Source organism: Paraburkholderia sp. BL21I4N1 (assembly GCF_002973525.1).
GTDB lineage: Bacteria > Pseudomonadota > Gammaproteobacteria > Burkholderiales > Burkholderiaceae > Paraburkholderia.
Window position 1 is genome coordinate 1 of record NZ_PVEN01000024.1, and the last position, 57,509, is coordinate 57,509.

Below are 57,509 nucleotides of genomic sequence, written 5' to 3' on the forward strand. Positions count from 1 at the left end.
CCCCGCACCCCGCACCCCGCACCCCGCACCCCGCACCCCGCACCCCGCACCCCGCACCCCGCACCCCTCACCCCTCACCCCTCACCCCTCACCCCTCACCCTTCATCACTATCAGCAGGCACAACGCTGCGCGCGCGAACACGTCGCCGAATCTCCGAATCCAGAATCAGCCGCCCACGTAGCTTCCCCTTCATCCGCTTCACGTAGCGTGGCGCTTCAGTCATGTGGATCACCATCAACTCGCGAACCTTCTCAACGTCACGCTCACGCGCCGCCTTGGTAATCGCTTTGTGAATTTTCACGTTCGCCTGGCCGAACCGCTCGTGTTCGGACTGCGGCGTGTCGTTCCGAAACTCGATCAGCTGCCGGATCATTTCGTTGATCAACTCGCAACTGAAACGCAAAAACGGATTCGGATTCGCCGCGGCCAGAATGTCATGAAAGTTCACATCTTCCTGACGTTGCCGCACGATATCTTTCCCGCCGTGCGACGACGCCGGCCGATCGCAACACGCAATGCTCGCTTCGAGCGCGTCGAAATCCTGATCGGTGAGATGCGGCACCGCCCCCGCCGCAAGTTCAGGCTCCAGCAATTTACGCACGGTATAAATATCGTCGATGGAAACGTCTTTGAAGAACAGATAGTTCTGCAAAAGCTGTAACGTGCGATCTAGCGGCACCTCCACCACCATGCCGCCACCGGTCGGGCCCGTGGTCACCTTGATGAGCCCTTGCACCTCGAGCGACTTCAGCGCCTCTCGGATCGTACTTTTGCTCACCGAAAAAAGCTGCTGCAACTCCACCTCACGCGGCAACCGATCGCCCGGCTTCAGGTCCTTCTCGGTGATGAGCCGTTTGATTTCCTCCGCGACCAGATCGCCGCGCTTCTGCTGTTTGATCTCAATCGCGGCGCCAGCCTTGGCGCGGTCCATGGCCATATTCGATGCTCCCAGTTTGTCCTGCGCAATCCCCAATCCCCAGTCGGCTCACCGGGCTTCGCAATGGTCTGCGAAGCCGCCTCGATACCGCCAGGAATTTTGCCTTATTGACACCCGAATTTATTGTACCTACGATCAAGTCCAACCTATTTATCATGATAAATAGAACAAAGCAGGTGCGGTGGAAAACTTCACCGCCGCCAGTAAGTTCGAGCAGTCGCAAGCAGTCGTTCGCGCAACGCGTGCAGTTTCGTAGTCGGTCAGTGTGTGTCTCTTTCCTGAGGAGCGTCATTTTGAATCGCCGAAATATGTTGAAGCTGGCCGCGTTGTCGGCCGTTCCGGGGACGTTGGGTTCGCTGGTCGCGCGTAGCGCGCTTGCGCAGGCCACGACCTTGCAATTTGCCTGTCCGGTGCCGATGTCGGGACCGTTCGCCGCGAACGGCAAATACGCCGACCTCGGCATGAAGCTCGCGATCGAGCAATATGGCAAAGTGCTCGGCGAGCCGCTCGCTTACACGGTGCTCGACACGGAGGGCAAGCCTGCAACGGCGGTGCGTCGCGTGCAGGAAATCGCGCAGCAGAAGAATGCGCGCTTCTTTGCCGGCGGTATTCTGTCATCCGAAGCACTGGCGATGGGCAAGGAAGTTCAGAAAGCCGGCGGCGTTTTCATCACTACGGCCGGCGCGGACGAAATCACCGGCAAGGACTGCAATGACGCTACGTTCCGCTGGTCCGTGCCGACCTACGGCGCGATCGAGCAAACGGTACGTCCGCTGATCCAGATGCTGCCTAAGGCAAAACGCTGGTACACGATCACGCCGCAATACGTGTTCGGCGACGGCCTGTTGTCAGCTGCGAAAGCGATCTTCAAAGAGAAGAACATCGAGCATGTGGGCAACAGCTATCACTCGCTCAACGAGAAAGAATTCAGCGGCTATCTGACGAACGCAGTGGCTGCAAAGCCCGATGTATTACTGATTCTGAACTTCGGCTCGCAATCGTCCGACACGCTGCGCCAGGCTGTGAGCTTCGGCATGAAGAGCAATTGCACGATTCTGATGGCGTGGGCATCGGGCCTCGAGCAGTTCGAATCGCTCGGTGCGGACCTGTGCGAAGGCGTTTATTTCGGCGCGCAGTACTGGCACGGCATCGATTCGCCGCTCAATCGCGATCTCGTCAAACGCGCCAACGCGGCATTCAAGGCTAACCCCAACTATAGCCTTGCGGGCTCCTACATTTGTACGAAGATTCTGCTCGACGGCATTGTGAAAGCGGGCAATGTCGATCCGAAGAAAGTCGTCGCCGCGCTCGAAGGCATGAAATACGACGGTTTGACCGGCCCTGAAGAAATCCGCAGAGGCGACCATCAGGTACTGAAGAACTATTATCTATTGAAGGGCAAGGCGAAGAACAAGATGAAGAACGCCGACGACTACGCAGATATCGTGAGCTCAGGCCAGTCGTTCCTGTCACTCGATAAAACCGGCTGCAAAATGACCTGATGCAGCGGCGCAATGCGGTGCTGTCGCGCGTCAAGACGTGTGTGCCCGCAACGATCTTCTTTCGCCCCATCCTATAGACAGACGCCATGAACGTTTATCTTCTCCAGATCGTCAACGGCATCGGAGTGGGAATGCTGTATTTCCTGCTCGCGGTCGGCTTGTCGATCGTGTTTGGCCTGCTGCGCTTCGTGAACTTCGCGCATGGGGCGTTCTATCTGCTCGGCGCCTATTTCTGCTATCAGGCCATGCAGTGGTCGATGAATTTCTGGACCGCGCTGGTGGTCGTGCCAGTCGTCGTCGGTGCGCTTGCATGGGTCGTCGAGAAACTGATCTTGCGGCACGTCTACGCGCGGCAGCACGAGTTTCATATTCTCGTGACAGTCGGCCTCGCGCTCGTCGTGCAGGAATGCGCGATCCTGATCTGGGGGCCGATCGGCGACAACGTGCCGGTGCCGGACGTGCTGAACGGCGTGGTGATATGGGGTAGTTTCGTCTATCCGAAGTACCGGCTGTTCGTGATCGGCTTCACTGTCGTGCTCGCGGTGTTGCTGTGGTGGGTGCTGGAAGGCACGCGGCTCGGCAGCGCGGTGCGCGCGGGTAGCGAATCGACGGAGATGGTGTCGCTGCTGGGCATCAACGTGTTGCGTGTCTTTAGCCTGGTGTTCGCGCTTGGCGCGGCAACGGCCGCGTTGGCGGGGGTGCTTGCCGCGCCGATCCGCGGCGTCGATCCGTTCATGGGCATCGAGGCGCTCAGTGTTGCGTTCGTCGTGGTCGTGGTCGGCGGGATGGGTAATTTCCTCGGCGCACTCGTTGGTGGATTACTCGTGGGAATCGTGCAGAGCGTGATGAGCACGTTGTGGCCGGAAGGCGCGCGATTGATGATATACGTCGCGATGGCCGCCGTTCTATTGCTGCGTCCGAACGGTTTGCTCGGGAGGGCAGCATGATCGATACCTCGAAACCCGGCGTGCAAAACGTTCCGTCGCCAACGACTCGGCGCGGCGCAAAAGGCGCAATGTACCGCTATCGTTTCCTGCTGCTCGCGTTACTAGTGGTGTGCGTATTACCGTTAACCCTGCGTTCGGGATCACTGGCCACGGAAGTGCTGGTGTTCGCGCTCGCCGCACTCGGCTGCAATTTGCTACTCGGCCACACCGGCTTGCTTTCATTTGGTCAGGGCATTTTCTTTGGGCTCGGCAGCTATTGCGCCGGTCTGGTTCTCACCAAAACGGCGTTGTCCGTTCCCGTCGCATTGCTCGCGGCGATTATCGTCGGCGCGGCGACCGCCGCATTGGTCGGATGGTTTTCGATTCGCCAGCGCGGCACGTACTTTGTGATGTTGACGCTGGCGTTCGGGCAACTGTTCTATTTTCTGGCGTATACCACGCCGGATGTGACAGGCGGCGATAACGGCTTGCTCGACATTCCACGCCCGGCGCTCGGACTGTTTGGCAAAACACTCGTACCTTTGGCATCGCCGTGGCAATACTACGGTTTCGTCGCCGTGCTTTTCCTCGTGGTGTTCTGGTTGCTGATGCGCGTGTCCCATTCGGTTTTCGGCCGCACGCTACTCGCGATTCGCGACAACGAGGCGCGCGCCGCAGCGGTCGGCTACGACGTCAAACGCTTCAAGCTGATGGCGTTCGTGATTTCCGGCGCGGTCACCGGTCTCGCCGGCGCGCTGCATGCGCTGATGACAGGCATCGCGCCGCTGTCCAACATCGACTATCACACGAGCGAGATGATTCTCGTGATGACGGTGATCGGCGGGTCAGGCAATCTGTTCGCATCGGTATTAGGCGCGGCGTTTTACGTGCTTTTCGCCGACTGGCTGTCGACACTGTGGCCGCGCTGGTTGTTATTACTAGGCATTGTGCTGATCGCCGTCAGTCTGTTCATGCAGCGCGGCTTGTGGGGTCTGGGCGAACGCATCTGGCAGTCATTGCGCCGCAACGGGGACAACCAGGGTAACAATGACCACCATGACCAGAAAGACAACGACGCCACCCAGGAGCCCGTATGAGCGAAGCCATTCTACGAGCCAGCGGTATCGTTAAACGCTACGGCAAATTCACCGCACTCTCCGACGTCAACCTGAACATCCTGCCGCGTACGGTGCATTCGGTAATCGGGCCGAATGGGGCGGGCAAAACGACACTGTTCCACGTTTTGACCGGCACGCTACCCATCACGGAAGGCAAGATCTTTTTCGACGGTCACGACGTTACGCGTGAGCCGGATCACAAGCGGGTGCGCCGCGGCGTCGCGCGTTCGTTTCAGGTGACGAGCCTGTTCGTCAATCTCAGCGTACGTGAAAATCTTCGCCTCGCCGCGCAAGGCGTCGATGCCGTGCGCGCGTTAAATGCTTGGACTCCGCCGCAGGGCGCGCTCACGCATGCAGAGACCGTCGACGGTGTACTCGAACGACTCGCGTTACAGCGTTTCAGCGAGGTGCCGGCAAGCGCGTTGTCGCATGGTCAGCAGCGCCGGCTCGAAGTCGGCATGGCGCTCGCCGCACGCCCCAAGGCGATCTTTCTCGATGAACCGACGTCGGGTATGGGTATCGACGATCTCGACGATATGAAGCAGTTGATTCGCGGACTGCGCGATGACTACACCGTGGTGCTGATCGAGCACAACATGGGGATCGTGATGGACATCTCCGACACGATCACCGTCATGCAGCAAGGACGTGTGCTGGTTGAAGGCCGTCCGGATGAAATTCGCGGCGACGAGCGTGTGCGCAGCGCCTACCTCGGCAACATGATCACCGGAGGCCGCGCATGATTCTCGACGTCCAGGACATTCACGGCTTCTACGGCAAGAGTCACATTCTGCAAGGCGTAACGCTGCAGATCGACGACGGCGAGACCGTCACGCTATTAGGTCGCAACGGCGCGGGCAAATCGACCACGCTCAAAGCGATTGCCGGCGTCGTCGCTCCGCAGCGCGGCACCGTGACCTTCAACGGCGCGAGGATCGGCACCCTGCCTTCGCACAAGATCGCCTCGCGCGGCGTGTGCTTCGTGCCCGAGCATCGCGGCATCTTCCGTTTGCTGACGGTCGAAGAGAACCTGAAACTCGGCGCGCGCAAAGATTCTCCGTGGCAACTCGACGACATCTACCGCATCTTCCCGCGCCTTAAAGAGCGGCGCACGAACGGAGGCGCGCAACTGTCTGGTGGCGAACAGCAAATGCTCGCGATCGGCCGCGCGCTGATGAATCACCCGAGGCTGCTGATGCTCGACGAGCCGGTGGAAGGACTCGCGCCGGTGATCGTCGAAGAGATCGTCGCGCAGCTCAAATTGATTCGCGAGGCCGGCGTGGCGATTCTGCTGGTCGAGCAGAACCTCGAAGTCTGCACGCAACTGGCGGACCGCCACTACATCATCGAACAGGGCGTGATCGTCTATTCGGGCGATAACGCTTCGTTCGCCGCGGACGAGTCGATCAAGGACCGCTATCTCGGCGTCGGCGTCGTCTAAAGCGCAATCTGTCTTCAACACGAGGAAGCATTGATGCAAGTTCACGAATCAACATCCGTTGCGACATCAGCGGATTTGCGAGTCGACGGCGCGCGGCTCTGGGACAGTCTCATGCAACTCGCGCAGCTCGGCGCGACGGAGAAAGGCGGTGTGTGTCGGCTTGCATTGACCGAGCTGGACCGGGAGGCGCGCGACCTGTTCATCGCGTGGGCGAAGGAGATCGGCTGCACGGTGCGGATCGACGCGATCGGCAATATCTTCGCGCGGCGGGCGGGCGTGCGTGACGACCTGCCGCCGGTGATGACAGGCAGCCATATCGATACGCAGCCTACCGGCGGCAAGTTCGACGGCAATTTCGGCGTGCTGGCAGGACTCGAAGTGTTGCGCACGCTCGCCGACGCCGGTGTGCAAACTCAGGTGCCGCTGGAAGTCGTGGTCTGGACCAACGAGGAAGGCTCGCGATTTGTGCCCGTGATGATGGGCTCCGGCGTATTCGCCGGCGCGTTTACGCTGGAGCATGCACTCGAACAACGCGACCGCGAAGGCATCTCGGTGCGCGACGCGCTGGCGGCGATCGGTTATGCCGGTGAAGATAAAACACCGCATGCGGTCGGCGCGTATTTCGAAGCCCATATCGAACAAGGTCCTGTTCTGGAGGCCCACGACAAAACCATCGGCATCGTGCAAGGTGCACTCGGTCAGCGCTGGTATGACGTGACGGTTCACGGCATGGAAGCCCACGCGGGTCCGACGCCGATGGAACTGCGTCGCGACGCCTTGCTGGTGGGCGCGGATCTGATTCACGCGGTCAACCGCATCGCGCTCGATCACGCGCCGCACGGACGTGGTACCGTCGGCTGGCTGGACGTGCATCCGAACTCACGCAACGTGATTCCAGGCCGCGTGACGCTCACGGTCGATCTGCGCGCGGCCGACGACACCACGCTCACCGCAATGGACAGCGCTTTAAGAGCCGCATGCGCGCAGGGTGCAAAGACGGGTATCGCGATCGACGTCGAACAGGTCGTCTATTTCCCACCTCAGCCGTTCGCTGCGGAGCTGGTCGCCGCCGTGAAGCAGGGCGCGGAACGACTGGGATTTTCAGCGATGGACGTCATCAGCGGCGCCGGCCACGACGCGGTCTACCTGGCGCGAGTCGCGCCGGCCGCGATGATATTCGTGCCGTGCAAGGACGGCATCAGTCACAACGAAATCGAAGACGCACGCGCTGACGATCTGGAAGCCGGCTGCAACGTACTATTGCAGGCCATGCTGAACGCCGCGCAATTGACGCAACGGGCCCCGAACGAAGCGGGGAGCGAACCGGGGAGCGTCGGTGTATGAAAATCCTGATCGCCCGGATGAACCACGAGACCAATACGTTCTCGCCAGTCGCCACACCATTGGCGGCGTTCGGCCGAAGCGGGCCGAACTACGGCATGGACGCATTCGACGAGAACAAGGGCATGCAGACGGCGATGGCCGCCTTCATCGACGCCGCCGAGCGCGAGCAGGCGCGGATCGTGACGCCGGTGTCCGCATCGGCGAATCCGAGCGGACCGGTCGAGGCCGCCGCGTACGACGCGATTTGCGACGCGATCGTTGCTGCCGCAACCGGCTGCGACGCTGTGATGCTCGATCTGCACGGCGCGATGGTTGCGAAAAATTCGAACGATGGCGAAGGCGATCTGCTCGAACGCGTGCGCACCGCGTTGCCGCACGCGCCAATCGCGGTAGCGCTCGACCTGCACGGCAACGTCACGCAAAAGATGATCGACAACGCCGACGTGATCGTCAGCTTCAAAACCTATCCGCACGTCGACATGTACGAGACCGGCGCGCACGCGGCGCGGCTGATGTTCGATCTCGTGCACGGCAAAGCGAAGCCTGTGATTGCATGGCGGCAGCCGCCGTTGCTCACGCACACGCTGCGCAGCGCAACCGCCGAGGGCGCGATGAAACGCGCCGTGGACGCCGCGCGCGCGGCCGAAGCCGACGGCCTGCTGGCGGTCTCGGTGTTGTCGGGTTTCTCGTTGGCGGATATTGCCGCGCCTTGCATCAGCGTGGTCGTCGTGAGCAACGGCGACCACATGCTGGCTGAAGCGACCGCCGAGCGCATCGCGCGGCAGATCTGGACGGAGCGCGAAGATTTCGTCTATCGCAGCGCGCCGCTCGCCGACTCGGTCGCGCAAGCGGCCGCGCTCGCGCAAGGCGCCGACAAACCTGTTCTGCTGCTCGATCACGGCGACAACTGCATGTCGGGCGGCTCCTGCGACACCATGGACCTGCTCGAGGAAGCGCTGAAGCAGAAGCTCGAAGGTATCGTCAGCGGACCGTTGTGCGATCCGCAAGCGGTCGCGGCGTTGATGGCGGCCGGTGTCGGCAGCACGGTGACCGTGACCATCGGCAACAAGGTGGCGGGCAACGCGGTCACGCCACGGCCGCCGGTCGCCGTCACGGGTGTGGTGCGCGCGCTGACCGATGGCGAGTACGTAATCAGCGGACCGACCTACACGGGCCAGCGCGCCTTCATGGGACGCGCCGCGGTACTCGACACGGGCACGGTGAAACTCGTGCTCACCGAGCGCACGCACGAGCCGTGGGATCTCGGCGTGTTCGAGAGTGTCGGCATCGATCCGCGCCGCGCGCGTTTCCTGTTGCTCAAATCGCGCATGTATTGCCGGCCGGTTTTCGTGCCGATCGGCGCGGCGCTGGTGGAATGCGACAGTCGCGGTGTGACGAGTTCGGATTACGGGCTGTTCGAGTTCAAGCAGGTGAGGCGGCCAGTCTATCCACTCGATGCCGACGCCGACTGGCCATCCACGCAGTGAATCGATCCACATGTCGGCCATTTCGTGCGATGCGGGGCTTGTGCAACGCGCACGGAGTCTCTATAATTCGCGCCTCTAAAGGCTCGTAGCTCAGTTGGTTAGAGCACCACCTTGACATGGTGGGGGTCGTTGGTTCGAATCCAATCGAGCCTACCAACGCATCAGTGACGTAGACGAAAGCGGCTCCGCTTTCGTCTACGGTCCTGTCAAAACGTATCACCTCGTCGTAGTAACCCCTCTTAGTACCCAATCCGTTTCAGCCGTCATGCTCTCGCGCGTGCATTGCTCGCGTATCGCGTCGTCCATCGCCAATGCGCGGTACAGTTGAGCTTCTCCGTTTCGCCACTGAATAAACTGCCGTGTTCGCCACGCAGCGCCGGCAGCTTTAAAAAGGAAGCTGACGCAATGAAGAAGCTGATCAACGACGTCTCCGCGGTCGTCCCGGACATGCTCGACGGACTCGCGGCACTCAATCCCAATCTTTCCCTGCTGCACGGCGGCTCCATCGTCGCGCGTGCCGATGCCGAGTCCGCTGCCGCGCGCGGCGAAGTCGCGTTGATCTCGGGCGGCGGCTCGGGCCATGAACCGGCGCACGGCGGCTATGTGGGCGCCGGTATGCTGAGCGCGGCCGTGGCGGGCGAAGTTTTCACCTCTCCCTCCACCGACGCTGTGCTCGACGCGATACGCGCGGTAGCTGGCGCGGCAGGCGTCTTGCTGATCGTGAAGAACTACACGGGTGACCGTTTCAATTTCGGCCTTGCCGCCGAGATCGCGCGCGCCGAAGGCATTCCAACCGAGATGGTGATCGTCGCCGACGACGTCGCGCTGACAGCAAGCGGCGACCATGCGGGTCGTCGCGGACTCGCCGGGACCGTGCTGGTCCACAAGATTGCGGGCGCGGCGGCGGCAGCCGGACGAACCTTGCCCGAAGTCGCGCAAATCGCACGCGAGGTGGCCGGCTCGCTCGGCACCATGGGCGTTGCGCTGACGCCGTGTACGGTGCCCGCAGCGGGCAAACCCGGCTTCGAACTGGCCGACAATGAAATCGAATGGGGACTCGGCATTCACGGCGAACCCGGCGTGTCGCGCGGTGCGATGGAGCCGGCCGATATCATTGTCGGCAAGCTGCTGGAGAAGATCGCCGGCGACCTGTCGTTGCAGGCCGGTGAGCGCGTGGCCTTGCTGGTGAACAACCTGGGCGGTACGCCATCGAGCGAATTGAACATCGTGGCGGGATCGGCGCTGCGTTATCTGGCCGGTCACGACATCAAGGTCGAACGCGCGTGGGCGGGTACGTTCCTCAGCGCACTGGAAATGGCGGGCGTTTCGCTGTCGCTGCTACGCGTGGACGACGAACGCCTGCGTTGGCTCGACGCCGCGTCGCATACCAGCGCATGGCCCGCATTGAGCGGCCGCGTGGCGCAGGTTTCCGTGCGGCCCGCGCCGGCTAAACCGGAGAGCGTGAAGGGGCCGACGCTTTCGCGCGAAGCGCCGTTGCGCCGCGCGATCGAAGCCGTTTGCGCATGCTTGCTGGAAGCCGAAGCGACGCTGACCGAACTGGATCAGCGCGTCGGCGACGGCGATCTCGGCATCAGCCTGTCACGCGGCGCCCGCGAGATTCTTGGCGAGATCGATACCTATCCCGCCGAATCGACGCCGGGCGCCGTGTTGCGAAATATCTCCGCGACAGTCCGGCGTGTGGTCGGCGGGACATCGGGGCCGCTCTATGCCGTGATGCTGGTGCGTGCCGCGGTCACGCTCGAACAATCGAGCACAAACAAAGCTACCGCGCGGAATTGGGCCGCCGCGTTCAGCGCGGGCGTAACAGGCTTGATGGAACTCGGCGGAGCGCATCCCGGCGATCGCACGATGGTCGATGCGCTCAAACCCGCCGCCGACGCATTGCAATCCGCGCTCGCGGGCTCGCAAGAGACGGGCGTTGCATTGAAGGCCGCCGTCGATGCGGCCACCGAAGGCGCCGCGCAAACCGCGTCGATGCATCCACGGCGAGGGCGGTCGAGTTATGTCGGCGACCGCGCGCTCGGCCATGTCGATCCGGGCGCGCAGGCCGTGGCGTTGTGGCTCGCGGCGATTGCTAGCGCTTACAAATAGCACTCGCCGTCGAAGTAGGCTTTGCGCCAGTTGGTGATCGTCACACGCTCGAACAGGTCGACCTGTGAAAACGGGTCGGCCGCGATAAACCGCTCGGCTTCTTCGCGTGTGTTCAGATCGACCACATACACGCCGCCGCCCGCGCCGCTGCCGTCATCGTTCAGCTTCGCGCCGCAGGCGAGCAGCAGCGCCTTGTTCTGCTCGAGAAACGCCAGGTGCGTTTCGCGTTCACGCACGCGGACGTGCGCGTGGCCGGGTTTGTCGAATGTTTCGATGATGTAGGGCATGCGCGTTCCGCGTCAGTTCGGCACGATCGCCGACGGATGTTGCGCGAGCGGCGTGACGTTCAACACCATGTACGGAAACAGCGGCAACGAGCTAAGCAACGTGTGAAGCTCGTCGTTCGATTCGACGTCGAGCACGCTGTAATTCGCGTACTGTCCGGCCACGCGCCACAGATGCCGCCATTTCCCCTCATTCTGCAGCTTTTGCGAGAACGCTTTTTCTTCCGCCTTCAGACGATCGATCAGCGCCGTGTCGGCGTCGGCAGGAATCTGAACCTGCATATGGACCATATACAACATCTCACCCCCTCCGTCAGATAGGCCGCGCGCGGCGGCCGGAATGTCTATTTAACCCCAGGCGAGGATCGCCACGGTGTACACAATGCCGATCCAGAACATCATGATGACCGTATAGCCCATGATGTCCTTCAGTTTCAGCTTCGACAGCGCGAGCGCAGGCAGAATCCAGAACGGCTGGACCAGATCGTTCCACGCATTGCCGAGCATCACGGCGGTCGCGGTGTGTCCCACCGAGGCGCCGATCGACTTGGCTGCTTCAATCATGAACGGTCCTTGAATCACCCAATGACCGCCGCCCGAAGGCGCGAAGAAGTTAATGAAGAACGAACTCACCAGACCCCAGAACGGCAAGGTGGCGGGCGTGGCGATCTTCACGAAGAAATGCGAGAACGTATTGACCAGTCCCGACGACGCCATGATTGCCATGATGCCGGCGTAAAACGGATACTGCAGGATGATGCCGCTGATCGTGCGAATGCCTTCGTTCAGTTTTTCGACGTAGCGAATCGGTGTGCCGAGCAGAATGATGCCGAGAAACAGAATGATGAAGTTGATCAGGTTCAGGTCCATCGAACCGCCGCCGCGAAAATACAGCACCACGTAGACCACGCCGATTGCGCCGATCAGGTAGCTCAGCAAGCGGCTGTTGTTCAGGCGATTCGCGAGCGTGTTGCTGTCGTCGATATCCACGGCGGGCGCTGCGCTTCTAGGCGCCGCGTTCAACGCACGGTCGATCTCCGTCACCGGCTGGCCCGGCTTCGGATGCAGCCACGCATTCAGCAGCGGCAGCGTGATGATGACGACCAGACTGGTAATAAGCATGGTCGGCGAGAAGATCGTTTCCGACAGCGGAATCACGCCCATTTGCGCTTCCATCGGATGTCCCTTGGTGGAGATCAGCACCGGAATGCTGGCCGACAGGCCGAGGCCATACAGCGTGAAGCCGCTATAAGCCGACGCGATGATCAACGGATAGTGCACGCCCTTGATACTCATCGCGAGTTTGCGCGCGACGATCCCACCGATCACCAGACCGAAGCCCCAATTCAGATAGCTGCCGATTCCGCCCACCAGCGTCGCGACGATTACCGCCATGCGCGGATCGTGCACGCGTGCGACGAGCCGGTCGAGAAACCGTTCGGTCAGCGGTGCGGTGGCAAGCACATAGCCCATGGCCAGAATCACCGCCATTTGCGTCGTAAACGCGAGCAGTGCCCAGAAGCCCTTGCCCCAACTCAGCGTGAGCGCGCTGACCGCCTGGCCTTGCACGAGCACGGCAAGAATCATCGTGAGCAACGTGAGGCCGATGGCGAACACGAACGGGTCCGGCAGATACTTGCGCATCAGCTCGGTAAAGAAGGCGGTGACTTTCTGCATATGACTGTCTCTGGATTGGTCGAATAATAGTTATCGGGTCATGCGGCGAGATACGACGGTGCTGCTTATGAGTCGTTGGCGGCGGATTCCTTGCGATAGCGGACGAGGTTCATCAGCGCGCGATCGCGCCAGGCGACGCGCGCCTCCCATTGATCGAGCGGCAACGCGCGGCGGCGTGCGGTGTCGACGGTGGCGACGAGTTCGCTTGTCCACGGATCGTGCTGACCGCGTTCGGCGCCCATGCGTGCGTACGAAGGGCCCATTTTTTGCGCGTGCGATGCAATGCCGCCCCGTGTGTTCAGATCGACGGTTTCGAACGGACCGATCACCGACCAGCGCAAACCGAGACCTTCGCGCACGACGGTATCGACGTCGTCCACCGACGCAACGCCGTCGCGCACGAGACAATACGCCTCGCGCAACAGCGCGCCTTGCAGCCGGTTGAAAACGAAGCCTTCCACTTCCCTCGCGACGCGTATGGGCTTGAGCCCGGCTTCCGTGAAGAGACTCATGGCGCGCGTCACTGCATCGGTATCCGTGAACGGCGCGGGCACGATTTCGACGACAGGTATCAGATAAGGCGGATTGCCCGGATGCGCGACGAGGCATCGGCCGCGGCCAGGCAAGGTTTCGTCGACAAAGCGCGACGCCGCGAGAAACGACGATGCGCTGGCGAGAATCGCATGCGCGGGCGCGGCGCGATCGAGTTGCGCGAACAGGTCGCGCTTGATCTCGACGCGCTCGGGCGCGCATTCCTGCACGAGATCGGCATCCGCCGCGGCGGCTTCGAGCGTCGTGACGATGCAAACGCGCGCGGCGATCTCGTTAGCCGCTTCATCGAGCAGGCCGAAATGGGTCAGTTCGTCGAGCCGTTGCTTGATCTCCGCTGCCGCCAACTCGCGCCGTTCGGCCGCCGGATCATACAAACGCACTTGCCAGCCGGCACGCGCGAACACCACGGCAAACGCAATGCCGATACTGCCGCCGCCGACAATTCCCGCACGCCGCGTCACCTGAACCCGCATGCTCACACTCCCGCGACGCCGACGGTCATGCCGCCGCACACATACAACACCTGACCGGTGACGAAGCCGCTGCGCGCGTCGAGCAGATATGACGCCGCATGCGCGATATCGTCCGGCGTGCCGACGCGTTTCACCGGCACGCTGTCGACGATGGCGCGCGTACGCGGCGCATCCGGCGGATTCGCGCGGTCGAACAGTTCAGTGCGAATCGGACCGGGACCGATCGCGTTCGCGGTCACACCGAACGCGCCGAGTTCGAGCGCCCAGACACGCGTCATGCCGATCAACGCCGCTTTGGTGGCCGAATAAGCGGTGCGAAGTTCCTTGCCGAGCGCCGCGCGCGACGACATATTGACGATCCGTCCGAAGCCCGCGGCTTTCATGCCGGGCAACAACGCCTGCATGCATTGCAACGAGCAGCGCACGTTGAGCGCCCAGGCACGTTCGAGTTCCTCGAGCGATTGCTGATCGGCGCTAGCCGGCATTACGACGCCGACGTTATTGATAAGCCGCGTGATCGGGCCGGCTTCCAGCGCACGTTCGAGTGCGATAGCGGTTGCCCGCGAGTCCGACAGATCGGCGATCAAGCCATCGCCCACGCGGTCGATCACGACCACGTCATAACCGTCTTCCTCGCAACGCTGTGCGCACGCCGCGCCGATGCCGGCAGCGCCGCCGGTAATCAATACTCGTTCTTTGGCCATGTTTCAGAATCAGAAGATGAAAGAGGAGAAGCTCAAACGGTCGCGATCGGCGTGACCGGCGAGCCCATCGCACCCGGCAAGCGCAGCGGCGGTGCGGTCAGCATGAAGTGCGAGCGGCCGTTCGCACGCAGCCACGTGGCGAGGTCGCGCAGGTACCAGAGTTCGCCGAGCGGCAGACCGAGTTTGAACAGGCAGTGATGATGCAGAGGCAGCATCGGATGCTCGCCTTCGGTGGCCGGCGGTCGTGCTGGATAGCGTTCCACCGCGTAGTTGTCGGCGGCGAGCGCGGCGATGCCGGAATCGGTGATCCATTGCAACAGGCGTTCGTCGCGGCCATCGAGTGCGCAGCAATGACTGTCGAGCACGCTTTCGTCGGGGTGGCGATTCATCTCCAGCACCATCTCGGCGAAACCGGTGCGCAGCACGAGCATGTCGCCGCGTTCTATTTGCACGCCGTCGGTTTCGATGGCGACCATCAGGTCCTCGTAACCGACCGTGCGATGCTCGCGGCCGTAGTGCGCGACCAGATCGATCAGCACGCCGCGTCCCTGCATACCTTTGACCGCGAGATTTTCGATGCCGAGCACGTCCGCGTGACTGTGTTCGCCGCCACAGGCGTGCGGCGCGAAATTGTCGTCGGCGCGATAGTCGATCGGTCCGACGATGTCCGTCCGCGCGCGGTAACCGTTGTAGTAGACGCTTTCGGGCACCCCGTCGCCGTCCGCGTCGAAGCGTGCGCCCACGTGCGCGAGCGAATCCCATTGCGTCGAGTACTGCAGGCTGAGCAGCACCTGGTCGTCGCTGATTACGTCGGTCGCGCCGGGGGTGTTGCGTGCGAATGGGAAATTCACGTAGGGCAGGCCGTCATTGAAAGTCGGCCGCAATACCGGCGGATGACGGCGCGCGTTCAGTTTGCTGTCGCCGGGAAAATCGAGCGGTAAAGACAGGCAGAAGCTCAACCCCGCGCGGATCTCGCGGGCGCCTTTGAGCACCTGTTCCGCGCCGATCAGATTCGGTCGGCCGAGTTGGTCGTCGGCGCCGAATTCGCCCCAGTTCGATCCTTCAGGTTTGTTCTTCCAACGCATGGCTACTTCCTCTACTGATCTGGCCTGCGCGCTTCACGAGTCGAGCGGTGAAGCGCGCCGTCACGCGAGCAAAGCGGGCGGGATCTGGCCGTAAATGTCGAGCAGCGCTTCGATCGCGCGTGGTTCGTTTCTGAGAAGCCGCGCCTTCGGGCCACCGATCACCAGCGCGAATGCCTCGCCATGAATCAGGAAACCGCGCGCAAGCCCGGCGACGTCTTCGACGTTTTCGCCCGTCGAGCGATGCCAGCCGTTTGTCACGCCTTGCTCGACTTCGATTTCGAGCGCCTGGCGCTCGATCACCGTTCCGTCGGTCGACGCGCTCCACGGTTCGCAACTGTCGAGCAGCTTGCGACGCGCCTCCACTGAGAGCGCGCCGAGCAACGCCTTGCCGGCCGCGCTCGCATGCACGTACATGAAGCCGCCGGGTTCGTCGCTGTAGCGAATCTTCTGGCGCGACTCCATCACGTCGAGATAGACGACGCGATTGCCGGCCAGGGTGGCGAGCGCCGCGGTCTCGCCGGTGGCGTCGCGCAAGGCCGTGAGCAGCGGCTGGAACAGCAGCGTCAACGGGTCTTCGCTGCAAATGTCGCGCGCCACGTGCAGGAGCCGCTGGGTCGGGTAGTAACCGGCCTTGACGCCCGGCGCGTACAGGTAGCCCTTGGCGACCATGGTCTGCAAAAGCGCGTGGCAACTCGACAGCGGGATCTCGGTTCGACGCGCGATCTCGCTGTAAATCATGGGTTGCCGCACTTCGGCAAAGAGGTTTATCACGTCGAAGACGCGTACTGCTGTTTTCACATCCATGAGAACATTATCGACATATCGATAACTGGATGGCAATAGCGAGCGGGGTATACACCTAGGTCGAGCGAACTTCGCGGTCACCGCCGCAGGGTAATTCCTTAGTTGACGCTGGTTATGGGCGCTCCCTATAGTCGCGCTTTCTGTTCGATAAAGGAAATTAAGTTCATCAGGCGAACATTCGCCGAAATGAAAAAGGACAGAAACGGATGAACTTCGAGTTCTTCCGACGCATTCGCGATACCAACATGGAGACGTACCCCGATGGCGCTCACGCTCGACACACAACGCCGCAATGCCCGCAATGCCCGCAAGGCAGGCATCGCATCATTCGTTGGGACAACCATCGAGTGGTATGACTTTTACGCGTACAGCACGGCGGCGGCGCTCGTGCTCGGCAAGATCTTCTTTCCGACCACTTCCGCGCTGGCCGGCACGCTCGCCGCGTTCGCAACGTTCTGGGTGGGGTTTCTGGCGCGGCCGATCGGTGGGATCATCTTCGGCCACCTGGGCGACCGGGTCGGCCGCAAGAAAACGCTGATCATCACGCTGATGCTGATGGGCTGCTGCACGACCGGCATGGGCCTGCTGCCTACCTACAACCAGGTCGGTCTGCTGGCGCCCGCGCTGCTGATTCTGTTCCGCCTGATGCAGGGCATTGCAATGGGCGGCGAATGGGGCGGTGCGGTGGTGTTGTCGTCGGAACATGCGCCCAAGGGCAAGGAGATTCTCTATTCCGCGTTCGCGCAGCAAGGCTCACCGGCGGGCAATCTGCTTGCCACGGTAGCGTTTCTGCTGACGTCGATGCTGCCCGATCACCAGTTCCTGACATGGGGCTGGCGCGTGCCGTTCCTGTTCTCGGCGCTGCTGGTGGCGGTCGGTATGTTCATCCGGATGAGCGTCGAGGAATCACCGGCCATGCAGGAATTGAAAGACAAGAACAAGGTCGCCAAACTGCCGATCGCCGAGGTGTTCCGCAACCACAAAGGCCTTGTTGCGATGGGCGTGGGCGCGTGCGTGATCGGTTTGTCGGCGACTTACTTCAAGACGACGTTCGCGCTGTCGTGGGCGGTGACGAGCATTGGCTTCGACCGCACGCAGTTTCTCACCGTGATTACGGGCGCCATCATCGTGCAGTTGATCGTGCAACCATTCGGTGCGGTGCTGGCGACGAAAATGGACCTGAAAAAAGCGGTCATTTATATGCTGGTGCCGGAAATCGTGGCACTGCCGCTAATGTTCTCGTTGATCGCCACCGGTTCGACCAAACTCGCGATGCTCGGCATGGCGCTCGCCTCGATCCCGCACTCGCTGTACTACGCGGCAATGGCCGGCATTCTGGCGAAGTCGTTCCCGGTGCAGGTACGCTACACGGGCATTTCGCTGTCTTATCAGATTTGCGGCATGGTGTTCGCCGGCACGACGCCGATTCTCGGTCAGTACCTGCTCGGCGCGACCGGTTCGATTCTGTCGGTCGTCGCGCTTGGCGTGCTGCATGTGTTGATTACGCTGTTCTGCGCGCTTGGTTTGATCACACGCATGCATCAGGAAGGCGCGCGCGACGCGGCGCGTGAGGCCGCGCTCGTCCAGGGCTAAGTTGCCCGAACACGGTTGCCTTGAAGAAGACGTCCCCGGTGGACGTCTTTTGCCGTTAAGGGCGAAACAGATCGTACCCGGCCAACGCGACAACGCCGCTGACCATGATCATTGCGACCGAATGTTGTCCGAAGTAAAGCAGGCCCGCGGCGGACCAGCTCGTCAGGGCGAATGCAGCGATATGTTTCATACGTTAAAACCCCAAAGCGACGGCGAGCAGGCCGCTCACCACACCACACACCACGACGGCCAGCGCAACCACCGTCAGCACGCGACGCGGGAACGAGCGCCCGAGCATCGCCATGGACGGCACGCTGATTAGCGGCAGTGTCATCAGCAACGCGCCGGCGGGACCGGCCGCCATGCCGAAGGACAGCATGGCCTGGATGATCGGCACTTCGCCGGCGGTCGGAATCACGAACAGGGTGCCGGCAATCGCCAAGGCGACGATCCACAGCAGACTGTTGTCGATATTCGGTCCGATGTGCGGGAACAGCCACGCACGCGCCGCGCCGAGAATCAGCACGAGCACAATGTATTCGGGAATCAGCCGCAGCGTCATCGTGCCGAGAATCTTGACCCAGCGCGTGAAGGCGGTGCCGGGTTCGTCGAGTGTGACCAGTTGGGCCATGGCTTCGCGCGATGCTTCGGCTTCCTTCGGCGTGACCATGCGGTTCACCAGATAGCCGAGGCCGAACACCATCACGATGCCGAGGGCGAGCCGCAGACCCATCCACTGCCAGCCGAGCACGAAGCCCATGAAAATCAGCGTGGCGGGATTCAATGCGGTATTGCCGAGCCAGAATGCGATCGCCGCGCCGGGCGCGGCCTGACGCGCGCGCAAACCGGCGACGACCGGCGCCGCGCAGCAGGTACACATCATGCCGGGCAACGACATCAGGCCGCCTTTCACAACGCTGCTGAAATCGCTGCGGCCGAGCGCACGCGCGACCCATTGCGGCGGAATCAACGCCTGCACCGCCGACCCCAGCAGCAGGCCGAGTACCATGGCTTGCCAGATCGCCTTGCCGTACGCAAAGGCGTAATCGACGGCGGCTTGCCACGACGCCGCGGGCGCACTCGCCGAGGCGCCCATCAGGATCGACTTGCCGATCGAATGCTGGCTCGCCGCGACGAACGCGCGGTTGTAGTAGGGGAACCACTTCACATAGAAGAGGCCGACGACGGCGATCAGCAGAAACACGATCCAGCCCAAGGCGACGCGAGGCTGACGGAGAGTTGATTGCATGATGGTGTTAAACGTAAGTTTTAATCGGGTAATCAGGTCACAACGAGCGTGCGGCTGTCGAGCAGCGCGAGGAGTGCCTTCGCCTGGTCGACGACATCGTCGTCATTGGGACGGAAAAGTAGCGGCAATGCGCGCGGCAATTGCACGAAATGCTGATGGCTGCTGCGCGCATAAGCCGGATCATAGTGTCGCTCGATCAGCTCGCGGGCGAGTTCGGCGCGCGCATTGCCGTCCACCAGATGCTGCCAGCCGGCGACGCGTTCGCGGCTGTGCAAGCCGATCATTCTCTGCAACTGCGCTTTCAGTGACTCGGGGTCGTCGAACAGATGCGCGTAGTCGTGCAGCAGGAACGCCGCGCGATCTTCGCGGCTCGACTGTACTTCGACGCAGGCGCCTTGATGAAACGTATCGAGCAGCGCGAGTGGCAGCGTGATGGAACCGATGCGGCGGCTCTCCGCTTCGACGAATACCGACCGCGCCGGATCGAAGGCGCGCAGGGCGGTGGCGAGCAGCGTGTCGAAACGCTTTTGCGACGGTTGCGGCACGCCGGCCCATGCGCCGAGCAGCGAACCGCGATGCGACGCCAGCGCTTCGAGATCCAGCGTTTGGGCGCCCGCCTGATTCAGCGCGGTGAGCAGGCGCGTCTTGCCGCTGCCGGTGGGACCCACCAGCGCGATATAGGTGAAGCGGGTCGGCAAGGTGACGAGCGTGTCGAGCGTGGCGCGCCGGTAGCTCTTGTAGCCGCCGTCGAGTTGGCGTGCCTGCCAGCCGATCATGTTGAACAGCGTGGTGACCGAGCCCGAACGTTTACCGCCGCGCCAGCAATAGATGAGCGGCCGCCAGTTGCGCGGCCGGTCCGCGAAGGTCGTTTCCAGATGATGCGCGATGTTGCGCGCGACCAGCGCCGCACCGATGCGCGTGCCTTCGAACGGCGACACCTGTTTGTAAGTCGTGCCGACCAGTACGCGTTCCTCGTTGCTCAGTACCGGGGCGTTGGTCGCGCCCGGAATATGGTCTTCCGTGAACTCGAGGGGCGTGCGTACGTCGATGATTTCGTCGAAATCACCGGCTTTTTCGAGGCTGACGAGAAGATTTTTCAAGGGGAACGGGCAGGGCGGCGCAGCGGAAGGATGAAATTATCGCATGCGCCGCCAAACCCGGCAGGCGGGCAATCGGCACGACGGTCAGGGCGGCTGTCGGGGCTGTTGTAGCGGATTGTCAGTCGATTGACCGCGCGTGCCGAGCGCCTGCCTCAAACGATTTCGACACGGCCTTCGCCGCCCACCATCTCGCCGATCACGCGGGCGTCGCTGAAACCGTCGGCGCGGAACAGCGCGAGCACGTCGTCGACGCTGTCCGGTGCGCACGACACCAGCAAGCCGCCCGAGGTCTGCGGATCGGTGAGCAGCGTGCGCGCCGTCGCCGGCAAGGTGGACGGCAAGACGATGTCCTTGCCATACGCGTCCCAGTTGCGGCCCGACGCGCCGGTGAAAATGCCGGCTTCGGCGAGACTGAGCACGTCCGGCAGCCACGGCAGATCGGCGTAGCGGACGCGTGCCGTCAACCGCGAACCGCGCGCCAATTCCAACGTGTGGCCAAGCAGGCCGAAGCCGGTAATGTCCGTCAGCGCATGCACACCGTCCAGCCTGGCCAGTTCGGCGCCTGGGCGGTTGAGCTTGGTGGTCGCGCCAATCATCGCGGTGTAACCCGCCGCATCGAGCCGGTCTTTCTTCAATGCCGCCGAGAGAATGCCGACGCCCAACGGCTTACCCAGAATCAGCACGTCGCCGGCTTGCGCGCCGGCATTACGTTTGACGCGCTTCGGATCGACCACGCCCAGCGCGACCAGCCCATAGATCGGCTCGACCGAATCGATCGAATGGCCGCCGGCGAGCGGAATGCCGGCCTCGGCGCAGACCGATTCGCCGCCCTTCAGCACGGCCGCGATCACGTCGTGCGGCAACACGTTGATCGGCATGCCGACGATCGCCAGCGCCATGATCGGCTTGCCGCCCATCGCGTAGACGTCGGACAGTGCGTTGGTCGCGGCAATGCGGCCGAAGTCGAACGGGTCGTCGACGATCGGCATGAAGAAATCAGTGGTGGCGACGATCGCCTGCTCGTCGTTGAGCTTGTAGACGGCGGCGTCGTCGGCGGTATCGTTGCCGACCAGCAGGTCGGGGAAGAACGGCAGCGGGGCGCTGCGTTTGAGCAGATCGGCGAGCAGCCCGGGGGCGATCTTGCAGCCGCAACCGCCGCCGTGCGACAGGCTGGTCAAGCGGGGCGACTGGGTTGCGGACGTGGCGTTGTCGGTCATGGCGGTACTGAAACTCGGACTGGAATGTCCGCATTATGCGGGTAGTTCGGGCGCGGGGCTTTGAGGGTGACCTGCGCCTAAGACCTGAAGCACGGCAGCGTAAGCGTTTCATTGAATCGGCTATGCCGCTTCATATTCGACAATGCGTTCAAGACGGCAAGATATGAAGCACGACACTATTTCCGCCCCTATAATCGATTCAGGATCCCAAAAAGAGCCGAGGCCGATACATGCCCCACATGTCCCGGCGACAATTCCTGAAGGTGTCCGCTACCACGCTAGCCGGATCGAGTCTTGCCCTGTTGGGCTTCTCGCCGGCGCCCGCGTTAGCGGAAGTCCGTCAGTACAAGTTGTCGCGTACCACTGAAACCCGCAACACCTGTCCGTATTGCTCGGTAGGTTGCGGCATCCTGATGTACGGACTCGGCGACGGCGCCAAGAACGCCAGGTCCAGCATCATTCATATAGAAGGCGATCCCGATCACCCGGTCAATCGCGGCACGTTGTGCCCGAAGGGCGCGAGTCTGATCGACTTCATTCATAGTCCGAGCCGTCTGAAGTATCCGGAGTACCGTGCGGCCGGCGCGAATGAATGGACGCGTATTTCCTGGGAAGACGCGCTCGATCGCATCGCGAAGCTGATGAAGGAAGACCGCGACGCCAACTTCGTCGAAACGACGGAAGACGGCAAGAAGGTCAACCGATGGCTGACCACCGGCATGCTCGCAGCCTCTGCCGGTAGCAATGAAGTGGGTTATCTGACGCACAAGACTGCCCGCAGTCTCGGCATGCTGGCGTTCGACAATCAGGCGCGTGTTTGACACGGTCCGACGGTGGCAGGTCTTGCCCCGACGTTTGGCCGTGGAGCGATGACGAACCATTGGGTCGACATCAAGAACGCGGACGTGATTCTGGTGATGGGCGGCAATGCGGCCGAGGCGCACCCGTGCGGTTTCAAATGGGTCACTGAAGCGAAGGCGCACCGCAAGGCCAGGCTGATCGTGGTCGATCCGCGTTTTACGCGCACGGCTTCGGTCGCGGACTATTACGCGCAGATTCGAACCGGCTCGGACATCGTGTTCCTTGGCGGGGTGATCAACTATCTGCTCACGAACGACAAGATTCAGCACGAGTACGTGAAGAACTACACGGACATGTCGTTTATTGTCCGTGAGGATTTTTCGTTTACCGATGGACTGTATTCCGGCTACGACGCAGACAAGCGCAAATACGACCAGAGTTCATGGGACTACGAACGCGGCGACGACGGCTTCGCGAAAGTCGATCCGACGTTGCAGGACCCGCGCTGCGTCTATCAGTTGTTGAAGCAGCACTACGCGCGTTATACGCCGGAGCAGGTCGAGAGAACCTGCGGAACACCGAAAGAGAAGTTCCTCAAGGTGTGCGAGATGCTGGCTTCCACGGCGGTGCCGGGGCGCGCCGGCACTGTACTGTATGCGCTCGGCTGGACGCATCATTCGGTCGGCGCGCAGATCATTCGCACCGGTGCGATGGTGCAATTGCTGCTAGGCAACATCGGCATTGCGGGCGGCGGAATGAACGCACTGCGCGGTCATTCGAACATTCAGGGGTTGACCGACCTCGGCCTGATGTCGAACCTGCTGCCGGGCTATATGACCTTGCCGATGGAAGACGAGCAGGACTTCGACGCGTTTATCACCAAACGCGCGACCCAGCCGTTGCGGCCGAATCAGCTGAGCTACTGGCGCAACTATCGCGCGTTTCACGTGAGCTTCATGAAGTCCTGGTGGGGCGACAACGCGACTGCCGAGAACCACTTCGGCTTCGACTATCTGCCCAAGCTCGACAAATCGTACGATTTGCTGCAAGCCTTCGAACTGATGAATCAAGGCAAGATGAACGGCTATATCGCGCAGGGTTTCAACCCGCTTGCCGCGGCGCCGAACAAGGCGAAGATCGGCGCGAGTCTGGCCAAGCTGAAGTGGCTCGTCATCATGGACCCGCTCGCCACTGAAACGTCGGAGTTCTGGAAGAACTTCGGCGAGTTCAACGACGTGGACCCGAAGTCGATTCAAACCGAAGTATTCCGTTTGCCGACCACCTGTTTCGCCGAAGAGCGTGGCTCGCTGGTCAGTTCCAGCCGCGTGCTGCAATGGCACTGGCAAGGCGCGGACGGTCCGGGCGAGGCGAAGAGCGACCTCGAGATCATGTCGGGTCTGTGGCTACGCATGCGCGAGGCTTATCGAAAGGACGGCGGCAAATATCCCGATCCGATCCTGAAGATGAGCTGGCCGTACGCAGATCCGGAAAGCCCGACACCGGACGAACTCGCGATGGAGTTCAGCGGCAAGGCGCTCGCCGATCTCACCGATCCCAAGGACTCCACCAAAGTGCTCGTTAAGAAAGGCGAGCAACTGTCGGGCTTCGCGCAATTGCGCGACGACGGCAGCACCGCGAGCGGTTGCTGGATTTTCTGCGGCGCGTGGACCCAGGCGGGCAATCAGATGGGCCGGCGCGACAACTCCGACCCGACGGGAATAGGCAATACGCTGAACTGGGCATGGGCCTGGCCGGCCAATCGGCGCATTCTGTACAACCGCGCTTCGTGCGACGTCAGCGGTAAGCCGTTCGATCCCACGCGTAAGCTGATTGCATGGAACGGAACGGCGTGGACGGGGCCCGACATTCCCGACTTCAAGGCGGACGAGCCGCCGGAAAACGGCATGAATCCGTTCATCATGAATCCGGAAGGCGTGGCGCGTTTCTTCTCGCGCGACGGTCTCGTGGAAGGCCCGTTCCCCGAGCACTACGAGCCGTTCGAAACGCCGTTGGGTTACAACCCGCTGCATCCGAACAACAAGGCGGTGGTCAGCAATCCGGCGGCGCGCGTGTTTCCGGATGACCGCGCCGCGTTCGGCACGCACGAGAACTTCCCGCATACGGCGACCACGTATCGTCTGACTGAACATTTCCACTACTGGACCAAGCACGCGCGTTTGAATGCGATCGTGCAGCCGCAGCAGTTCGTGGAGATCGGCGAGGACCTGGCGAAAGAGGTCGGCGTGGTCGCGGGCGATCGTGTGAAGGTGTCGTCCAATCGCGGGCACATCATTGCCGTGGCGCTCGTCACCAAGCGGATCAAACCGCTGATGATCGAAGGCAAGAAAGTCCAGACCGTCGGCTTGCCGCTGCATTGGGGTTTCAAGGGGCTCGCGAAACCGGGCTATCTCGTCAATACGCTGACGCCTTCCGTAGGCGATGGGAATTCGCAAACACCGGAATTCAAGTCGTTCCTCGTCAAGGTCGAAAAGGCATAAGGAACAGAGATGGCACTCCAATCACTGGATATCAAACGCCTGTCGGCCACGACCTTGCCTGAACCGCAAGTGCGTGTGCCGGTCACGGGCACGGTCGCCAAGCTCATCGACGTGTCGAAGTGCATTGGCTGCAAGGCATGTCAGACCGCCTGCATGGAATGGAACGATCTGCGCGACGAGATCGGTATTACGACCGGCATCTACGACAACCCGCGCGATCTGAGCGAGCATTCGTGGACCGTCATGCGGTTTTCCGAATACGAGAACGAAGAAGGCGATCTCTCGTGGCTGATCCGCAAGGACGGCTGCATGCATTGCGAGGATCCGGGCTGTTTGAAGGCGTGTCCGTCGCCGGGTGCGATCGTGCAGTACACGAACGGCATTGTGGATTTCCACGAGGAAAACTGCATTGGCTGCGGCTATTGCGTGACCGGTTGTCCGTTCAACGTGCCGCGTATTTCGAAGCAGGACAATCGCGCTTATAAATGCACGCTGTGTTCGGATCGGGTGGCGGTCGGTCAGGAACCGGCGTGCGTGAAGACCTGCCCGACCGGCGCGATCATGTTCGGCACCAAGGAGGACATGAAACAGCAGGCCTCGGACCGTATCGAGGACCTGAAAGAGCGCGGTTTTCAGAACGCAGGTCTGTACGATCCCGCCGGTGTGGGCGGTACGCATGTGATGTACGTGCTGCATCATGCTGACAAGCCGACGCTGTATCACGGCCTGCCGCTGAATCCGAAGATCAGCGTGATGGTTTACTTGTGGAAGGGACTCGCCAAGCCGCTGGCGCTCGCCGGCATCGCGTTCGCGGCGCTGGCCGGCTTCTTCCATTACACACGGATCGGTCCGAACGAGGTGTCCGAGGCGGACGAAGCCGAGGCCCGGCACGAAGCCGACGAGGTACGCCGTTCTCAGGAGGCCCCCGATGAAACACGGTGAGCAAGGCGAGTTGAAGGACGTCGAAGGCCACAGCCTGATCGAGCGGTACACGCCAAATGAGCGGACGAATCACTGGATCACGGCGATCAGCTTCGTGCTGCTCGCGCTGTCCGGGCTGGCAATGTTTCATCCGGCTATGTCGTGGCTTTATGCGATCTTCGGCGGCGGGCAGTGGACGCGGATTCTGCATCCGTTCGTGGGCTGCGTGATGTTTCTGTCGTTCCTGATTCTCGCGCTGCGCTTCTGGCATCACAACTATCTCGACCGCGCCGACATACAGTGGATGAAGCAGATTGGCGACGTGCTGAACAATCGCGAAGAAAAGCTCCCCGCGATCGGCAAGTACAACGCGGGTCAAAAGCTGCTATTTTTCACCATGGTGATGTGCCTGCTGCTGTTGCTGGCAAGCGGCATCGTGATCTGGCGGCGTTATTTCTCGTTCTACTTCCCGATCGAGATCATTCGCTTTGCCGCGCTAGTGCATGCGGCCGCGGCGTTCGTGCTGATCGTCGGGATCGTCGTGCACATCTATGCGGCGCTGTGGATCAAAGGATCGATCGGTGCCATGACGCGCGGCACCGTGACATATGGTTGGGCGAGAAAGCATCATCCGAACTGGTTCAAGGAAATCATTGGCAAATCGGATTGAAGCAAGCCGCGCTTTGTTGCGCGCCGCATTTCGGGCCGCCGCTTGGGTTCATGGGAACGGCGGCGGCTTTTCAGTTTTTAGAGGTCGACACCGTGGTCCAACGTATTCTTGAAGCCGGCGACATCGAAGCGCTCGATCACACCGCGATTCCGCGTATTCGTACGCCGGAACGGCTCGCGGTGTTTGCAACGCGCGCCGCGCGCCTGCGCCAACTGGCGGCGCGGAGCAATCCGATTGCCGGCTATTTGAGGCTGATGGCCGTGCTGGCCGACGCACAACAAGCCGTGATGACGGGCTTCAAGGCGCGGCCGCCGAGCCCCGCGTTGATCGCGAGTGCGCAGCAACATTCCATGCCACTGATTCCGGCCTTGTCCGGCATGCGCGATCCGGCGTGGCACGACGTGCTGCGCCAGCTGCTCGACAAGGTAGAAGGCGCGGGTCCGCCGACGCCGCCGCTCGCGGCGCTGATCGGCAAGCTGCGCACGCTCGAATCCGCCACGCTCGAAGCGCAGGCCGACGCGATCTTTGCGCAGCGCTTCGCCGAGGTCGATCCGGCGAGTGCGCCGTTCATCGTGGCTGCGCTGCAAGTGGTGTGGACCGATCTCGCCGCCGATATCGACAGGCGCGAGGTGCCGTACATCGAGATTTTGGGGCTCTGTCCTGTTTGCGGTTCGCATCCGGTGGCGAGTCTCGTGCGCGTGGGCGGCGCGTATGACAACTACCGCTACCTGCAATGCGGCCTGTGCGCGACCGAGTGGCACATGGTCCGTACGAAATGCTCGAATTGCGATTCGACCAAGGGTATTGCCTATCACGCGGTGGGTTCGCCCGACGCCGACGAAACCGAGCGCGAAGCCGCGACCCGAAATGCCGCCCTGAAGGCGGAATCCTGCGACGAATGCCATACTTACCGGAAGATCGGCATTCAGTCGAAAGACTACGATTTCGAACCGTTCGCGGACGATCTCGCCAGCCTCACGCTGGATCTGCTGATGGGAGCGGAGGGCTATCGGCGCGCGTCGCCGCATCCGTGGCTGTGGCCTGAACAGGCCGGCCACGCGGAGGAGTCTTCCAGCGAGCCGGATTAGAACGACCAGAAGGGGATTGCTTCGTGAGTGATGTCAGCGGCTCCGAATTGCGGGCGCTCATGGCGCGCGTGCCGTCGGTCGAGAAAGTCATGGCGTCGCCCGAGTTCGCGGCGCTGGTGGACGCGTATGGACGCAGCCAGGTGCTGGCGGTGTTGCGCGACGCGCTCGACCACTGGCGTGCGAGTGCGCAATCGGACGATGCGTCGGTGAGCGCGCTCGACGTCGCGTGTTTGCGGACCACGGTGGATACCTCGCTGCGCCGGCGCAACCGCTCACGGTTGCAGAGCGTGTTCAATCTGACCGGCACAGTACTGCATACGAATCTCGGCCGTGCCTTGCTGCCGGATGAGGCGGTTCAATCCGTCATGAAAGCGCTCACGCAGCCCGCTAACCTCGAATTCGATCTCGACTCGGGTAAACGTGGCGATCGCGACGATCTGGTCGATGAGCTCATCGGCGAATTGACCGGCGCCGAGGCGGCGACCGTGGTCAACAACAATGCCGCCGCGGTGTTGCTCACGCTTTCCGCGCTGGCGTCGAAGAAAGAAGTCATCGTGTCGCGCGGTGAGCTGGTCGAGATTGGCGGCGCGTTCCGGATTCCCGACATCATGAGTCGTGCAGGGACCCGGCTTCGCGAAGTCGGCACGACGAATCGCACGCATCTGAAAGATTACGAGGAAGCCATCGGCCCGCGCACCGCGCTGCTGATGAAAGTCCACGCAAGCAATTACGCGATCAGCGGATTCACGAAAGAAGTCGGCGTCGATGCGATCGCGTCGCTGGCGCATGCGCGCGGCTTGCCGGTTGCGGTGGATCTGGGCAGCGGCACGCTGGTCGATCTCGGGCAATGGGGCTTGCCGCGCGAGACGACTGTGCGCGAAACGGTCGAGGCGGGCGCCGATCTGGTCACGTTCAGCGGCGATAAATTGCTGGGTGGGCCGCAAGCGGGGTTGATCGTCGGCCGGCGCGACTTGATCGCGAAGATCAAGAAGCATCCGCTCAAGCGTGCGCTGCGTGTCGGCAAGCTGACGCTTGCGGCGTTGGAGCCGGTGTTGCAGCTTTATCGCGCGCCGGAGAAACTCGCCATGCGGTTGACGACGCTGCGCTTGCTCACGCGCGCCGCCGACGATATCCGGCTCGCCGTGGAACGTGTGCAACCCGTCTTGCAACACGCGATCGGCGAGCGCTATGCCGTGGTGGCCGAGCCGATGTTCAGCCAGATCGGCAGCGGAGCGTTACCGGTCGACCTGCTGCCGAGCTACGGCCTTGTCATCAGAACCGCCGACGGCAAGCGCGGCGGCCGTCAGTTGCTTGCATTGGAAAAACTGCTGCGCGAGATGGCACGGCCGGTGATTGGCCGTATCGCGGATGACGCATTGCGTCTCGACCTGCGCTGTCTCGAAGCCGCCGACGAACTGCAGTTAATCGAGCAACTGAAGAGCGCGCCCGCATGATCGTCGGTACGGCGGGACATATCGATCATGGCAAGACGAGTCTGGTGAAGGCGCTGTCGGGCGTGGATACCGATCGTCTGAAGGAAGAGAAAGCGCGCGGCATTTCGATAGAGTTGGGCTACGCGTACGTGCCGCTCGAGAACGGCGACGTACTCGGCCTGATCGACGTGCCGGGTCACGAGAAACTGGTGCATACCATGGCGGCCGGGGCGAGCGGGATCGACTTCGCGCTACTCGTGATCGCCGCCGACGACGGTGTCATGCCCCAAACGCGCGAGCATCTGGCGATTATCGAACTGCTCGGCATTCGGCGTGGCGCGGTTGCGTTGACCAAGATCGACCGTGTGGATGAGCAGCGTCTACGGGAAGTGCGCGACGAAGTGGCCGCGTTGCTGAGCGGCAGCGTACTGCGGGATACGCCTGTGTTCGAAACCTGCGCGACGCGCCCGGGCGATGCCGGCGTTGCCGCGTTGCAGGCGCATTTGCACGCAGCCGCCGCAGCGTGGCAGATGAAACACGACGACGGTCTGTTTCGTCTCGCGGTGGATCGCGTGTTCACGTTGGTCGGGCAAGGCACGATCGTGACGGGGACGGTGGTGTCGGGCGGCGTGAGTGTCGGCGATACGATGCTGCTGGCGCCGAAAAATCAGCCTGTGCGAGTGCGGAGTATTCACGCGCAGAATCGTCCGGCGCAACGCGGACGAGCAGGCGAACGCTGCGCGTTGAATCTCGCGGGTATCGAGAAGAGCGCGATAGATCGTGGTGACTGGATTGTCGATCCGCGCCTGTCGGCAGCGTCGGAACGTGTCGACGTCATGCTCACGCTGCTTGCCGATGCGTCGGTCAGTCTGGAACATTGGGCGCCGCTGCATGTTCATCTGGGTACGCAGCATCAGGTTGCGCATGTCGCGTTGCTCGATGGAGACACGCTCGTTGCCGGTCAGCAGGCGCGTGTGCAACTCGTGTTCGAGCGGCCGGTGTGTGCGCTGCCGGGCGATCGGTTTGTGGTGCGCAACGCGCACGCTAGTCGCACGGTGGGCGGTGGACAGGTGCTCGATCCGTTTGCGCCTTCGCGCAAGCGTCGCTCGGTCGAGCGGCTGGCGTGGCTCGATGCGATTCAAGCCATGTTGGATACCGGCGCGCTCGATGCGCTGTTTGCCCGTGCGCCGTATGGGTTGTCGCGCTCGTTGCTGGAGCGGTTGACGGGGCGGCCGGCGGCCGCGCTCGCGGCTGTGTTGCCGCACGATATGCGCGTGGTCGAGCTGCATGGCGACGATGCCTTGTTCGTTGCCGAGGCGTCGTGGCGGGCGCTGGCCGACCGGTTGACCACATCGCTCGCGCAGTACCACGAGCGCTCGCCGGATGAATTGGGCCCCGACGTTTCGCGCTTACGGCGTATCGCCGCGCCACTGGTTGACGACGCGCTGTGGCGAGCCTTGGTCGACGATGCGGCTGCGCGTGGCGACATCGTCAAACGCGGGCCGTGGTTGCATCTGCCGGGTCATGCGGTGACGCTCGACGACGCTGATCGCGCACTCGCCGCAGCGTTGCTGCCTGTAGTGAAAGCGGGGCGCTTCGATCCACCGTGGGTGCGCGATCTGGCCACCGCACAGGGAGTCTCTGAAGACCGCATGCGACTCTTGATGCGCAAACTCGCGCGCCAGGGCGAGCTGTTTCAGGTCGTGCGTGACCTCTTCTATCATCAGGATGCGATTCGCGAACTGGCGGAAATCGCGGCCGCCGAAGCGCGAAAAAATAGCGGGACGGTAGCCGCTGCGCCGTTTCGCGATGTCACCGGGCTGGGGCGAAAACGCGCGATCCAGCTTTTGGAATTCTTCGATCGGGTTGGCTATACTCGCTTCCACCGTGGCCTGCATCTGATGCGCGCGGAGAGTCGTTGGCTCGATTTGCTTTGACACTTAACGCGTGGTTCAGGCAGTTCGCGTAGTTCAATCACCGTAGGAAGGCATTCGCATCCGGTGGTGCGGCTGGGCTTCAAACCCAGTTGAGGGTGTCAGACACGCTCAGGTCGGTTCGACTCCGGCTGCCTTCCGCCCTGCAAGGCTTCCCGGGGGGCTTTGTCACGTTTGTGGAATTCATCAATTCATGTCGTAAACGACATGAATTGATTGTTATGAGCGTGACCTCTGTCTATCAGAAAGCATTTTCAATTGACTTCCCAATCTCAGTGATTGATTTCAAGCGACGCGTCGATTGAGTTGCCGAATTCTGAGAAAGAATTTATGGCTCTCTTTGTATCCTAGCTTAATCCCGGTTTTATCGTATACGAGCACCCGCAACTTGTACAAAGCGGGATACTCATTGCTTCACGTCAATTGCTGAAATGCTTTCTGGAAGTGTTCAAATCGTTGCTCGCTCTTACGAACACTTTTGGTATGTCTGGCCTCTCTTCCTTTGCGACGAGCAACTTCGTGACTTCCGATGCGATTCTGTGCAGGTATCGTTCGGATACGTCGAGTAATCGCGCTGCGGCGCGCAGCGTAATCTGCATGTTGGCGTCAACAAGCTTCTTGAGGTCCTCCTGTAGCTCGTCTGCCGGTCTCGCCGCACCGGCGCGTGTCTTCTTGGTTAGACGAGTCGTAGGTGAGGTTCTGTTGACTTTTCTGAGTCGAAGCTTATTGCCACGTAAAACGTCGGAGATGTCGCAGCCACGAAAAAATGCTATGAGCGCGAGTCTTGCAAGAGTAAGGCGGTTCTTGCTGTTCATCCAGTCAATTTAGAAGGCGGAATTTGGGCAACCAAAAGGAACGATTAGCTTGGTCGAGTTACCTCTTTCACCAAACGCCACTGACTGCAGGCTCCCAATAAATCCCGTGATGTGCGACTCAAGTCGCCTGTGCATCAGCGTACTCCCTGGCTGCCCGCTGCGCGGTTCCAAGCTAATCGCTGTAGGAATGCCGCTTCGCCACGTTTAGCACTTCTCTTTCCGAAGTCGCGTTCGTGCATCATCTGCTAAATCTGTGCAAGGCTGATGCAGCAAATCTGGAAATGACAGCACGAGGTGTCGCATGCCTTCGCGGCCTGCGCGGCTAGTGGACCGCAGACTTAATCCAGTCTGCCCTGTTGGGCCAGCTCCAATAGAGTGTCGACGACGTGCCGCACCTTCGGTCGGAGATGCGCTACCTTTGGCCAAACCGCATGCACGTCAATGAAGTCAGTCGAAATATCGTCAAGGAGTGAAACTAGCGCACCTGACTCCAGGTGAGGGCGGAGGAGCGACATCGGCATTTGGCACAGTCCCAGGCCTGCGACTGCAGCCTCAACAATCGAGTCGCCGTCGCTGATTTGATGAGTCGCAGGCGGTGAAATACGAGTGGAAACGCCGTCAACCGTGACTCGCCACGAAAGCGGCTGGCCACGGCGATAACCCAGAATGCAAGAGTGCTTCTTCAAGTCTTCAAGGGTGCCTGGAGTGCCGCGCTGCGCTAGATAGGCGGGCGATGCCCCAATCACCATCCGCTGGCTAGTCAACCGACGAGCAACCAGACCACTTGAGCTCTCGAGCTCGCCGAAGCGAATAACCAGGTCAACGCCTTCCTCAACCGGGTCAATGAGGTAGTCTGAGAAAGTCATCGTGAACTGCAGGTCAGGATGCTTTCGAGCGATGTCTAGCAATATGGGAACAAGGATGCGACGTCCGAAGGCCGCAGGCATGTCAATCCGCAAACGACCGACAGGCCGCTGATTGCCTGGGCCGAGAGCGGTCTCCGCTGTGGAGATTTCGTCGAGCGCAGATGCGCACGCGGCGAGATACGCATCGCCATCGGCCGTGAGCGAGATGCTCCTCGTGGTGCGATGAAACAGCTGCGCGCCGAGACGTTCTTCGAGTTTCGCGATTGCCTTCCCAACGGCAGACTTGGTCAGTCCAAGTTCCTCGGCCGCGTCAGTGAAGCTGCGTGACTTCGCTGCAGTGACGAAAATCAAGATTCCACTGAATGTGTCGGCGTGCGCCATGCTTTGCCCCAATTGAAGAGTTCTGCTCTCCATTTAGGGCAGAAAGACTGCCACTGTCAACTCCCAGTTGGCTTGCTCGCGAAGCACGAGTGCAGCGCTAGATTCTGACCGTGCGACCTTTGTTCGCGGCTTCAATGGCACAGTTCGCTATGCGCAGTGCCCGAATCCCGTCCCGGGGAGTTGCAGGCATGGGAGTGTTCGAGTCAAGTGCCGTCAGGAAGCCGTCCAGCTCAACCTTGTACGAGTCCGCATGTCGCTCAAGGAAAAAATTGAGAAGTGGCTCGCGCGCCTCGGTCCTTTCGCTCGTCCAGCGACGGAGGCTGGAGGGTCGATGATTTTCGTTCAGCACCATTCCCTTAGAACCAAAGACTTCGACACGTTGGTCAAATCCATACACTGCGTGGCGAGAACCGTTGATATGACATTGTTTGCCGGATGCTGTACGCAGCAACACCATTACGCTGTCGTAGTCGGGGAGTTCTTCGAGACTGGGGTCAACCAGGCGGCTGCCCATCGCCATCACTTCTACAGGCTCTTCGCCGAGCAACCACCGCGCAGTATCGAAATCGTGGATGGTCATGTCGCGGAAGATACCGCCTGAGTTCCGAAGATACTCGCGAGGTGCGAGGCCCGGGTCCCGGCTAGTAATAACAACCTGGCGGACATCGCCGATTTCACCTTCTTCGATGGCCCGTTTGAGCCTCATCGCATCTGGGTCGAAACGTCGATTGAAGGCAAGCATCACGCGCCCGTTGAGACGCTCGATTTCCTCAACCGCGGCGAGCGCACGGTCAATGTCAAGGTCGATGGGTTTCTCGCAGAGTACCGGTTTGCCCAACCGGACAGCCTGTAGCGTAAGGTCGATATGTGTGTCCGTCGGTGTGCCTACGATGACGGCGTCAACATCTTCCCGGTCAACAACCGACTTGCAATCCACGGATGAGTCGCAACCCAGCTCTGCTGCGAGCGCGTCGACACCTTCCTTGTTGGGGTCAGCCACGGCGACGAGTTTCACTCGACGGTCAGCGGCAACGTTGGCCGCGTGAATTTTTCCGATGCGCCCGGCACCGAGAACAGCGATACGCAACATGTCAGTCTCCTATTTCTCGTCAGTGCGCCAATAGGCGAACCGACTATTCACTTTTGATTCGGTAAGCGTCGATACGGATGTCGTCAGCCAACATTGACTAATTGCGTTTCCGATTGGGCGACGGCCCATTGCTCTCACATGGTTCAGCAGAAGGGACTGCGGAAATCTGTCGGCTGAGCCGCAGGATGTCGTCCAAACCGAACTCCTGGACTTCCGGCACTCGGTCTCCGCGCGATTTCGCGACGTCCGTCGCGATGCGAAGCGCGTTTGAGCGCTCACGCATCAACAGTTCGAGCGCCTCGACTAGAAAAGCACGCTCTCTTTGCGATACCTTCGCTCCAATCAGCTGGTCGTAAGCAGACATGCGCTGGTCTCCAACACAATGCGACCGTCAAAAGATGCCCCTACGAGGTCTATCGGTCCGAGCTATCGTCCGTCTTGGAAACGAAAAGGCATCTCGGGCCGGTCGCCTTCAAATCAGGCCGCGGATACTGCCGCCGTCGACACCCCAGACGGAAGAGGTGACAAACGACGCAAGGTCGGAAGCCATGAAAACAATCACGTTTGCCACTTCGTCAGGCTGCCCCAGGCGCTTCAGGGGCAACTGGCGCAGCGACAGTTCGTGCTCGACCGCGTCCTTCGGCGCCATTCCGTGAAACTTTCCCATCGTGTCTGCAAAGCCACCTTCCTTCGTCCAGAAAGGGGTCCAGACGGGGCCAGGGGCGACGGCGTTCACGCGAATCTTTGGCGCCTCGGCGCGAGCAAGCCCTTTGGTCAGTGCGAGAACTGCCGCCTTCGAGGCCGAGTAGTCAATCGGCACCGGCTCCGGCTGCCGAGCCAGGTCAGACGCATTGTTGATGATGACGGCCTTCTCGCGGTTGCGCAGAACGGGCAGCAGGTAGCGGCAAGTCCGCACGTAACTCATGAAGTTGAGATTCATCGTGAAATCCCAATCCGCATCCGATAGTTCGTCGAACGTGCGGACCTTGCCGGCGCCCACGTTGTTCACGAGAACGTCGACCTGACCGTTGTGTGATTTCAAGGCTACGTCGACACCGCCTTTGACGCCTTCCGCAGTCGAGAGGTCGGCCTGCGCGATGGTTACGTTCGCGCCGAGCGACCGCAGTTCGGACTCGGCTTCATTCAGTGCGTTGCCGTCGATGTCAATGAGGCATAGCTTTGCCCCTTCGCGTGCAAAGGCCAGCGCTGTCGCCCGTCCGATTCCTTGCGCCGCGCCCGTGATGAGCACAATCTTTCCGTCGAGTCCTGTCTGCATGTTGTCTCCGTCCTGGTGTCTTGTATCGGTGCGAACACTCGGGAAATCGAAACGCTTCGCCATCCGTTTCGCGCCTCCGTGAAGACGCACGTTTCCCGCTCCTGACAAACAGCCAGGAGCACTGTGAACCGCGGTGATGCGATGGCCTTAGCGGTTGTCGACCCGCTTGATGAACGGCCTGATGTCGACCGTCGCCCAGATTCCGGCCTTGTTGAACGGGTCGGTGTTGACGAATTTCTGGATTTCCTCGATACCTTCGGCTTCGTAGAGGAAGAAGCTGCCAATCATGGTTTGGCCATCTGACATCGTCAGAGGACCAGAGATAAGCGCCTTCACGGGAGCCGTTTGCAAATACGACTTGTGAGCGTCATAGTTTTCAAGGCGGCGCTCGACCATGTTCGGGTGGTCCAGGCAATAGACGGTGAAATGCATGTTTGTCTCCTCGCTTCGGTTTTGGCGTCAGGCCGACGCCGTACGTGGTGCCGCGCCATCAAAGGCATTCTGCAAAAGCTCAAGAAGAGCATCGTGCTCAATCGGACGTGGGTTCCAATATGGATTCGCGCTAGCGATGTCGGCGGCCTTCGATACGTCCTCAGCCGCCATGCCGATGTCTTTGAGCGCCAGCGGAGCACCGCAGCGTTTTGCGAGCTCGTAGACCCCGGTGGCGGCGTCATCCGAGCCAAGCGCGCGGGCGATGCGTTTCATTGCCTCCGGCGCTGCCTGTCGGTTGTACGCGAGCGCATGCGCCAAAACGATAGTGTGCGTCTGCGCGTGCGGAAGATTGAAACTGCCGCCGAGCGTGTGGCACAACTTGTGATGAAGCGCCATGCCGACACTTCCCAACACCGTTCCGCAGAGCCACGCGCCGTACTGAGCATTAGCTCGAGCGTCGACGTCTTGAGAGTCGGCGACGATTGCTGGCAACGCGCGCGCAAGAGCTGCAATCCCTTCCTCTGCCATCAGACTGGTCACGGGATTGGCATCGCGCGAATACAGCGCTTCCGCTGCGTGCGCGATTGCGTTGATTCCGCTCGTGACCGACAATGCGACCGGAAGCGACATGGTCAAGTCCGCATCGTAAATCACTGTCTTAGGCAACACGCGCAGGTCAGTTCCTGTCTTCTTCAGGCCCGCATCGGTGATGCCATAGATGGGTGTCATTTCGCTGCCCGCATAAGTCGTCGGAACGGCGAGAATTGGCAGGTCTGATTCGAGCGCGATTGCCTTGCCCAAACCGATTGTCGAGCCACCGCCAACAGCAATGGCACAATCGGCCTTCAGTTCCTTCGCCAGTGCGCGAGCTTCTTTGGCCAACTCTAGTGGGACGTGCATAACCGCGCGGTCGAAGACAGCAGCGGCTCGCGACCCCAGGCGCGCAGCGACGGCTTCGCCTGTCTCATTCTGTTCTGGGCTGCACAGAATGAGTGCTCGTTCCGAATTCAATTGAAGCACTTCTCGCTCGAGGTGCTGCAAACTGCCCGGACCGAAAACTACGCGACCCGCATGCGCCTGATAAACAAACTCACGCTTTTGCATTAAGTAACTCCGCTGTACGCTCGAAACTCAACTCCGGTTCCAACTGATAGTCGACCTGGAACCTCGCGGTGCGAAGGTCGCCGAGCTCGTTGCGAACGCGCAGATGTTCGGGATGAGACGCATATGCTTCCAGCGCTTCCTGCGAGTCGAACTCGGTGATGAGAACGGCGTCGCACGCGTAATCGACCTGGCTGTGGTCAAGTCCTACCTCGAGATGCCGCATGCCGGGTATGCAGCCACGCAAGCCTTCGAAGCTGCTCTTAACAAGATTGGACGCGGCTAGCCGCTCCGCAGGCGAGTCACCTCTGACACGCCACATGACAATATGCCGAATCATGCGTGGGCCTCCGACGGGTTAAGCACGAAGTCGTATTCAAGCGAGTACCACGGAACCGTCAGTTCGCGGCCATCAGGCGCTACACCCGGCTCATGACGCTTCCACTCCGAAATCAGCGATGAGCGCACTCCGAACACGACGTCCGAGTCGAGATACTGGTCTCCATCACGAAACACATGCGTGATGAGCGTCTCGTAACCTGGCGCTTCAATCATGAAGTGCAGATGGGCGGGCCGCCACGGATGACGACCGACAGCAGCCAACATGCGACCGACGGGCCCGTCGTGCGGAATGGGATATGCCTCGGCAAGAATCGAGCGGAAGTTGAAAAACCCTTCCTCGTCCGCCTTGAGTCGGCCTCGACCGCGATGGATTGCGTTGCCAGCCTCGTCAAGATTCTGGACATCGTAGAACCCATCTTCATCCGATTGCCAAACGTCAATTTGCGCGTTTGCGATACTCTCGCCTCCGGCGCCACGAACCTGTCCATTTACATAGCAAGGCGCACCTTTCGCACCGTTCGAAATGTCGTCACCGTTGTTGTAGAGAGGCGCTCCCTCGACATAAAACGGGCCAAACACGGTCGCTTCCGTGCAATTTGACGGCTTCCGATTGTTCTGCGACATGACCAGCATCGAGAGACCAAGCGTGTCGGACAGCAGGATAAATTCCTGCCGTTTGTCATCGGTGATGTGTCCTACTTCCGTCAGAAACTTAATCGCTTTGAACCACTCGTCCTCGGTGAGGTGAACGTCGCGGGCAAAGGCGTGGAGATGCTGAACCAGGCTCGTCATGACTGTCCTCAGTCTCGCGTTACTGCAGTCTGCGAGTGAGGCGATTACGGCCTGAGTAATGGTGTCTTCGTTGATGTTGCGCATCGTGCGTGTCTCCGGTGTGCGCTCATGGCGTCTGATAACGAAAGGTAATGGGTACGCGGAGGAAATAAAATGCCTTGAAGTGAAATGACATTTCCTCTCTTCGGAAGAATCGGTCTGCGAGAGCGCGTCTTCATCGTCGGCTCACAGGTCGGTCCTTGGCGCCATTTGATTGTAGAAATTTTTTCTACGAATTAGCCACTTCAGGTCGGTTTATTGAACGTTTCTCCTACGGCATATTCAGGCCTGAAGGGGTGGAAGAATCCCTTTCGATTTTTCCACCTGAATGCGAAGGGGTAAAAGATGGACCGCTGGACGCAAATGCAGTTGTTTGTGCTCACTGCCGATTTGGGCAGTCTGTCGAAGGCAGCCGACCAACTCGACATGTCCAACGCTGCGGCTAGTCGAACGCTAAGCTCGTTGGAGGAGCGCCTCGGCGCACGGTTGATAGAGCGGACGACCCGCCGCATGTGGCTCACGGACGCCGGTCGTGAATATCATCGTCGCTGCACCGCGGTAATTTCTGAACTGTCCGAGGCCGACTCGATTGCGTCTGAAGAGGCGGTCAGTCCACGTGGCGTACTTCGCGTGACCAGCTCGGTGTCTTTCGCGATGATGCACATCGCTCCGGCGCTCTCCGAGTTCCTCAAGCGCTATCCCAACCTCTCCGTTCAAATCGTCGCGACAAATCAGTATCAGAATTTCATCGAAGCCGGGATAGACATCGCTATTCGCACCAAGGAGCACGAGGGAGACTCGGGCATCACCGTTCGGCGTCTCGCTGAGACACGGCGGGTGCTGGCGGCGTCACCAGCTTACCTTGCGGCTCACGGTCGTCCTCATACCCCGGAAGACTTGGAGCAGCACAAAATGCTTGTCTACAACCTCGCCGTCGACCCGTACCTGCTTCATTTACGTCGAGGAAAGGAAGAACGCAACGTCGCAATCACCAGTGCCCTGGACTCGAACGAAGGCCAGGTGATTGTGGCTGCAGGACGGGCAGGGCTCGGGATTGTTGTCCAACCGCTCTACATCATCCATGAGGACATAGTGTCGGGGCGGCTCGTCCCGGTGCTGGATGACTGGCAACTGCCGCGTCTGACCATCAACCTGGCTTACCAAAGCCGGCGTTACCAGCCAGCGAAGATTCGAGTCTTCACCGAGTTTCTCATCGAGCGTGTGAAAAGCCTCAATCTCGAAGAACGCTGGATGACCTTCGCCACGTGAAAAGTCAAGCGCTGGTTGAGGCGGCCATCATTGAAGATTGACTCCCGCCCGGACGACCTTAGCGACAAGATTGACATGCTGAAGGCACGGCGACATTCGTTCTGGAATGACGTAATCGCTGCGCGCAACGAAGTCCCGACACACGAGTTCAGCTGAAAACAATAGCGGCCGACGGGTCGTAAGCCCGTCGGCCGAATCAGAATTTTGGGACGTTCAAGCCGGAGTAGTTGCCTTTCTCCGGGCAAATCGTTCGAGCGGCGACGCGAGGACTGCACCCAGGCGCCCATCGAGGAGAACCACAATCAGAAGCAACAGGCCGTTTACGAGGAGAATCTGGGTCGACGTAGCACTCAACAGGCCGAGCCCATTGTTCAGCACCGTCAGAATTAGAACGCCCATCGCTACGCCGAGCGGCGAACCGATACCCCCACCCAACGCGACACCCCCAACAATCGCTGCCGAAGCCGCATGAAGCAAGATGTTGCTTCCCATCGTTGCGGACGCAGTCGCCAGGCTCAGCGAGAGCAGGCCCCCGCCAAGTGCCGACAGACCGCCGGAGATGACGAAGCCAACTGTCAGCGCCTTACCCACACGCGCGCCGCTTTGAATTGCCGCCTTCCGATGACCGCCCGATGCGTAGATGTCCCGCCCGAGAGTGGTGTAACGCAGAAAAAGCGACACGACTACGAAGCAGACGATTGTGATGAGGCTACGGGGCGAAAAGATGGCACCGACGTTCTGGTCAAGGAAGTCGCTGACATCGAGATTGGCGTAACTCAAGACGCGACCGCCTGCAATCCAGTAGCCGACGCCGGTGAGGAACATCATGGAGCCGACTGTCGTGACCAGCGAGGAGACGCCAAGCCACGGCAGCAGCGCCGCATTAGCGATGCCGACCACCACGCCAAAGATAGCTGCGTACAGAATGCCGAGCATCGCACTATCGCCACCGAATTTCACTGTGATAAGGCCGGCGACTGTCGAGATTGCAGCGACGCTCAGGTCGAACTCGCCCGCAATCATCGTGACGGAAAGACCGAGCGCGATGATGCCGAGAAACGCAAACGCCTGAAAAATTGCGTATAGGTTCGCCTGCGAGAAATAGTGGTCGACGCAAAGACCGAAGATGACAGGCATTCCCACGAGCAGTACGAGCCGGATTGCCAGATTGAGAAGTCGTTGAGACTGTTCCATTTTCAAAGCTCCTGTTATTTCCGTACCGGGCCGAGCCGGGCGAGCAACGCTCCGAACACGACGGCCGCGAGAACCACGATGCCCTTCGCTACCAACTGGTACTCGTAACTCACGCCGCTGACCAGAAGGATGTTGCTGATGACCGCCAGAAAGATGGCGCCCGTTACCGCGTCCGATATTTGTCCGCGTCCACCGCGAATCGAGATTCCACCGACGAGCACGGCAGCGATTGCGTTGAAGTCCAGGTCGATACCGTAGGTCAGGTTGCCTTGGGCGGAGGACGAAGCAATCAACGAACCGGCAAGCGCGGCTGCGGCGCCCGCAAATCCGTAGCAAACAAGCGTTGCCGCCATCAGGCGGAGTCCCGCGATGCGAGCCACTTCAGCTCGCATACCAATCAGTCGGATTTCCCGCCCGATACGAGACTTTTGCAGGATGAAGCTCGCGATGGCGGAAAAAATGGTTAGCACCAGGATTTGATTCGGTAGCCAGCCGAACAACCGCCCCTGACCGAGCCACGTTGCGTCCCCCTTGCCGATGACTGTCAGTCCTCCGGTATAGATGACGCCAGCACCAATAATGATTGACGATGTGGCAATCGTGGTGATGATTGGATTTGCCTTACCCAATGCGATGATTCCACCTTGGACAGCCCCCATCAGAAGACCGCTCAGCACGACCAGCAGCAGCGTTGCGCCGAGACCCAGATGAATGAGTGCGGCGAACATCACCGTGGAGACTGCCGCTGTCGCGCCCATCGACAGCATGAAGAGATTTCCGCTGAGGGTCACTAACGCCATCCCGATGGCGCCGATACCGACAGCGGCCACTGAATACATCAGGGACTGCACGTTTCCAAACTCGGTAAAGTGCGGAACGAAAACCGCCGCGACTACGATAAGAGCAAGGGTTGCGATGCGAATCGACGCAGCATGAATACTCGTCGTACCAAACAATGCTGCGACCCAACGTCGTAGCGCAGTCGTCGATACCTGCGCGGTAGGCTCAAGAGCTGTCTTATGCATTACCCACCTCCACAGGCTGGTTTCGGAAAGAGACATGGGCATGAGATGCATCGCTGTCGCCTGCCACGATGTCGTGCAAAAGCGTGTCGCCGTTTATCTCGAACCGCGGTTTGTGTCGGACCATCCGGCCTCTGAAAACCGTCAGAACCGTATCTGCGAGCTCTAGGATTTCTTCGAGGTCCGTCGAGTAGAAGACAATCGCCAATCCTTCATCGGCCATCTTGCGCAGCGTCGCGTAGATTTCGCTGCGGGCGCCAATGTCGACACCACGGGTGGGTTCGTTCAGGAGCAACAGACGAGGCGCCAGCGCGACTGCCTTCGCTAGGGACACCTTCTGCTGGTTGCCGCCGCTAAGTGTGGATACTTCGTGCGGAAGACGCTTCGGATCGATGGTGAACATGGAGGCTAGTCGTCGAGCTTCTTCCTGTTCCCCGGCTCGTCGCATGATTCCCGCCCGGGTGAACTTCGCCATGACGGACGCGGTGATGTTGATGGCAATCGGAGCATCCAGGAACACGCCTTTGTCAGCGCGGTCTTCCGCCACGTAAGCGATACCGGCTCGCAGCGAGTTCCGGATGCCGTCGAGCTTGACGGTTTGACCATCCACTTTCACCGCACTGGAAATATCACCGCGAAGGCCTGCAAGGGCTTCAACAACGACCTCGGCACCCGAACCTAGTTGGCCGACCACGGCGAGAATTTCCCCCGGCGCGACGTCGACTGATAGTTCCTTCACCTTATCCGCGACCGTCAGATTGGAAATCGAGAGACGCGGCGTCACGTTGGTGCGGCTTTCAGGCGCCACAACTTTGCTATGGACCAGTTCGCGACCAATCATTGCCTTGACCACGTCTGCGGTCGTCATGTCCGCAGTGCGCTGCGTGAGCACATGCTGTCCATTGCGGAACACCGTTACCCGGTCCGTAAGTGCAAACACTTCGTCGAGCCGATGGCTGACAAAAATCATCGCGGTCCCTTGGTCACGCAGCCGGCAGGCGACGTCGAAGACCCGGACAATCTCGGCATCCGACAAGGTCGCGGTAGGTTCGTCAAGAAGAAGAACCTTTGCTTGACGCGACATGCCTCGAGCGATTTCGACGAGCTGGCACTCAGCGAGGCTCAGTCGCGAGGCTGGCGCGTCGAGCTTGATATGTGACAGGCCGACGGAATCCAGATGTTCGCGAACGGAATTCCGGTATTGGCTACGACGGTAGATTTCGCCCTGGTCCGCTCCGCCGAGGAGAATGTTGTCGAGCACCGACAACGTCGGGACGATGGCAAGCTCCTGGTGAACGATGGAAATAAGTCTGGGGTCGGTCCGATGCCCCAGTTTTAGTTGATGTCCGTCAACGGTAATTTCACCGTCGTCCGGCTGCACGAGGCCACCGAGAATTTTGATAAACGTGCTTTTGCCCGCACCGTTCTCGCCACACAGGGCGTGAATCTCTCCGGGTGCCAGTTCGAGGCTGACACCGGTAAGCGCTTTCACGCCACCATAGTGTTTGGTTAGATTGCGAGCGCAGAGCAGACTCTGAGCAGCGAGTGTCTCGCCGACTGTTTTAGCGTCTTGCAACATTGTCTTCCTCCATACGCGGACACTCTTCGGTGGTCCGCTACCACGTGTTGATGCCCGTCACCGTCACCTGGCTCATCCGCGCGATTACTCACACTGGGTGACGCATACATTCTGATAACGAGACCTTGCAGCAAGGCTGGCGCGGTAACTTGGTCTACGAGGAGAGGAATTCGCAAAGAATCGCTGCGTGCGCAGGAATGCAGGTCGTCTCCAACGGAAACTCGCTTCAGCGGTTTCGTTATCGTTGAGACAAAGACTATTCGTTCGCCTGGAAAAGAAAAATGCGTGGCCGCGAAATGATATTTCCAGTCACCGGAAATATCTGCGTCCGGCTGAGGTCCTAAAAAAACGCGCGGGAGTCAGGACGTGATGCCTGCCAAACCGCGCGCCAACCGTGGAGCTCGTTAGTCTGTTACAAGGAGATTCGCTGTGCCTCGGCCGAAGACCGGATGGCGGCGTCGACAATCCGTTGAATTTCCCACGCTTCCCGGAAATCCGGGAAAGTAGGCGTCTCATGTTCGATTGCCGCGATGAACTCAGCCATCTCGATGGTTTTCAAATCGTTGAAACCCAGTTGATGCCCCCCCGCCACTGTGAAGTTTTCGTAGGGCGGATGAGCCGGTCCGGCTTCAATACGAGTGAATCCCGATGTCCGAGGGTCGCCGCCAGCCTTGAAAAATTGGAGTTCATTGAAGCGCTCCTGGGAAAAGCACAGCGCACCCTTGGTTCCGTAGACCTCGAACTCAAGCTGCATCTTGCGGCCGGTTGCGGTCCAGTTTGATTCGATTGAGCCTGAACACCCGCGCTCGAAGGTCACCATTAACCTTGCAATGTCATCGACCTTTACCTCCCGGCGCTCGGGAGAGCCGGCCGACACCGGGCGCGTCTTGTTGACGGTCTCGAGTTGCGCGTTAACATGAGTAACCGGACCAAGGAGGAATCGCGACATTCCGACGATGTGGTTGCCGATTTCAGCCAGCGCGCCAGCCCCGTTTTGAGGGTCGACGCGCCAGCTGTAGGGAATCTCTGGGTCGGCCATGTAGTCTTCCGCATGGATGCCGCGGAAGCTCGTGATTTCGCCCAGTTCGCCGGCGGCAATCATGTCTCGCGCCAGCTTGAGAACGGGGTTTTTGATGTAGTTGTAGCCAACCTGGGTGACGACCTTCGCGGCTTCGGCCGCTTTCAACATATCGAACGCGTCGGCTGCCGAGGGCGCAATCGGCTTTTCGCAGTGCACATGCTTCCCGGCCGCAATCGCAGCCAGGGCCATCTCCCGATGCAGACTACACGGGGTCGTGATTGAGATGACTTGAATGTCGGGGTCATCCAGCAACGTTCGCCAGTCGGTCGTCGCACGGTCGAAGCCGAAGTGCTCGGCGGCTTGATGAGCTCCTGCCTCGCTCACGTCGGCAACTGCGACCAGTTTCGGCCTTAGCGAATTCGGAAACGCATTTGGCACCGCGCGATACGCCAAGGCGTGCGCCTTTCCCATAAAGCCCGTTCCAATCACGGCAACGCCAATCTCTCGTCTCATTCGACGTCTCCTTTCGAAAAGCGAAAACGACCCCGAAGGGTCGCAAAAACGTTCCGTCGGCTGTACGGCGGCCGACCCTTCTGCGAGTTTCACTTCTTCTGGGAATAGCACACGTTGAGCGTGGCCTTGGTCGCGGCAGGATTCGGCAGATACTGGATTGCCTGCGGTGTTTTACCAGTTGCCAGGTCCTTCGCCGCGCGCGCGGCGTAGGCGCCGTCGTCAAACGGTGACTGCTCGACCGTGGCATATCCCTTTCCGGCGGAGATGGCTTCAACCGCACCGGAGTCGCAGCCATGGCCAATGATGACGAGCTTCGACGGGTCGAGTCCGAGGCGCTGTGCGGCAGTCACAACGCCGCGAAGTTGCGAGTCGTTCTCCGTGTAGACGCCTTTCACGTCCTTAAATTGGGTGAAGAGCGCCGATGCTGCAGCCTCTGCCTTCACAGCGTCCCAGTCGGCAGGTTGCGAACCGACAACTTCGATTCCAGGTGCGTTTTTCTTGAGGCCGTCCACGAAACCTTGATAGCGCTGAACTTGAGGCGGCGTACCCATCGGTCCGTTGATGACGATGACCTTGCCTTTATCGCCATACCCCTTTTCCTTAAAGCCCTGAATCATGGTTTTCGCGGCGACTTCGCCATTGCTGATGTCGTTCGGGCCGGTGAAGACTTTCCAGTACCTGGAATACTTCTGGTCGGGCATCGAGTTCGAGATGACCAGCGGAATCTTGGCCTGGTCAATCTTGCGAATCGACGGGACCATGGCGCTCGCGTCCACGGGGATAAGAACGATGACATCGGGCTTCTGGGCAAGCGTCTGGTCGACCACAGTGGCCTGTTCGTTTGCGTCGTAGTTGCTGACTTTCACGTCGAGCTTGAGGCCCTGAGCGGCTGCTTCCTTCTCGAAGCCCTTCGCATAAAGCGCCCAGTATTCGACGCTCTGGGTCGGCATCAGCAACGCGACGCGGGGCTGGCCTGCCGCGTGAGCGCTGGTACAAAGCACACTTGCGATGGCGGAAAGGGCGAAGCAGGAAGCGATAGATTTGCGGAAGTTCATGCTATGTCTCCATAAGGCCCGCGGTTCATGGGCCGGGTTTTGATGTTTTGGTGGAGGCACAGTAAGGCTTGGTATGTGAAAGAAAAATGCCCTCGAACGAAAAGTTATTTCCGCTCACAGGAAAAATGGAGATGGCCTGGAGGGGATTGCTTCGGGACGCTCGGACAACGTGGCGATGAGCCGACCGCAGCACGATTTGCATGCGCCTCAGCCGCGTGGGGACAGATTGTCTACTTTTATTCTACGGAAAGGCGATTCAGGGGCTGTTTATCCGCCGCGATTTCTACGTGATAGTGACGGCATCGCATCCGGACGACGGTCGGCGTGCCGTCGTGGTCACTTCAAGAGGTCTCTCAAATGTCCAAATCCAAAGTCGAACTCGTCGCCGCATACTTCACGCTCTCGGGCGACGTCTTCCCGTTCGGTCCTACCGAAATCAGTCCCTTCAGCTTTAAAGACCGCGTCGAAGCCGCAGCGAAAGCGGGCTGGGACGGTATCGGCCTGATTCATTCGGACATCTATGCTACTGCCGACAAGATTGGTTTCCCGGAGATGCGCCGTATTCTCGAAGCTAACGGTATGAAGCACGTTGAGTTCGAGTTCCTCGTGGACTGGTATCAAACGGGTGAGCGTCGCCGCACTTCCGATAGCCAGCGTTACTACTACCTGAAAGCCGCCGAGGAACTCCGTGCGCGTATCGTGAAGGTCGGCCCCGGCATTGGTGAAGACACCGCAAATGTCCCGCTCATGGTCGAGGAGTTCGGCAAGCTGGCAGAAGACGCCGAGAAGCGCGGTACGCAGGTCATGCTTGAAATCATGCCGTTCAGCAACGTGCGCACGATTGAAACCGGCAAGGCCATCGTCGAAGGCGCCAACAAGAAAAACGCGGGCCTGCTTCTCGACATCTGGCACCTGAGCCGCGGCAATGTGGACTTCAAGGAAATTGCCACGATTAAGCCGGAATTCATCAAGGGCATCGAGCTCGACGACGCGGACCGATACGCTATCGAGCCGCTGTGGATGGACACTTGCCATAAGCGCCGCCTGCCAGGCGAAGGCGTACTCGACCTGCAGGGCTTCATCAAGGCAGTCCGGGCGACGGGCTTTAACGGTCCGTGGGGTGTAGAAATCCTGTCTGAAGTCGAGCGAAAGCTTCCGCTCGAGGAGATGGCCACCCGCGCGTATGACGCAACAATTCGTCAATTCGAAAATTAAATGGAACGCTTGGGATAAGTCGCTGAACGGCTGCGGCTCGATGCTCGCGGCCGATTTCTTTTGAGACTTCGACGCGCCTGTCAATCGTGAGACGCTTCTAAGTGGAAATGCGCAATCATGTGACACGCTTCCGAAGTAGCAATATTAGGATGTCCAAGGGGCCCGTCGCGAGCCGGGCTCGACGCGGCGCCTCGACGAGATGTTCGTGACGCTGTGCGGCGAGCCCTGGCTGCCGTGGCGTGCCGTCGATGAACACGGCATTGAACTCGACATCCTGCTCCAGAAGCGCCGCGACAAGGCCGCGGCTTTCTGAAACACTGCGGCCCTTGCCACCGTCTCGTCATCGCATCAGCAACTTGACAGCGCCGTTCGGCTAGCTTCAGGCACGATGCGTCGGCAATTCAGTCGCTGTATCGGCAACTGATCGACGACGAAACATCAGCGTTGGAGAATTCCCGACGTCACGTTCACGCTGAGTCAACGGTAATAGAAAAACTGTTTCTCACGGTCATGTGCCGAGCCCCGTTTTCATCGCTGCCGGGCCGGATGCTGTTCTGGCGGGCGCACTTGCGATGCTGGGCTAAGTCCGACGACCACGCCGGAGGTTGCCGAGCTTTACGAATCAGCGTGGTTCGTGAGTGCCCTTAGTCGCGTTTGCTGGATCGCGCTACCCGCTTGCGACGTAAGCGAAGCGGCGAGTTCCAGCAAGGGCACAATGCGTCGCTGCTTTTTCTGTGCATGATTCTGTGCAATATCGGCAATCCTGTGTTCGAGAAACGGATTCATGAAACGGTCTCGCACCTCGTCCAGATAGGCAAGCGCGTCGCTGCGTTTTCCGAGCGTGTCGAAAACAGGCATGACTTCATCTATCCAGAGGGCTTCGAGTTCGCCCCTTAAGGCCTGATCGTTCATTGCTGTGCAGACAGTCTCGTCGTGCGGGCGGCCATCGCGCAGCCAGCGTTCCGCGAGAAACGTGTGGCCGAGGTTCAGAAAAAACAGTTTGAGCTGCTCGAAATGTTTCAGGTCGTCGGTGACGATGATCGACGCGTGAACGCAAGGCACCTGCAATCGCGGCTGCCGTTCGATGGCCCATAGTGCGTAGGGCTCCGCCACCGCGCCAATCGGGTTGATCGACCCGGACACGATCCGGTCGACCAGCGAATTGCCCCACACGCAGTGTTCAGCCAGATACCGAACGAAATCGTGAGGCAAACCCCATTGCAATGCGAGTCGGATTACGACGCCGCGGAGTACGTCGCCGTTCTTTTCTATCAGTTCGCAGGGAAAGAGGGATAGCGGAGCATCGGGTTGGCTCTGCCAACGTGCGTACAACAGCACTAGTAGCTTGGCGGGAAAACTGTTTGGCACTACCGCCGGAGTAGTTGTCAGGCCGGCGTCGTCGCGTTCGTCGAGTTCGTAGCCGCGGTCTCCCGTGTTGGACACGATGATCCGCACCGGGCCGCACACTGTCTCGCGAATCCGCGCCCAGTCGGTTCGCGCGTGCGCAGCCTGACGGATGGCGCGCCCGCAGAGTGTCTCGTTCACCACTTTGCCGCGACTTAGTCCACGTATTTGCACGGGATACACGCGTCGGCTGGCGAGCGCGACGATGCGCCCGGCGCTCTGCGCGCTCTCAGTGGTTTGCACGACCGTAATGCCGCCGACCGCTTCGTTCGATTCGAGCGCCTGCGAGACGAACAGATCGACATGCGCCTGCAAAAAACGGCTAGTGCCGAACTGCAGGATCGGCTGGATCAACGGTTCGGACGGCATGCAGGTGCCGCTATCGACTGCGACCATGCTCAACATTCGACGATGGCTTTCACGACGCCGCCCGCCGGGTCGAGCAAGTCCGCGAAGCGGGAAGGCACGTCGGCGAGCGCGAGGCGGTGGGTGTTGAGTGCCTGGTCCGGTATCCGACCGGCACGCAGCGCTTCGACGACCGTCTCGAAGTCCTCGGCGGTTGCGTTGCGGCTGCCGAGGAGGGTGGCTTCGCGCTTATGAAACTCGGGGTCGGAGAATGCGATGGTGTCCGACACGATCGACACCAGCACGTAGCGGCCGCCGTGCGCAATGAACTCGAAGCCGCGCTCCATCGCCTTCGAATTTCCCGTGGCGTCGAATACGACATCGAAGAATTCGCCATCGGTCAGCGCCGACAGTTGTGCCTTGTCGTTTTCCCCGATCTGCACGGTCGCCGCGACGCCGAGTTGCTTCGCACAAAAGTCGAGCCGGTCGGCACGCGTGTCGAGCGCAGTGACCGTTGCGCCGCGCAGCCTGGCAAAGGTCAGCGCCGCCATCCCGATCGGTCCGGCGCCTACCACGAGAATGCGCTCGCCTGCCTTCACGTCGGCACGCCGGACCGCGTGCGCGCCGATCGCCAGGAATTCGACCATGGCCGCCTGATCGAGAGTGATGCCCTCGGCCTTGTGGACAAACTGCGCGGGTACGCTGAGATATTCGGTGAACGCGCCGTCGCGATGGACGCCGAGCACCTGGATATGCGCGCAGCAGTTGGTCTTGCCGCGTCGGCAGGCAATGCATTGCCCACACGACAGATAGGGCATCACATAGACCGGATCGCCTGCGACGAGGCCACTGCTCAGCGGTGCCTGCTCGACGAGACCCGACAGCTCGTGCCCCATCACGCGCGGATAAGCCAGATAGGGCTGATTGCCGGTAAAGATATGCAGGTCGGTCCCGCACACGCCGACGCGCTTTACGCGCAGCAGTACCTCGTTGTCCCGGGGCACGGGTTTGGTTCGTTCGTGGGCGCTCAGCGTGCCGGGCGTCTCGCATATCACCGTAAGCATGGCAATCCTTGTCTGGCCGCCGTTGCCGGGCGGCACATTGTGGCATGTCAGTCGTGCCGAATCAGCGAGGCCGGGTAACACGCAGTTCGCGTCGATCACCTCGACAACTCTGCGGCTCCCCGACTGCATCAATACAGCACGTTCTTCGCAACCGGCTGGTCGATATTGTCTTTCGTCACGATCACCACGCCGGTGTCGCGGTCCTTCGGCACCGGTTTTTTCTCGATCAGGCTGATCACCGTTTTCACGCCGAGATCGCCCATCTGGTAAGAGCCCTGCACGGCGGTCGCCGCGAGCGTGCCGTCCTTGACGAAGCCTTGCAGATCCTGGTTGCCGTCGAAGCCGATTGCGATCACCTTGCCGGCCTTGCCCGATTGTTCAAGCGCGCGGCCCATGCCGACCGCGGTCGGTTCATTCGCGCCGAAGATGCCTTTGAGATCAGGATTGGCGGTGAGCGTATCGGTGGTCTGGTTCAGCGCGGTCGCCATCTGCGAGTTCGAGTAGAACGGCCCGACCACCTGTAGCTGGGAGTGCGCCTTCAGGTAATCGCGAAAGCCGCCGACCCGACCGATCTCCGAGCCCGCGCCCGCGACGTACGACATGATGGCAATCTTGCCGGTCTGGCCGACGCGATCGATCAACGCTTTCGCGCACAACTCGCCGGCTTTCTTGTTATCGGTCGAGAGGAACGACTGGTAATACTGCTTGCCGGAATCGGCCAATGCCGAGTCGATGATCACGACGGGAATGTGTGCTTCCCAAGCTTTCTTGACGGCAGGCACCAGGGCATCGGGATCGGACGGCGCCAGCACGATGCCGGCGACCTTGCGGTTCACCGCGTTTTCGACCATGTTGACTTCGTCGGCGATCGCCGTCTCGGTCGCGGGACCCTGGAAGGTCATCGTGTAGCCCTTGGCGTCGCCGATCGCAGCGGCGGCGCCTTTCTGGACGTTTTGCCAGTAGTTGGAACTCGAGGTTTTGACGATGACCGCGATTTCGCCGCCGGCGGCGTGGGCGAGTCCGGTTGCCAGCGCAAGCGTTGCGGCCAGCAGGCTCAATTGGAATGTGCGCATGTCTCTACTCCTGAGGAGAAGTTGTTGTCGTACATGGACGTCTCGGCGCAACGGAACCTGTCGTCCGTCGTGCCGATGGATGTCACCGGCGATTGCGAAGCTGGTCGATCCAGACAGTACCCAGAATGACCAGGCCGATGATGATTTGCTGAATGAAGCTGGACACTCCATTCATGTTCAGACCGTTGCGCAGAATGCCGATCACGAAGGCACCGATGGCGGTGCCGGAAATCGTGCCGACACCGCCCATTAGCGAGGTGCCTCCGATCACGGCGCTCGCGATTGCATCGAGTTCGTACATCACGCCTTCGTTCGGCTGCGCGGTCAGCAAGCGCGACATCAGCACGCAGCCGGTGACGCCGGCGAGCGCGCCGGACAACACGTACGTGAACATCGTCACGCGCGCGACGTTGACGCCGGAAAGCCGCGCGGCCTCCGCATTCGAGCCGACGGCATAGATATGACGGCCGAGCGTCGTGCGGCTCAGCATGACCGATACCGCGACGGCGATCACGACCATCAGCAGAACCGGGTAGGGGATGCCGGGAAAAGTCACATTCGGGAAGCCGTCCGCACCGATCGTCTCGATCCGGAACAGTGAGCCGTTGCCGAGCACGCCGAACGTTTCACCGAGTCCCGACACCGGACGCGCGCCCGTGATTTGCAGGGCTAGACCGCGCGCCACCAGCATCATGCCGAGCGTGGCGATGAACGGCGGCAGGCGCATGCGCGTCACACACAAGCCGTTGACCACGCCGCACAGCGCGCCGACGACGATGCCGAGCAGCATGCCGAGCGTGACAGGTAGGCCCGCCTTGACCGCGAGCGCTGCAACCACGCCCGAGAGTGCGAGGACCGAACCGACCGAGAGATCGATGCCGCCGGTAATGATCACGCAGGTCGCGGCAACGCCGAGATAGGCGATCGAAGTTACCTGCAACGCGACGGTCATGGCGTTGTCGACCGTATGGAACGCCTCGCTGGTGGAGGAGAACACGACGATCATGACGATCAGGCTGCCGAACGCGGCGAACTTCTGGATCAGATCCTTGCGCCGTTCGTTGGCGAGCGAAGGTGCGGGGCGCGTGACCGTGCTCATTGAGCGCCTCCCGATTGGCCTGACGTCATTCGCTCGACCATGCGGCCCGAGGCGTAGTGCATGATTTCTTCCTGGCTGGTTTGGCGGGTGTCGAGAAGGGTCACGAGTTCGCCTTCATGGAAGACGGCAACCCGGTCGGTCATACCGAGTATCTCGGGCAGTTCCGAGCTGATCATCACGACGCCAATACCCTGTGCGGCGAGCCTGTCGAGCAATTCGTAAATCGCGTATTTGGCGCCGACGTCGATCCCGCGCGTGGGTTCGTCGAAGAACAGCACGCGCGAATCGCGAAACAGCCACTTGCTGATCACGACCTTCTGCTGATTGCCGCCCGAGAGGTTGCGGGCGATCTGTCTGACGCCCGGGGTGCGGATGCCCAACTGGTCGATGTAGCGTTGCGCTACCGCGGCCTCCTCCGCGAAGCGGATGAAGCCGAAGCGGTTCGATACCGCATCCATGTGCGCAAGCGTGATGTTGCTAGCGACCGGCATATTGACGGACAGGCCGTTGGCTTTACGGTCTTCGGACAGATACGCAATGCCATGACGGATTGCGTCGATCGGCGAGCGGATCGCGAGGGTATCGGCGCCGAGACGCACCGTGCCGCCATCGAGTGCATCGGCGCCGAAGATCGCGCGGGCGACCTCGGTGCGGCCGGCACCCATCAAGCCCGCGAAACCCAGAATTTCGCCGCGCCGTAGCGCGAAACTGAGTGGTCCGAAGACGTTCTTGCGCGACAGTTGGTCGACCGACAGCAGCACCTCATCGGTCGGTACCGAGGTGCGCGGCGGAAACTTGTCTTCGAGCGAGCGTCCGACCATACGCGCGACGATCTGATTGATCGAGGTTTCGCGAAACGTGTCGGTCGAGACGTATTTTCCGTCGCGCATCACGGTGACGCGATCGACGATGCCGGTCATTTCATCGAGCCGGTGCGAGATATAGATCACGCCGACACCGGCGCGCTTCAGTTCGTGAATGATCCTGAAGAGTTGCGTCGTTTCCGACTCCGTAAGCGAAGAAGTCGGTTCGTCCATAATCAAGACTTCGGCGTCGAGCGAGAGCGCCTTGGCGATTTCCACCATCTGCCGTTGCGCCACGGACAGCGTACGCACCAGCGTTCCCGGTGCGATGTCGACGCCGAGCCGATCGAGGCAGCGTTGCGCATCGGCCCGCAGTCGCGCGCGATCCAGGAAGATCCCCCGACGGGGTTCGCGCGCCAGAAAGATGTTCTCGGCCACCGAGAGATGAGGTACCAGGTTCAGCTCCTGGTGAATGATGGCGATGCCTGCTGCCTGGGCGTCGAGCGACGACGTGAAGTGGCACTCGCTGCCTTTATAGAGGAGGGTGCCCTCGTCGGGGGGGTATTGGCCGCTGATGATTTTCATCAGCGTCGACTTGCCCGCGCCATTCTCGCCGCAAACGGCGTGGACCTCTCCCCGGCGCAGATCGAAGCTGACGCCGTCGAGCGCGAGTACGCCGGGAAATCGCTTGGTGACGTGGCTCAGTCGGAGCAATTCGGCCTCGCCGTGAGAGCGCCAAGCGTCGGGTGTGGCGTCCACGAACGGCCCGCTCGCCGTGCTGCTTGAGGGCGCGGCTCGGAATGTCCCGCACTCGTCCGGTCCGGATTCGAAACGTTCTGCGTGACGATCGGCATGACCCGACTCCGCCCGTGCCAGGATGGCGCGGTGCGCAACGGGCTGGCTAGATAATTTCAGCAAGTCTGTCTCCAGTGCGTCACTCCGCGGATTGCGGCGGGTGCGCTTTTCAGGTCTTGGCGTATAAGCTGTAATCGATGCGCAAGCGACGGGGCGGCATGCAATGGATCATAGATACGCACACAGAATTGGTCAAGCCACTTTTTGATGCAATCGATTTGACCTAGGGATGCGCTCTGGGCTTACCAGTAGCGAAATCCTTTTTTTGGCTAGAAAGTAGGCAATTTTGAATCGCTGCGCTGGAGTGACCTATAATCTGCTTGTCGAAAGCCTCAACTTGACAGCTAATTGGCCTTACCAAATTATGATGAAAATTTGTAGGCTGACGCCCTACACAACACACACCCGCGGAGGCGACATTTGACCGGCACGCAACTCAAACAGGTCGAGAGCAAGCGTCTCTATCAACACATTGCCGACCAGATCCGCTCGCTGATCCAGTCGGGCGGTTTTGCGGCCGGCTCGCGCTTGCCGCCTGAGCGCGATCTCGCGCAGCAGTTGGGCGTATCGCGTCCATCGTTGCGGGAGGCCTTGATCGCGCTTGAGATTTCCGGTCTGGTCGAGATTCGTCAGGGCTCGGGCGTTTACGTGTGTCGCGCGGCCGATCGCCAGGCCAGCGCGATTACCGGACTGGGTGAAAGCCCATCTGAACTGATGCAGGCGCGCGCGGTGCTCGAAGGTGCGGTCATCGTACTGGCGACGGCGCTGACTACACCTGACAGTTTGACCCGCTTGCGCGACACCCTCGACGCGATGCGGGCCAATGTTGACGAGGGCCGCTCGCCGCTCGCCCACGATCGGGCGTTCCATGTGTGCATTGCGGAGATGAGCGGCAACTCGGTGCTCGTGCGGATGGTGGCAGAGCTCTTCGACGAGCGGCATAGTCCGATCTCCGCGCGCCTGAGCGGACATGCGGAGACGAGCCAGACGTGGGCGGCGGCGCTGGCTGAACACGAGGCGATCTATCGCGCGCTGGAGGAGCGGGATCCGTTAGCCGCGCAGTCGGCGATTCGCAACCATCTGAAGGCGTCGGGCACGCGTTGGATCGAGGGAGGTTGAGGTGGCTGCGGGCGCGTTGAATGTCTGGCGCTTCCACTGGAACGCCAGCGGGACTACCTGACCCGTTGGAGCTTGCCGTCGGCTCGCCCGTTCAGCGCCAGCGGGTTGATGCATTTAAGGGCGTCGGGCAGCAGTTCAGCCGGTACGCCCTGATAGGTGACTGGGTGCAGGAAGCGCATCATGGCCAAGCTGCCCACGGAGGTCGAGCGGCTGCCTTGGCCGGGCCACTTTCAAACGCTATTCAAGCGTCTTTCAACCAGGGCATTTCCACCGGCGACACCACGAGCTGTCGGAGTTCGCGCTTCAGTTCGAAGATAAACCCCACCAGGATCATTGAGTCGGCGTAGGGGATGGGAAAGACAAGCGGATTTTCCGCTGCGCGCAAGGGGTGTGCGGGCGTGTCCGCTGTCGTCGCGGCGTTCGCGCGGACGCTCTCCAATTCGTCGACCATTGCCTGCCCGCTTACTTTGAGGACGCGGCTACGCAGGTCGCTGAACGGTTCGATACGCGCCCCGTCTTCGTGGTACTCGGGCACTTCATAGATGAACCAGGACATGTGCTGCTCCTAAGAAAAGACCGTTATTCTAGCAGTGGGCAATTCGATGCCACGGTAAGGTAAGAAGGTCGGCGTACGCGCGTATTCGGTCACGACCGGCGTGTGGAATCTTCAGGTGCTGATCGATGAGTTCGGTCTGGATTTGTCGAAGGTGACCTGGGTGGTCGATGACGAAGAACACGTCACGCAACGCACGTTGCCGGAAAACGTGATCTACGCACCGCAAGGTAGCTCGCTCGCGGAAATGATGGTGTCGAGGATTTATCCGATGCACGGCACGATCGTGGTGAAGGATTCGGTGCTGGCTGAACATCCGTCGATCGCGAAGTCGCGTTGCTAGCCGCTATGTTCGCTCGCAACTCGGAGAAACTTGATATACGGCGCAACGGATAATGCCCGCAGGGAAGCGGTGACCGTGGCAAAGCGATGTCGCCATCTTCATCGCATCATTTATCTGGTTACCCTTGCTTGCGAACCAGGCTCACCTGCGAGACGCCCAATAGCCCAGTGAGACGGACATCCGCCTTGCGCTGATGTGGATCTACCACCAGGTTGCTGTCACGCACGATGTCGAGCATCGCTTCGGCCAACGGCATCACCATATGCCTCCCCCAGCAACGCTCGGAGACGTGGCCAAAGGGAAAATAGCCTGGGTGGTCGTCAGGGTCAAGCTGGTCCCAGCGTTCGGGCCGGAAAGCATTGGGCTCATCCCAAAGTCCGGGATCGCGATGACTCAGCAACGGCAGCAGCAGGATGTCGTCGCCCGGCTTGATCCGGTCGTCGAGCACAGAGTACTCGGGCGACGCATTGCGCAGGATGTTCCACGACGGTGGCAGCAGCCGCAGTGCTTCGCACAGGATATTACGATTGGACGTGTGATCGTCGAATGGCGAGCCCAGCCAAAGCGCGTTGGCGACCAACGTGGAAATGGTGAAACAGATCGGGGCGGCGGTCCGCCGGTACAGGCCCATCGCATAACGGCGTTCATCATAGCTTGGAGCGGCGGCAGAAAGAGCGGCGAGGAAGGAGGCGCCTTCTCGCAATTTCAAAGGGCGTGCCGCGCCCATGGCGATAGTGGCCCAGGTGAGCATGGGCGTCAGCTCCAATATGCGATTCATCAGAAAGCGCAGGCGATGCGGATCGTCGCCGAGCAGCATGTCGCGCAGAAACAGATGCCCGACATGCGGCCAAGGGCCGGAAAAGTCAATGTTCGCGCGAATGGGACGTTTCAGGGCTGCGCGGACGTCGCGGCCGATCGCCTGCATCTGCTGCAAGGCCTGCGCACGCACAATCGACCGGCCCTGCAGCGGCTTGAATGTCGGGCGCTCGCTTTCAGTGGCTGGCCTTGCGCTGAGAATTCTATGACTCATATCGGCTCCGGCAACGCCGATGGTATTGGAATCCAGCCGGAATAACTCCTCGCCGAGATGATCGTGTATTAGCGCGTGAAGCCTGGGCGCAAACACGGTCGACCGCGTTTGCCGGCCGGTGGTGGCCAACGGGGCGAGCGGGTGCATAGGCAGAGAACCACGCCCGGTGCATTGATTAGCTTCACTGGACGCGGTTCGGTTCATCAGTTATCTCTCTTCAAACACAAAAGACGACGGCTCAAATCATTAATACCAGATGTACCAGGCGTAAGCCTTGAGGCTCTTCTTGAACGTGAGCTTGTCTTTCAGCGAGAAAAGAATTTTCATAAGACGCCCTTTCGTTATCGATGAACCGTCTTGATGAGACGGCATGTGAGAGTGGGAGCATGCGTAAGGAATAAAGTCCCAACTGCATGCGGCACATACATATTGAAATATGTATGTGCCGATATTAAAGTACTTTTCGTGCGAATCAATGCCGGGCATTGCCAACCTATCTATAAGCATAGGGTGTTGAATAGAGAGCCGTTAACACGCAGGCATCTGTGCTAAGGAATGTCACGAAATGGGAAGCCCTGTGATTGCCCGCGTTTCGCCGTAGCTCCGCCGTGATGAATGCGTACGGTGCATGTGAGACATCATTCAACATAGCCGACATGCTTGTTAGTAAAACATTGGAAAGAGAGCGAGCAATTCCGACCAGCTTGTTCGCGGCCTTTTCGCTCGACCCGATTCGCCGCGGCGGAGTCGTGGCGCTTGTAGAATGGGGTGCGGAAAGTCGCGAGGCGCAGTGCCTCGTCGCCAAGCGGCCGGTTTCGGAGAACCCATGACAAGCCCCGATCTCAAAACGCGCTCTTCCATGCAGTTC

General features: G+C 60.6%; 52 protein-coding genes, 2 tRNA genes and 2 pseudogenes (1 of these 56 running past the window's edge). 23 read left to right on the top strand and 33 right to left on the bottom strand.

Annotated elements, in window-relative coordinates:
- Window positions 1-95: 95 nt before the first annotated feature.
- Window positions 96-938: a FadR/GntR family transcriptional regulator gene (locus B0G83_RS34585; protein WP_105511801.1), complete on the bottom strand. Its 843-nt coding sequence runs from the start codon at window positions 936-938 to the stop codon at window positions 96-98.
- Window positions 939-1,231: 293 nt separating this feature from the next.
- On the opposite strand from B0G83_RS34585, the gene B0G83_RS34590 reads away from it, so the two are divergent.
- The 9 genes from B0G83_RS34590 (at window position 1,232) to dhaK (ending at window position 10,868) form a co-directional block, all read left to right on the top strand.
- Entirely contained in the window at window positions 1,232-2,440 is a 1,209-nt protein-coding gene (locus B0G83_RS34590; RefSeq protein WP_105511802.1) for an ABC transporter substrate-binding protein, read from the top strand.
- An 86-nt stretch (window positions 2,441-2,526) separates the two neighbouring features.
- Window positions 2,527-3,387, top strand: coding sequence for a branched-chain amino acid ABC transporter permease (locus B0G83_RS34595; RefSeq protein WP_105511803.1), 861 nt, complete (start codon window positions 2,527-2,529; stop codon window positions 3,385-3,387).
- A complete protein-coding gene (locus B0G83_RS34600; protein WP_258168456.1) occupies window positions 3,384-4,463 on the top strand; it encodes a branched-chain amino acid ABC transporter permease in 1,080 nt (359 codons plus the stop codon). The genes B0G83_RS34595 and B0G83_RS34600 overlap by 4 nt, the downstream gene beginning before the upstream one ends.
- The gene (locus B0G83_RS34605; RefSeq protein ID WP_105511804.1) at window positions 4,460-5,227 is read left to right on the top strand and encodes an ABC transporter ATP-binding protein; all 768 of its coding nucleotides are present in this window, start codon (window positions 4,460-4,462) and stop codon (window positions 5,225-5,227) included. Before B0G83_RS34600 ends, B0G83_RS34605 begins: the two co-directional genes overlap by 4 nt.
- Complete coding sequence (locus tag B0G83_RS34610) at window positions 5,224-5,925, top strand: ABC transporter ATP-binding protein (protein ID WP_105511805.1); 702 nt, start codon at window positions 5,224-5,226, stop codon at window positions 5,923-5,925. The genes B0G83_RS34605 and B0G83_RS34610 overlap by 4 nt, the downstream gene beginning before the upstream one ends.
- A 33-nt stretch (window positions 5,926-5,958) precedes the next feature.
- A complete protein-coding gene (locus B0G83_RS34615) occupies window positions 5,959-7,269 on the top strand; it encodes a Zn-dependent hydrolase (protein ID WP_105511806.1) in 1,311 nt (436 codons plus the stop codon).
- Window positions 7,266-8,756 (top strand): M81 family metallopeptidase, encoded by a 1,491-nt coding sequence (locus B0G83_RS34620; RefSeq protein ID WP_105511807.1) that lies wholly within the window; start codon window positions 7,266-7,268, stop codon window positions 8,754-8,756. Before B0G83_RS34615 ends, B0G83_RS34620 begins: the two co-directional genes overlap by 4 nt.
- Before the next feature lie 79 nt (window positions 8,757-8,835).
- Window positions 8,836-8,912, top strand: a tRNA-Val gene (locus B0G83_RS34625).
- A 249-nt stretch (window positions 8,913-9,161) separates the two neighbouring features.
- Window positions 9,162-10,868, top strand: coding sequence for a dihydroxyacetone kinase subunit DhaK (gene dhaK, locus B0G83_RS34630; RefSeq protein ID WP_105511808.1), 1,707 nt, complete (start codon window positions 9,162-9,164; stop codon window positions 10,866-10,868).
- Here dhaK and B0G83_RS34635 read toward each other — a convergent pair.
- From B0G83_RS34635 to B0G83_RS34665, 7 genes are all read right to left on the bottom strand, one after another.
- The gene (locus B0G83_RS34635; protein ID WP_105511809.1) at window positions 10,859-11,155 is read right to left on the bottom strand and encodes a YciI family protein; all 297 of its coding nucleotides are present in this window, start codon (window positions 11,153-11,155) and stop codon (window positions 10,859-10,861) included. The genes dhaK and B0G83_RS34635 overlap by 10 nt on opposite strands.
- Before the next feature lie 12 nt (window positions 11,156-11,167).
- A complete protein-coding gene (gene catC / locus B0G83_RS34640; RefSeq protein WP_105511810.1) occupies window positions 11,168-11,452 on the bottom strand; it encodes a muconolactone Delta-isomerase in 285 nt (94 codons plus the stop codon).
- A 48-nt stretch (window positions 11,453-11,500) separates the two neighbouring features.
- Window positions 11,501-12,829, bottom strand: coding sequence for a short-chain fatty acid transporter (locus tag B0G83_RS34645; RefSeq protein ID WP_105511811.1), 1,329 nt, complete (start codon window positions 12,827-12,829; stop codon window positions 11,501-11,503).
- 65 nt (window positions 12,830-12,894) lie between these two features.
- Window positions 12,895-13,854: a 3-hydroxyacyl-CoA dehydrogenase gene (locus B0G83_RS34650; RefSeq protein WP_105511812.1), complete on the bottom strand. Its 960-nt coding sequence runs from the start codon at window positions 13,852-13,854 to the stop codon at window positions 12,895-12,897.
- A 2-nt stretch (window positions 13,855-13,856) separates the two neighbouring features.
- On the bottom strand, window positions 13,857-14,558 hold the full coding sequence (locus B0G83_RS34655; RefSeq protein ID WP_105511813.1) for an SDR family oxidoreductase: 702 nt from the start codon (window positions 14,556-14,558) through the stop codon (window positions 13,857-13,859).
- A gap of 32 nt (window positions 14,559-14,590) precedes the next feature.
- Window positions 14,591-15,643, bottom strand: a complete 1,053-nt coding sequence (locus B0G83_RS34660) for a cyclase family protein (RefSeq protein ID WP_105511814.1) — start codon at window positions 15,641-15,643, stop codon at window positions 14,591-14,593.
- Between the two features lie 60 nt (window positions 15,644-15,703).
- Window positions 15,704-16,447, bottom strand: a complete 744-nt coding sequence (locus tag B0G83_RS34665) for an IclR family transcriptional regulator (RefSeq protein ID WP_105511815.1) — start codon at window positions 16,445-16,447, stop codon at window positions 15,704-15,706.
- Between the two features lie 261 nt (window positions 16,448-16,708).
- Between B0G83_RS34665 and B0G83_RS34670 the strand changes: the two genes are divergently transcribed.
- Window positions 16,709-18,040 (top strand): MFS transporter, encoded by a 1,332-nt coding sequence (locus B0G83_RS34670; RefSeq protein ID WP_105511816.1) that lies wholly within the window; start codon window positions 16,709-16,711, stop codon window positions 18,038-18,040.
- A gap of 193 nt (window positions 18,041-18,233) precedes the next feature.
- Here B0G83_RS34670 and B0G83_RS34675 read toward each other — a convergent pair whose 3' ends face one another.
- From B0G83_RS34675 to selD, 3 genes are all read right to left on the bottom strand, one after another.
- On the bottom strand, window positions 18,234-19,289 hold the full coding sequence (locus B0G83_RS34675) for a permease (protein WP_105511817.1): 1,056 nt from the start codon (window positions 19,287-19,289) through the stop codon (window positions 18,234-18,236).
- A 32-nt stretch (window positions 19,290-19,321) separates the two neighbouring features.
- On the bottom strand, window positions 19,322-20,389 hold the full coding sequence (gene mnmH, locus B0G83_RS34680) for a tRNA 2-selenouridine(34) synthase MnmH (RefSeq protein WP_105511818.1): 1,068 nt from the start codon (window positions 20,387-20,389) through the stop codon (window positions 19,322-19,324).
- Between the two features lie 152 nt (window positions 20,390-20,541).
- Window positions 20,542-21,606 carry a selenide, water dikinase SelD gene (gene selD, locus B0G83_RS34685; RefSeq protein ID WP_105511819.1) on the bottom strand — a complete coding sequence of 355 codons (1,065 nt, stop codon included), beginning with the start codon at window positions 21,604-21,606 and terminating at the stop codon, window positions 20,542-20,544.
- A gap of 230 nt (window positions 21,607-21,836) precedes the next feature.
- On the opposite strand from selD, the gene fdnG reads away from it, so the two are divergent.
- The 7 genes from fdnG (at window position 21,837) to B0G83_RS34725 (ending at window position 31,092) form a co-directional block, all read left to right on the top strand.
- On the top strand, window positions 21,837-24,905 hold the full coding sequence (gene fdnG, locus B0G83_RS34695) for a formate dehydrogenase-N subunit alpha (protein WP_146120340.1): 3,069 nt from the start codon (window positions 21,837-21,839) through the stop codon (window positions 24,903-24,905).
- 9 nt (window positions 24,906-24,914) lie between these two features.
- Entirely contained in the window at window positions 24,915-25,847 is a 933-nt protein-coding gene (gene fdxH, locus B0G83_RS34700; RefSeq protein ID WP_105511822.1) for a formate dehydrogenase subunit beta, read from the top strand.
- Window positions 25,834-26,496: a formate dehydrogenase subunit gamma gene (locus B0G83_RS34705; protein WP_105511823.1), complete on the top strand. Its 663-nt coding sequence runs from the start codon at window positions 25,834-25,836 to the stop codon at window positions 26,494-26,496. The genes fdxH and B0G83_RS34705 overlap by 14 nt, the downstream gene beginning before the upstream one ends.
- A 92-nt stretch (window positions 26,497-26,588) precedes the next feature.
- The gene (gene fdhE, locus B0G83_RS34710) at window positions 26,589-27,584 is read left to right on the top strand and encodes a formate dehydrogenase accessory protein FdhE (protein WP_105511866.1); all 996 of its coding nucleotides are present in this window, start codon (window positions 26,589-26,591) and stop codon (window positions 27,582-27,584) included.
- Window positions 27,585-27,607: 23 nt separating this feature from the next.
- Entirely contained in the window at window positions 27,608-29,038 is a 1,431-nt protein-coding gene (gene selA / locus B0G83_RS34715) for an L-seryl-tRNA(Sec) selenium transferase (RefSeq protein ID WP_105511824.1), read from the top strand.
- Window positions 29,035-30,954: a selenocysteine-specific translation elongation factor gene (gene selB / locus B0G83_RS34720; protein ID WP_105511825.1), complete on the top strand. Its 1,920-nt coding sequence runs from the start codon at window positions 29,035-29,037 to the stop codon at window positions 30,952-30,954. The genes selA and selB overlap by 4 nt, the downstream gene beginning before the upstream one ends.
- Before the next feature lie 45 nt (window positions 30,955-30,999).
- Window positions 31,000-31,092: transfer RNA gene (locus B0G83_RS34725), tRNA-Sec, on the top strand.
- Window positions 31,093-32,104: 1,012 nt separating this feature from the next.
- On the opposite strand, the gene B0G83_RS34735 is transcribed toward B0G83_RS34725, so the two are convergent.
- The 8 genes from B0G83_RS34735 to B0G83_RS34770 all read right to left on the bottom strand — a co-directional run bounded on the left by B0G83_RS34735 (window position 32,105) and on the right by B0G83_RS34770 (window position 38,130).
- Window positions 32,105-33,013: a LysR family transcriptional regulator gene (locus B0G83_RS34735; protein ID WP_105511867.1), complete on the bottom strand. Its 909-nt coding sequence runs from the start codon at window positions 33,011-33,013 to the stop codon at window positions 32,105-32,107.
- A gap of 97 nt (window positions 33,014-33,110) precedes the next feature.
- Window positions 33,111-34,103: an inositol 2-dehydrogenase gene (gene iolG / locus B0G83_RS34740; protein WP_105511827.1), complete on the bottom strand. Its 993-nt coding sequence runs from the start codon at window positions 34,101-34,103 to the stop codon at window positions 33,111-33,113.
- 97 nt (window positions 34,104-34,200) lie between these two features.
- Window positions 34,201-34,467: a hypothetical protein gene (locus tag B0G83_RS34745; RefSeq protein WP_105511828.1), complete on the bottom strand. Its 267-nt coding sequence runs from the start codon at window positions 34,465-34,467 to the stop codon at window positions 34,201-34,203.
- A gap of 108 nt (window positions 34,468-34,575) precedes the next feature.
- On the bottom strand, window positions 34,576-35,379 hold the full coding sequence (locus tag B0G83_RS34750) for an SDR family NAD(P)-dependent oxidoreductase (RefSeq protein ID WP_105511829.1): 804 nt from the start codon (window positions 35,377-35,379) through the stop codon (window positions 34,576-34,578).
- Window positions 35,380-35,526: 147 nt separating this feature from the next.
- Window positions 35,527-35,811 (bottom strand): YciI family protein, encoded by a 285-nt coding sequence (locus tag B0G83_RS34755; RefSeq protein ID WP_105511830.1) that lies wholly within the window; start codon window positions 35,809-35,811, stop codon window positions 35,527-35,529.
- 27 nt (window positions 35,812-35,838) lie between these two features.
- Window positions 35,839-36,915: a maleylacetate reductase gene (locus tag B0G83_RS34760; protein ID WP_105511831.1), complete on the bottom strand. Its 1,077-nt coding sequence runs from the start codon at window positions 36,913-36,915 to the stop codon at window positions 35,839-35,841.
- Complete coding sequence (locus B0G83_RS34765; protein ID WP_105511832.1) at window positions 36,902-37,252, bottom strand: Dabb family protein; 351 nt, start codon at window positions 37,250-37,252, stop codon at window positions 36,902-36,904. The genes B0G83_RS34760 and B0G83_RS34765 overlap by 14 nt, the downstream gene beginning before the upstream one ends.
- On the bottom strand, window positions 37,249-38,130 hold the full coding sequence (locus tag B0G83_RS34770) for an intradiol ring-cleavage dioxygenase (protein WP_105511833.1): 882 nt from the start codon (window positions 38,128-38,130) through the stop codon (window positions 37,249-37,251). Before B0G83_RS34770 ends, B0G83_RS34765 begins: the two co-directional genes overlap by 4 nt.
- 300 nt (window positions 38,131-38,430) lie before the next feature.
- Here B0G83_RS34770 and B0G83_RS34775 point away from each other — a divergent pair, with 300 nt between their 5' ends.
- Complete coding sequence (locus tag B0G83_RS34775; protein WP_105511834.1) at window positions 38,431-39,354, top strand: LysR family transcriptional regulator; 924 nt, start codon at window positions 38,431-38,433, stop codon at window positions 39,352-39,354.
- A 213-nt stretch (window positions 39,355-39,567) separates the two neighbouring features.
- Here B0G83_RS34775 and B0G83_RS34780 read toward each other — a convergent pair whose 3' ends face one another.
- The 5 genes from B0G83_RS34780 to B0G83_RS34800 form a co-directional block, all read right to left on the bottom strand.
- Entirely contained in the window at window positions 39,568-40,548 is a 981-nt protein-coding gene (locus B0G83_RS34780; RefSeq protein WP_105511835.1) for an ABC transporter permease, read from the bottom strand.
- A 14-nt stretch (window positions 40,549-40,562) separates the two neighbouring features.
- The gene (locus B0G83_RS34785) at window positions 40,563-41,573 is read right to left on the bottom strand and encodes an ABC transporter permease (protein WP_105511836.1); all 1,011 of its coding nucleotides are present in this window, start codon (window positions 41,571-41,573) and stop codon (window positions 40,563-40,565) included.
- Complete coding sequence (locus tag B0G83_RS34790; protein ID WP_105511837.1) at window positions 41,566-43,149, bottom strand: sugar ABC transporter ATP-binding protein; 1,584 nt, start codon at window positions 43,147-43,149, stop codon at window positions 41,566-41,568. Before B0G83_RS34790 ends, B0G83_RS34785 begins: the two co-directional genes overlap by 8 nt.
- 412 nt (window positions 43,150-43,561) lie before the next feature.
- A complete protein-coding gene (locus B0G83_RS34795; RefSeq protein WP_105511838.1) occupies window positions 43,562-44,683 on the bottom strand; it encodes a Gfo/Idh/MocA family protein in 1,122 nt (373 codons plus the stop codon).
- 89 nt (window positions 44,684-44,772) lie between these two features.
- The gene (locus tag B0G83_RS34800) at window positions 44,773-45,738 is read right to left on the bottom strand and encodes a sugar ABC transporter substrate-binding protein (protein WP_105511839.1); all 966 of its coding nucleotides are present in this window, start codon (window positions 45,736-45,738) and stop codon (window positions 44,773-44,775) included.
- A 357-nt stretch (window positions 45,739-46,095) separates the two neighbouring features.
- Here B0G83_RS34800 and B0G83_RS34805 point away from each other — a divergent pair, with 357 nt between their 5' ends.
- Both B0G83_RS34805 and B0G83_RS34810 read left to right on the top strand, forming a co-directional pair.
- Window positions 46,096-46,953 (top strand): sugar phosphate isomerase/epimerase, encoded by an 858-nt coding sequence (locus B0G83_RS34805; protein ID WP_105511840.1) that lies wholly within the window; start codon window positions 46,096-46,098, stop codon window positions 46,951-46,953.
- Between the two features lie 151 nt (window positions 46,954-47,104).
- Window positions 47,105-47,260 (top strand): annotated as a pseudogene (locus B0G83_RS34810) (DDE-type integrase/transposase/recombinase); the annotation flags it as partial.
- 308 nt (window positions 47,261-47,568) lie between these two features.
- Here the strand turns inward: B0G83_RS34810 and B0G83_RS34815 are convergent.
- The 5 genes from B0G83_RS34815 to B0G83_RS34835 form a co-directional block, all read right to left on the bottom strand.
- Window positions 47,569-48,711, bottom strand: a complete 1,143-nt coding sequence (locus B0G83_RS34815; protein ID WP_181157161.1) for a mannitol dehydrogenase family protein — start codon at window positions 48,709-48,711, stop codon at window positions 47,569-47,571.
- A gap of 44 nt (window positions 48,712-48,755) precedes the next feature.
- Window positions 48,756-49,766, bottom strand: coding sequence for a zinc-binding alcohol dehydrogenase family protein (locus B0G83_RS34820; protein WP_105511869.1), 1,011 nt, complete (start codon window positions 49,764-49,766; stop codon window positions 48,756-48,758).
- Between the two features lie 128 nt (window positions 49,767-49,894).
- Window positions 49,895-50,839: an ABC transporter substrate-binding protein gene (locus B0G83_RS34825; RefSeq protein ID WP_105511841.1), complete on the bottom strand. Its 945-nt coding sequence runs from the start codon at window positions 50,837-50,839 to the stop codon at window positions 49,895-49,897.
- 82 nt (window positions 50,840-50,921) lie between these two features.
- On the bottom strand, window positions 50,922-51,938 hold the full coding sequence (locus B0G83_RS34830; RefSeq protein ID WP_105511842.1) for an ABC transporter permease: 1,017 nt from the start codon (window positions 51,936-51,938) through the stop codon (window positions 50,922-50,924).
- Window positions 51,935-53,455: a sugar ABC transporter ATP-binding protein gene (locus B0G83_RS34835; protein ID WP_374954968.1), complete on the bottom strand. Its 1,521-nt coding sequence runs from the start codon at window positions 53,453-53,455 to the stop codon at window positions 51,935-51,937. The genes B0G83_RS34830 and B0G83_RS34835 overlap by 4 nt, the downstream gene beginning before the upstream one ends.
- A 561-nt stretch (window positions 53,456-54,016) precedes the next feature.
- Here B0G83_RS34835 and B0G83_RS34840 point away from each other — a divergent pair.
- Window positions 54,017-54,715 (top strand): FadR/GntR family transcriptional regulator, encoded by a 699-nt coding sequence (locus tag B0G83_RS34840; protein WP_105511844.1) that lies wholly within the window; start codon window positions 54,017-54,019, stop codon window positions 54,713-54,715.
- Window positions 54,716-54,768: 53 nt separating this feature from the next.
- On the opposite strand, the gene B0G83_RS39315 is transcribed toward B0G83_RS34840, so the two are convergent.
- Window positions 54,769-54,897, bottom strand: coding sequence for a hypothetical protein (locus B0G83_RS39315; RefSeq protein WP_258168457.1), 129 nt, complete (start codon window positions 54,895-54,897; stop codon window positions 54,769-54,771).
- Window positions 54,898-54,956: 59 nt separating this feature from the next.
- Window positions 54,957-55,271, bottom strand: coding sequence for a helicase (locus tag B0G83_RS34845; RefSeq protein ID WP_105511845.1), 315 nt, complete (start codon window positions 55,269-55,271; stop codon window positions 54,957-54,959).
- Between the two features lie 58 nt (window positions 55,272-55,329).
- Here B0G83_RS34845 and B0G83_RS34850 point away from each other — a divergent pair.
- Window positions 55,330-55,602 (top strand): annotated as a pseudogene (locus B0G83_RS34850) (ABC transporter substrate-binding protein); the annotation flags it as partial.
- A gap of 127 nt (window positions 55,603-55,729) precedes the next feature.
- On the opposite strand, the gene B0G83_RS34855 reads toward B0G83_RS34850, so the two are convergent.
- Both B0G83_RS34855 and B0G83_RS39650 read right to left on the bottom strand, forming a co-directional pair.
- Entirely contained in the window at window positions 55,730-56,845 is a 1,116-nt protein-coding gene (locus B0G83_RS34855) for a cytochrome P450 (protein WP_219849060.1), read from the bottom strand.
- 42 nt (window positions 56,846-56,887) lie between these two features.
- On the bottom strand, window positions 56,888-57,148 hold the full coding sequence (locus B0G83_RS39650; RefSeq protein ID WP_105511847.1) for a tryptorubin family RiPP precursor: 261 nt from the start codon (window positions 57,146-57,148) through the stop codon (window positions 56,888-56,890).
- Window positions 57,149-57,467: 319 nt separating this feature from the next.
- Between B0G83_RS39650 and B0G83_RS34865 the strand changes: the two genes are divergently transcribed.
- A protein-coding gene (locus tag B0G83_RS34865; RefSeq protein WP_105511848.1) for a 2-hydroxychromene-2-carboxylate isomerase crosses the window boundary here: on the top strand, window positions 57,468-57,509 show its beginning. The gene runs 573 nt beyond the window's last position; only the first 42 of its 615 coding nucleotides appear in the window; its start codon is at window positions 57,468-57,470; its stop codon lies off the right edge, out of view.

Coding starts and splice junctions, on each gene's coding strand:
- B0G83_RS34585 (WP_105511801.1), bottom strand. CDS start 938: ATGGCCATGGACCGCGCCAAGGCTGGCGCCGCGATTGAGATCAAACAG.
- B0G83_RS34595 (WP_105511803.1), top strand. CDS start 2,527: ATGAACGTTTATCTTCTCCAGATCGTCAACGGCATCGGAGTGGGAATG.
- B0G83_RS34600 (WP_258168456.1), top strand. CDS start 3,384: ATGATCGATACCTCGAAACCCGGCGTGCAAAACGTTCCGTCGCCAACG.
- B0G83_RS34605 (WP_105511804.1), top strand. CDS start 4,460: ATGAGCGAAGCCATTCTACGAGCCAGCGGTATCGTTAAACGCTACGGC.
- B0G83_RS34610 (WP_105511805.1), top strand. CDS start 5,224: ATGATTCTCGACGTCCAGGACATTCACGGCTTCTACGGCAAGAGTCAC.
- B0G83_RS34615 (WP_105511806.1), top strand. CDS start 5,959: ATGCAAGTTCACGAATCAACATCCGTTGCGACATCAGCGGATTTGCGA.
- B0G83_RS34620 (WP_105511807.1), top strand. CDS start 7,266: ATGAAAATCCTGATCGCCCGGATGAACCACGAGACCAATACGTTCTCG.
- dhaK (WP_105511808.1), top strand. CDS start 9,162: ATGAAGAAGCTGATCAACGACGTCTCCGCGGTCGTCCCGGACATGCTC.
- B0G83_RS34635 (WP_105511809.1), bottom strand. CDS start 11,155: ATGCCCTACATCATCGAAACATTCGACAAACCCGGCCACGCGCACGTC.
- catC (WP_105511810.1), bottom strand. CDS start 11,452: ATGTTGTATATGGTCCATATGCAGGTTCAGATTCCTGCCGACGCCGAC.
- B0G83_RS34645 (WP_105511811.1), bottom strand. CDS start 12,829: ATGCAGAAAGTCACCGCCTTCTTTACCGAGCTGATGCGCAAGTATCTG.
- B0G83_RS34650 (WP_105511812.1), bottom strand. CDS start 13,854: ATGCGGGTTCAGGTGACGCGGCGTGCGGGAATTGTCGGCGGCGGCAGT.
- B0G83_RS34655 (WP_105511813.1), bottom strand. CDS start 14,558: ATGGCCAAAGAACGAGTATTGATTACCGGCGGCGCTGCCGGCATCGGC.
- B0G83_RS34660 (WP_105511814.1), bottom strand. CDS start 15,643: ATGCGTTGGAAGAACAAACCTGAAGGATCGAACTGGGGCGAATTCGGC.
- B0G83_RS34665 (WP_105511815.1), bottom strand. CDS start 16,447: ATGGATGTGAAAACAGCAGTACGCGTCTTCGACGTGATAAACCTCTTT.
- B0G83_RS34670 (WP_105511816.1), top strand. CDS start 16,709: ATGGCGCTCACGCTCGACACACAACGCCGCAATGCCCGCAATGCCCGC.
- B0G83_RS34675 (WP_105511817.1), bottom strand. CDS start 19,289: ATGCAATCAACTCTCCGTCAGCCTCGCGTCGCCTTGGGCTGGATCGTG.
- selD (WP_105511819.1), bottom strand. CDS start 21,606: ATGACCGACAACGCCACGTCCGCAACCCAGTCGCCCCGCTTGACCAGC.
- fdxH (WP_105511822.1), top strand. CDS start 24,915: ATGGCACTCCAATCACTGGATATCAAACGCCTGTCGGCCACGACCTTG.
- B0G83_RS34705 (WP_105511823.1), top strand. CDS start 25,834: ATGAAACACGGTGAGCAAGGCGAGTTGAAGGACGTCGAAGGCCACAGC.
- selB (WP_105511825.1), top strand. CDS start 29,035: ATGATCGTCGGTACGGCGGGACATATCGATCATGGCAAGACGAGTCTG.
- B0G83_RS34735 (WP_105511867.1), bottom strand. CDS start 33,013: ATGGCGCACGCCGACACATTCAGTGGAATCTTGATTTTCGTCACTGCA.
- iolG (WP_105511827.1), bottom strand. CDS start 34,103: ATGTTGCGTATCGCTGTTCTCGGTGCCGGGCGCATCGGAAAAATTCAC.
- B0G83_RS34745 (WP_105511828.1), bottom strand. CDS start 34,467: ATGTCTGCTTACGACCAGCTGATTGGAGCGAAGGTATCGCAAAGAGAG.
- B0G83_RS34750 (WP_105511829.1), bottom strand. CDS start 35,379: ATGCAGACAGGACTCGACGGAAAGATTGTGCTCATCACGGGCGCGGCG.
- B0G83_RS34755 (WP_105511830.1), bottom strand. CDS start 35,811: ATGCATTTCACCGTCTATTGCCTGGACCACCCGAACATGGTCGAGCGC.
- B0G83_RS34760 (WP_105511831.1), bottom strand. CDS start 36,915: ATGCAAAAGCGTGAGTTTGTTTATCAGGCGCATGCGGGTCGCGTAGTT.
- B0G83_RS34765 (WP_105511832.1), bottom strand. CDS start 37,252: ATGATTCGGCATATTGTCATGTGGCGTGTCAGAGGTGACTCGCCTGCG.
- B0G83_RS34770 (WP_105511833.1), bottom strand. CDS start 38,130: ATGCGCAACATCAACGAAGACACCATTACTCAGGCCGTAATCGCCTCA.
- B0G83_RS34775 (WP_105511834.1), top strand. CDS start 38,431: ATGGACCGCTGGACGCAAATGCAGTTGTTTGTGCTCACTGCCGATTTG.
- B0G83_RS34780 (WP_105511835.1), bottom strand. CDS start 40,548: ATGGAACAGTCTCAACGACTTCTCAATCTGGCAATCCGGCTCGTACTG.
- B0G83_RS34785 (WP_105511836.1), bottom strand. CDS start 41,573: ATGCATAAGACAGCTCTTGAGCCTACCGCGCAGGTATCGACGACTGCG.
- B0G83_RS34790 (WP_105511837.1), bottom strand. CDS start 43,149: ATGTTGCAAGACGCTAAAACAGTCGGCGAGACACTCGCTGCTCAGAGT.
- B0G83_RS34795 (WP_105511838.1), bottom strand. CDS start 44,683: ATGAGACGAGAGATTGGCGTTGCCGTGATTGGAACGGGCTTTATGGGA.
- B0G83_RS34800 (WP_105511839.1), bottom strand. CDS start 45,738: ATGAACTTCCGCAAATCTATCGCTTCCTGCTTCGCCCTTTCCGCCATC.
- B0G83_RS34805 (WP_105511840.1), top strand. CDS start 46,096: ATGTCCAAATCCAAAGTCGAACTCGTCGCCGCATACTTCACGCTCTCG.
- B0G83_RS34820 (WP_105511869.1), bottom strand. CDS start 49,766: ATGCTTACGGTGATATGCGAGACGCCCGGCACGCTGAGCGCCCACGAA.
- B0G83_RS34825 (WP_105511841.1), bottom strand. CDS start 50,839: ATGCGCACATTCCAATTGAGCCTGCTGGCCGCAACGCTTGCGCTGGCA.
- B0G83_RS34830 (WP_105511842.1), bottom strand. CDS start 51,938: ATGAGCACGGTCACGCGCCCCGCACCTTCGCTCGCCAACGAACGGCGC.
- B0G83_RS39315 (WP_258168457.1), bottom strand. CDS start 54,897: ATGATGCGCTTCCTGCACCCAGTCACCTATCAGGGCGTACCGGCTGAA.
- B0G83_RS34845 (WP_105511845.1), bottom strand. CDS start 55,271: ATGTCCTGGTTCATCTATGAAGTGCCCGAGTACCACGAAGACGGGGCG.
- B0G83_RS34855 (WP_219849060.1), bottom strand. CDS start 56,845: ATGAACCGAACCGCGTCCAGTGAAGCTAATCAATGCACCGGGCGTGGT.
- B0G83_RS39650 (WP_105511847.1), bottom strand. CDS start 57,148: ATGCTTATAGATAGGTTGGCAATGCCCGGCATTGATTCGCACGAAAAG.